We start from the raw sequence: 57,671 nt of genomic DNA on the forward strand, positions 1-57,671 counted from the left end.
TAAGGAAATTGGGAAGAGATTGAATGAGTAATCTTGCTAGAAGTTATATTGAAATAGCGCAAATGATGTCACAAGAGACAGGGACTCACTTTACATCACAAAATGATGCAATGGTGAAATCTCGCATTGACAAAAGAATTGTAGAGCTTCGTTTAAATAATGCTGAAGAATATCTCTCTCTTATTAAGACTCCTGGTAGTCAAGAGAAGAGTGAGCTAGTTTCACTACTAACGACACACTACACATTCTTTATGCGTGAAAAGAATCAATTCGAATTCATTGTAAAATCTCTTCCTAAGATAGTTGAGCGCATCAAAAATAGTGGCCGAAATAGCCTTAAAATCTGGTGTGCAGCCTGTAGCAAAGGTGATGAAGTATATAGCCTTGCAATGATTTTAAAAAAGCATTTAAGAGAAATAGATCCAAGTTTTAAATTTGAAATTTTGGCCACAGACATTTGCGAAAAATCAGTGAAGCATGCACAAAAAGGTGTTTATTACTGGAAAGAGCTACAAAAAGTTCCTAAAGAGTACTTGGAAGGAAATTGGTATCGCGGTAGTGGTGATATTGCTCCCTTTGTAAAAGTAAGTGATGAGCTTAAAAAATTTTGCAAATTTAAGGTTCATAATTTAATAGATGAAAATAGTGCGGAGTATCGCGATAAGTATGACATTATTCTATGTCGAAATGTCTTTATTTATTTCAATGAAAACCAAATCGATAAAGTTATAAAGAAGTTTTCTAATTGTGTGACAAATAAGGGATATCTTTTTATTGGTATCTCTGAAACACTTAGGAAGCACGAGGGATTCCAAAGTCTTGGGCAGTCAATTTATTTCAAAACAAATCATGAAACTAAAAGAAGTGTTCGAGTTAGGCAAGAGCAAGTTAAGAAAATTCTAATTGTAGATGATTCTAGTACGGTTAGGAAGCTAATTAGAAAATGTCTAACAGGTGTTCCTGGCTACGAAGTTGTTGGTGAAGCAGTTGATGGTGCAGATGGTTTAGAGAAAATCAAAGAGCTTAAACCAAATGTTATTACTCTTGATATCAATATGCCAAAAATGAGTGGTCATGATGTTTTAAAGAACCTTCCAAAAGATCAGTCGCTTCAGGCGATTATGATTAGTTCTGTAAGTAAGAGTGATGGGGATATCGTTATGCGCTGTCTAGAAGATGGTGCTTTTGATTATCTTAAAAAGCCTTCATTTGATGATATCTTTAAGTTTAAAAAGGCCCTTTTAGAAAAAATTGATCTTGCTTATAGCAGTATTGTTAAATCTAAAAGTCAAAAGTTAACTAGCTGGGTAGGAACTAATAATTTTGATTTCTCAGGTAGTCAGTTGATCACAATTGGTGCTTCAACTGGGGGAACTGAGGCGATCAAACAGTTGCTTATGCGTTTCCCTAAGGAATTTCCACCTGTCTTAATTGTACAGCATATTCCACCAGTCTTTTCTACGGCATTTGCAAATCGTTTAAATGAGCTTTGTCCATTTGACGTTGTTGAGGCTACTGATGGTGAAGAAGTTAAAAATAACACCGTCTACATCGCTCCTGGTGGAATTCATATGGGAGTTGTTGGAAAAAGTAAATTAATGATCAAGTTAGATAGTGAAACACCGATATATTCTGGACACCGTCCGAGCGTTGATTATTTGTTCGAAAACTTAGCTAAGCTAAAAGGACATAAAGTTACAGCTGCTCTTTTAACCGGAATGGGAGCTGACGGTGCGAAAGGTTTACTAAAATTGAAAGAGTGCGATACTTTTACAATTACACAAGACGAGGAAACTTCAGTTGTATATGGAATGCCTAAGAAAGCATTTGATTTAGGTGCTTCTTGTATTTCCTTACCACTGGATAAAATTACTGAGCAAATTCTGACGAGGGTTGCGAAGAATTAAAATAGAATTTTGGGGAGAGATTGAGGGGTTATGAAAGGACAATGGACAATTAAGAAACAACTTATTGCTCTATCAGCTACTATGCTTGCCATACAGCTAGTTATTGCATTTGTGGGATATCAATCATTAACATCAGTGAAGTCACATCTTTATACAGTATTTTCTAAGAGACTTCCTAGTATTAACAGTCTAGTGCAAGCCGACCGTGACTTTCAGCAGATGTTGGTTGCGGAAAGAACGCTACTTCTAGAGGGACTAACTGAAAAACAGAAGAAAGCATTAGCTGATGACTACTTTACTAATAAGCAGCAAGTTGTTGATCGCTTCAAAAAGTATACTGCTCTAGGTGATTCACCTAAGGAAATTGAAATTTCGAAAAAATTTAACGAGGGACTAGAAGCATTTGAAAGAACTGCAGCAGAAAAGTTTCCTCTTAATAAAGATGGTGAGTTTAAGAGATTTAATAAGTCACAATTGATTTCTAATTCTCTTGGGCCAGTTAACTCTAAATTTGAGAATGCAAGAGATAGTTTAGATCAATTACAAGAGCTTATTTTAGGAATGGGAGATGCTGAATTTAAGGACGCAGATGAGACTTATTCTAATTCGATCTTCTTAATGTCTATTATCTCAGTTATTAGCTTATTCGGCTCTGTTGGTATTTGTATTTTTATGGCAAGAAGAATCGATGGACGTATCAATAATATCGTTGAGTCAATTTCTCATGAGGGACAAAATTTAGAGAAAGTATCTAATACTTTTAAAAATAAGTCAGTTGCACTTAGCTCTATTTCTGAGCAACTTTCAGCAGCAGCAACAGAGACATCGAGCTCTTTACATGAGATTTCTCAAATGATTAAGAGCAATACTGATGGATCTAATAATGTAGCTTCTCTGATTCAAAAAAGTCAGGAGCTTGTTACTGATGGTGTAAAGTCTCTAGGAGATTTAGGACGTGGTGTTAAGGATGTTGATAGTAGTACGACTGCACTAGCAAATACTGTTGAAAAGAGTAATAGCGAATTAAATGAAATTATCTCTGTATTTGAAGAAATTAACGCTAAAACACAAGTGATTAACGATATTGTCTTTCAAACAAAGCTACTTTCTTTCAATGCGTCTGTTGAAGCAGCAAGAGCAGGAGAGAACGGTAAAGGTTTTTCTGTTGTAGCAGAAGAAGTAGGGAATCTTGCTAAAATGAGTGGTGACTCTGCTGATGAAATTTCTAAACTACTTGTTAATAGCTTAAAAAGAGTAACTGAGATTGTTGATGATTCAAGTAAGCATGTAAATGAATCATTAAATATGAGTCGAGACAAAATTAACAAAAGTGTTGAGATTAGTAATCAATGTCAGGAAGTATTTACTCAAGTACTAAGAAATTTTGATGAGGTTTCAGCTAACTCTAATGAAGTAGCAAATGCTTCAAAAGAGCAGTTAATTGGGGTCGAAGAAGTTAGTAGAGCAATGCAGGAAATTTCAAGTTCTGCAAGTTTAACAAATCAGTCGGCACATGATCTTAAGGCCGCATCGACAGAGTTAAGCCAAGCTGTTATCCACATTGGTGAAGATATTACTGATTTAAGAGGATTAATTGTTGCTCAAATCAGGTCAGCAGCAAGAGCAGTTAATAATGTTGTAAACTTTCATAAAAAATCAGAAAATTCTGAGACAAAGAAAGCTGCATAATAACTGTCATTCATATCAAATAAAATAAAGGGCACTTTCACAGTGCCCTTTTTTTTACTATATTTTATCTAGGTTTTATGAACTCCCTAATTTATAATTCTTTTAAAGAAGGGATGTTTATATGTTGTTTTTTAGAAAGTATATCTTAGCATTTACTGGTTTATTCTTGTGCTTATTTCTTATTGTTCATCTCGGTGGAAACTTAATTTTACTATTGCCTAAATTTCACGCTCAATCTCTTTATAATTTGTATTCACATACATTGGCAGAAAATCTTCTTATCAAAGTCGTCTCAATTTTTCTCTATTTGGCTATTTTGATTCATACATATATGGCGGTACGAGTAACGATAAAAAATTCACGCTCACAAGGAGTTGATTACGCTTTTAAAGATAATAGTGAAGTGACGACTTGGACTTCCCAAAATATGGGGCTTCTTGGATTCATTATATTAATATTTATTGTTGTTCACATGGGAAATTTTTGGGCACGAGTGAAGTTAGGCTTTGGACAGAGCATTCCGATAGATTCTAGTGGCCATAAAGATATCTATTTAATTACAACTCAATTATTTAAGAATCCATTCTATGTTATTTTTTATTCTCTACTTATGATTCCTCTTGGCGCCCATATAAATCATGGCCTATCGAGTGCGTTCAAAACACTAGGATTCTATCGATTAAAGCATATACAAGTTCTAGATAAGTGTAGTCGATTTTTTTCATTAATTATCACTTTCGGCTTCGCAATTATTCCTATTGTTATTTTTATTAGGGAGAAACTGTAATGTTAGATGCAAAAATTCCTAATGGAGAATTAAAATCAAAATGGTCTACTTATCAAGCAGAAAGTAAGTTACTTAATCCTGCAAATCGAAAGAAAGTTTCAATTATTGTTGTTGGCTCTGGTCTTGCAGGTGCTGGTGCGGCAGCTACGCTTGGTGAACTTGGTTACAATGTAGATTGCTTTTGTTATCAAGATTCTGCACGTCGTGCTCACTCTGTTGCTGCCCAAGGTGGAGTTAATGCAGCTAAAAATTATCAGCATGATGGTGATAGTGTTTGGCGAATGTTTTATGATACTTTAAAAGGTGGTGATTTTCGCTCACGTGAAGCAAATGTATATCGTCTTGCAGAGCTTTCGGCTCCTCTTATTGATCATTTTACACAGCAAGGTGTTCCATTTGCTAGAGAATACGGTGGTGTACTAACTAATCGAAGCTTTGGAGGTGTACAAGTTCAACGCACTTTCTATGCAAGAGGACAGACTGGTCAGCAACTACTTCTTGCTGCCTATTCTCAACTTTCAAAAATGGTAAAGCAAGGTAATGTTAAGATGCATCCTCGTACTGAAATGCTTGATCTCGTTATTATCGATGGAAAAGCAAAGGGTGTTATCACACGTAATTTAGAAACTGGAGAACTAAAGAAATTCATGGCAAATGCTGTCGTATTAGCAACTGGTGGTTATTCTCGCGTTTTCAGATTATCTACTTTGGCAATTGGTTGTAATGGTTCAGCCATTTGGGCGGCCCATAAGAAAGGTGCTTTTTTTGCAGCACCTAGCTTTACACAGATTCACCCAACTGCACTTCCTCAATCGAGCGAATTACAATCAAAACTTACTCTTATGTCTGAGTCATTGAGAAATGATGGGAGAATTTGGGTTCCTAAGAAAGCTGGAGATAGTCGAAAGGCCAATGAGATCCCTGAAGAGGATAGAGACTATTATCTTGAGAGAAAATATCCTAGTTTTGGAAACTTGGCACCTCGTGATATTTCTTCTCGTTCAGCAAAAGAGCAAATCGATTCAGGTCATGGTGTCGGTGTACTTAAGAATGCTGTCTATTTAGATTTTAAACATGCAATTGAAAGGCTGGGAATTGAGGTGATAAAAGACCGCTATGGGAACCTTTTTCAAATGTATGAAAAGATAACTGGAATTAATGCTTATCAAGAACCAATGATGATTTCACCTGCTGCCCACTTCTCAATGGGAGGGCTTTGGGTTGATTATGAATTGATGACAACGGTACCTGGCCTTTACGCAATAGGTGAATGTAATTATTCAGATCATGGTGCTAATCGCTTAGGTGCAAATTCTCTTTTACAGGCAAGTATTGATGGTTATTTCATTTTACCAAATACAATTAATAACTATCTTGCCGATGAAATGAAATATGATCAACCAGATATATCTCATGACGAATTTTCTAAATGTCTTGAAGAAGTTGAAGCACGTATAAAGATGCTTCTTAAAATTGATGGTTTGAAAACAGTTGATCATTACCATCGAGAACTCGGTAAAATTATGTGGCAAGAGTGTGCTATGAGTCGCAATAAGGCCGGTCTTGAAAAAGCAATTTCTGAAATAAAAGAATTAAAATCTGAATTTTGGAAAAATGTTAAAGTTACTGGTTCTAATAATGAGTTAAATCCCGAATTAGAAAAGGCACTTCGTTTAGCTGACTTTATTGAGCTAGGTGAACTTATGTGTCTTGATGCTCTTCAAAGAGAAGAGTCGTGTGGTGCTCACTTTCGAGAAGAGTACCAGAGTCCTGAAGGTGAAGCAGTTCGTAATGATGATGAGTACAGTTATGTGTCTGCTTGGGAGTACTCTAGTGGTGAGTATCAATTACATCGCGAAGAACTCAATTTTGAATATATTAAACCAACAATCAGATCATACAAGTAGGTAGCAATGAGAGTAACTTTTAAGATTTGGCGACAAGATAATTCAAAAGTTGATGGTCAATTTGTCGAATACGAACTTGAAAATATTAGTAGAGATATGTCCTTTCTCGAAGCACTTGATATGCTTAATGAAAGTCTCGTTTTAAAAGGCGAGAAGGTCATTGCTTACGATTATGATTGTCGAGAAGGCATATGTGGCCAATGTGGTGTTTTTATCAATGGAAGAGCTCATGGGCCACATGCTAATACAACAACATGTCAGCTTCATATGAGAAGCTTTAGTGATAATCAAGTAATAACTGTCGAGCCTTGGCGTGCGAAATCATTCCCAATAATTAAAGATCTTGTTGTTGACAGAAGTGCTCTAGATCGAATTGTTGAGAGTGGAGGGTATATAACAGCTAAGACTGGAACAGCTCCTGAGGCTAACTCAATACTTATTGGAAAAGAGGTTGCTGATTTATCAATGGATTCTGCTGCATGTATTGGGTGTGGTGCATGTATTGCAACTTGTAAAAATGCTTCGGCAGCTTTATTTACTTCTGCAAAATTGACCCACTTAAATCTTTTACCGCAGGGAAAAGTTGAAGAAGGAAGAAGAACTTTGTCCATGACAAAACAGATGGAGTTAGAGGATTTTGGTCATTGCTCATTTACTGGGGCATGTGAGATAGAATGTCCTGAAGGGATTTCTATTTCTAATATTGCCAGAATGAATTTCAGTTTATTAAAGGCAAAGCTTTTAAAATAATCCCAGAAACTTCCACCATGCTCCTCCTATAATCAACCATATCAGAATGTTTACAATTGATATGAGAAATCCCATTTTCCACCAGTCTGATAAATCAACATAACCTGAACCAAAGAATACTGGGGCCGGTCCTGAGCCATAGTGAGTTAATGAACCAAAGAGGTTTGAAAAAAAGCCAAGAGTGATGGCCATGAGATATGGTGGGACTCCAACCTGTACGCCCACTCCTATGAATACTGCTGCCATTGCTGTTACATGTGCTGTAGCAGATGCAAAGAAGTAATGAGAGTAAAAATAGATGCCTGCTAGAATTGGAAATGCAATTGTCCATGCAAGAGTTGAGACTTCGTTTGCAACATACTTACTAAACCATGGGACAAAGCCAAACTTATTTAAAAAATCTGCCATCATAACTAGAACGCCAAACCATATAAGTGTGTCCCATGCACCTTTTTCTGACTTAATATCATCCCACGTTAAAACACCTGTAATAAGAAGAATGGATAGTCCTCCAAAAGCAGTTGTTGTAGCGTTTATATTTAAGGTACTTCCAAAAATCCAAAAGACGATAAGAAAGATGAAAGTTGCAATCATTGTCCACTCTTGTACTTTCATCTTACCCATTTCTTCAAGTTTCATTTTGGCAATTTCTTGTGCACCAGGTGTTTCTTTAATTGAAGGAGGATAAACTTTGTAGATGACATAAGGGACAGCGATTAAAGATATTATGCCGGGTAAAATAGCAGCCAACGCCCATCCTCCCCATGTGATTTTAACGCCATTATCTGCAGCAAATTGTTGTATTAATGGATTTGCCGCCATTGAAGTAATAAACATTGCTGAAGTAACCATACATACTTGAAAGCAGCTCAAGGTAAGAAAGTGACCAATCTTTCTATTTGTAGGATCGTTAGGTTTTGAGTCATAGCTGAGGCTTAAAGACTTCATAATAGGAAAAATAATACCTCCACCGCGTGCGGTGTTTGAGGGAGTTGCTGGAGCGAGAATGAGATCACTTATTGCAAGTCCATAAGCAAGTCCAAGTGTTCTTCTCCCAAGTAAGAAGACAAAGTAATAAGCGATACGTGCGCCAAGTCCTGTTTTTACGAACCCATTTGCAATGAAGAAGGCGATAACAATTAGCCATATTGTACTATTAGAAAATCCAGATAAGGCTTCAGCTTTAATTTTCAATGTTTGAGTAAAAAGACTTATAGCAAGTCCTACCATACACATTGAGCCCATTGGCATTGCCTTAATAATAATACCTAAGATGGTGCTTAAAAAGATAGCAAAGAGATACCACGCTTTAGGCTCTAATCCATCTGGGATTTGTTGATGCCAAATAAATACTCCTAACGCAAGAACACAGATAAGTCTGATTAATCGAACTTCAGATTTCATATTATTTATCCCTTTTAAATAAATTGATTTTAATATTGTTGAAGGAGAAGTTGCAATTTAAGAAAAAATTTAAGAAGATGCGTACATGGAAATTACATCATATCATGCACACTTATATTACGATGAATCAACTTACGAGAAGGCCCTAGAGGTTATCGAGCAGGTTAAGAAATTAAGTTATGTTGAAGTAGGAAGAGCACATCAAAAAGAAGTAGGGCCTCACCCTCGCTGGAGTTGTCAGTTCTTATTTTCTCCAGAAAAGTTAAATGACATGATTCCTTGGTTACTTGAAAATAGAAGTGGGCTTACCGTTTTTACTCATGCAAATACTGGAGATGATTATCTAGATCATACTCAAAATACGCTATGGATGGGTGAGATCTTAGATCTGAAACTATCTATGTTTAAACCAATAAAATAAGATTGTTTTTGAAATTCAATTTATCGAAATTTCGATTAATTTTATCGTTAGTGTCAAAGATTAATAGAACACACACAAAGTATTTCCCCTAAATAGGATATAATTGTTTAGCATTTAAACCATCGCAAGGGGGAGAGAATGACCGATGTACTGCTGGGAGAGGTCGATGGCCTCGTGGAAGAACATCAAAAAGTGAGTAGGGCCTTTAAGGAATTAATTGTCCTGTCTCAAGAAGTCGATAGAGTTTGTAAAAACCATATCGATGTGCCAAAGGATATCACCAACTTTTTGATTAAATTCTGGGTAACTCTCGAGGCCCTTACTCAAAAAGAGGAAAAATATATCTTTCCTTCATTAATAAAAGACATTGATAGACGAGCTTATGAAAAGGCGAATGAAGCATTGAGAACTCACTCTAAATTAAAGACTGAACTGAAAGTTCTGGTGGATTATGTTTTACAATACAAAGTTAATGAGAATTCATGTGAGCTTTGGAAAGAGCTTGTTAATCGTACTACCGAAGTTGTTACAACACTTGAGGAGCATTTAAATTACGAAGGTGAGATATTTGCACAGATGATAAATTCTTACCAAATTTATGATGGGCATAGTGTTGATATAGTTTCTCCATCAGATTTAAAGCTTAAAATTAGCTAAATAGTAGAAGTTGATTTAGGTCATAAAACAACAAAGCTGACGTAGATCATATTGCGCCATGCGTAGGTTGCTATACTTATTTGAAGTATAGATATTACTGCAGGGGTAAAATAAGTGAGTAAAGTTTCAAATTTTAAAGATCAGGTGGCCAAGCTTGTTTCTTTTCATCAACAAATTCGTACAGAGTTTAAAAGTCTAATTATTTTATCTCAGGCTGTAGGAGAATCATCAAAAGGTAAGCATGGGGCCCCAAGCGGTATCTCTGAATTTCTTTTGAGGTTTTGGATTACACTTGAAGCGGATATGCAAAATGAAGAGCGATATATTTTTCCTTTAATACTTAGGGAAAATTGTAGCGATGCATATGAGTATATTAAAGAAATGACTAATGAGCATTTGGAACAAGAAGAAGAACTTAGAGGTCTAATTCAAATGGTGCAAAATTATGAACTACAAGAAGAGAGTTGCCCAGAATGGGAGAATCTTTATCTAAAAGTAAGACAGGCCGTTGATAATCTATGCCGACATATGAACTATGAAAATGAAGTTATGTATTCATTTGTTTCGCAATATGAAAATAGAAATGGAGCTGCAGTTTAAAAAAATACAACACCAAATTCTTGAAGGATCAATTTCACTGTCGGTGAAATTGATTTCTTTGATGGCATAACGGCCCAAATCGGAATCGACTGATCCGTGTACTCACTAAGCAAAGGCAATAACGTCTTATTTCTAATATGATCTAAAACATAAACACCAGGTAGTTTACAAATACCAAGACCTTGAAGAGCTGCGTTCATTTGTGCTCGTCCATTGGAGCTCTTAAAATTTCCTCTTACTTTAATACTTTCTTTTTGATCTTCATTATAGAATTGCCAGGTATCATTATTTCCAATGAGACAATTGTGAGAGCTAAGGTCTTTTGGTTTTTTGGGATGTCCAAACTTATTTAGATAATTTGGTGATGCGCAGACAAATTCTTTACGATCAGCAATTTGAATAGCAAAACCTTTCTTTGGCTTTTTAGCTGTTACACGAATAGCAAGATCAAACTCATGAGAAGTTATATCAATTAGCTCAGTAGAGAACTCAAGTTCTGCTTCGATTCCCGGATGTTTCATCATGATATTTGAAATCATTGGAGCAATGATATCTTCTCCATATGCTCCGGCCAAAGAGATTCTTATTTTATCTTTAGTGGATTCATAGCTCTCTTTAGATTGTTTAGTAAATCTTTCTATTTCTTGGATATGAATTGCACATATTTCAAAGTAGTTTTTACCGAAGTCTGTGAAGTCAATGAAGCGCGTATTTCTTTTTAGTAGTGGTTGCCCAAGTTTGTCTTCTAGCTCCTTCACTGCTTTACTTAAATGTGAACGAGAGACATTAAGGGCATCTGCTGCTTTCGTAAATGATCGAAATTGTGCAACTTTTATAAAACTATAAATGTGACTTAAATCCTTTATTGTTTCCATGTGTAAACAATGTGTCGAATGATGTCACAATTGTCAACAATTTGGTTTCAATATATAATGATGCATCAAGATAAAAGAATATTTTTCTGGAGGTATATATGAAAGTAAAAGCTGCTGTTGCTTGGGGCCCAAATGAGCCACTTAAAATTGAAGAAGTTGATTTAGAAGGACCAAAGAAGGGAGAGGTTCTTGTAAAAATGCATGCTACAGGTGTTTGTCATACTGATGCATTCACTCTTTCTGGAGCAGATCCAGAAGGTCTATTTCCTGTAATTCTTGGTCACGAAGGTGGTGGAGTTGTTGTTGAAGTAGGTGAAGGTGTAACTAGTGTTGAAGTTGGTGATCACGTTATTCCTCTATACACTGCTGAGTGTGGTGTTTGTAAAATGTGTAAATCAGGAAAAACAAATCTTTGTTCTTCTGTTCGTGAGACACAAGGTAGAGGTCTTATGCCAGATGGAACAAGCCGTTTTTCTAAAGATGGAAAAATGATTCATCACTATATGGGAACTTCTACTTTTGCTGAATACACAGTTGTTGCTGAAGTATCTCTTGCAAAAGTTAGTAAAGAAGCTCCTCTAGATAAAATCTGCCTTCTTGGTTGTGGTGTAACAACTGGAATCGGTGCAGTTTTCAATACTGCTAAAGTTGAAGAAGGTGCAACAATTGCAGTATTCGGACTTGGTGGAATTGGGCTATCGGTACTACAAGGTGCAAAGATGGCAAAAGCTGGAAGAATTATTGCTATTGATATTAATGATGATAAGAAAGAAATGGCAATGAAGTTTGGTGCAACTGACTTTGTTAACCCTAAAAATTATGACAAGCCAATTCAAGACGTTATTGTTGAACTTACTGACGGTGGTGTTGATTACTCGTTTGAGTGTGTTGGTAACGTTAATTTAATGAGAGCAGCTCTAGAGTGTTGTCACAAAGGTTGGGGGGAATCAATTATTATTGGTGTCGCAGGTGCAGGTCAAGAAATCAGTACTCGTCCATTCCAACTAGTAACTGGACGTGTTTGGCGTGGTAGTGCTTTTGGTGGTGTAAAGGGGAGAACAGAACTTCCAGGTTATGTTGATCGTTATATGTCAGGCGAAATTAATCTTGATGATCTTGTAACTTTCAAATTACCATTAGAAAAAATCAATGAAGCTTTCGATCTAATGCACGAAGGTAAGGCAATTAGAACTGTTATTGATTTTAATGCTGAAGGTTAATTCATGAGCTTTGAAAAATTAAAAAGTCATAAATCATTTGAAGGGGAGACAGCATTCTGTCTCCACTCTTCAAAAGTTACAAAGACAGATATGAAGTTTTCATACTTCAAGCCTAATACTGATAAAATTGAAAATATAATCATTTGGTTATCTGGCCTTACATGTACGGAAGTGAATTTCATAACAAAAGCAGGTGCTCAATTTCACCTTGCTAAGACAAATACAATGATCGTTTGTCCTGATACTTCTCCAAGAGGACTTGAGCTTCCTGGTGAGCATGATAGTTATGATTTTGGTTCAGGTGCTGGGTTTTACTTAAATGCGACTACAGATGGTTATAAAGATGATTATAAGATGTATGATTATATCGTTAATGAGTTTGTTCCATTACTAAAGGATGCCTTTGGAAATGCAAAGCTTTCGATTACTGGTCACTCAATGGGTGGGCACGGAGCACTTGTTATCGGCTTAAATAATCCTGAATTATTTCATGCTATCTCTGCGTTCTCTCCAATCGTAAATCCAACGCAAGTACCTTGGGGGCAAAAAGCCTTTACTGGGTATTTAGGCAATGATGAGAATTTATGGAAGCAGTACGATGCTTGTGAGTTGATCAAGAGTGGCAGGACTCATGCAAAGAAAATATTGATTGAGCAAGGACTTGCTGATGAATTCTTTGAAGAACAATTAAAGACAAAGAATTTTGAAGATATTTGTGCAGAGTTTAATCAAGAGCTAACGGTAAATTATCGCCAAGGATATGATCATAGCTACTATTTCATCGCCTCATTTATCGAGGATCATCTCAAACACTTAATTTCTTAATTTATAATTAAAGACAAGGGCCTCACGGGCCCTTTTTTATTTACTTTAGTTATGAATTTGATGGAATTGTCGATATAATTATTGCCATGGAAAAAATGAAACTCACATTTTATGGCGCTACATCAACGGTAACTGGATCAAAAACTTTTCTACATATAAATGGTAAGAATATTCTCATCGATAGTGGAATGTTTCAGGGAGGAAAAGATTTAAGTGATTTAAATCAAAAACTTCCAGATTTTGATATTTCAAAAATTGATGCAATTTTTCTTACTCACGCTCACTATGACCACTCTGGCTACTTGCCTGTATTAGTTAAGAATGGCTTTAAGGGTAAAATATATTGTACTGAAGTAACAAAGAAGATTGTCGAAATAATCTTAAAAGATTCTGCAAATATTCAAGAGTACGATTTTAAAGAAAGGAAAATAAAAGAAGTTCTCTATGGCCTTGATGATGTAGATGAAACAATGACATATTTTAAAGTTGTAGAACAAGGTCAATGGTACGGAGACGACTTTCGTTATATTTTTGAAGAAGCAGGTCATATTTTAGGTGCTTCTAGTATTATCTTTGATAATGGAGAGTCCAAAATCTGTTTTTCAGGAGACGTTGGCCGTAAGGATGATCTTATTCACATGGCGCCTCATAAAGAAACAGAATCAGACTATCTTGTGATTGAATCAACTTATGGAGATCGCCTTCATAAGAAAGAAGATACTCAATTAGTACTTAAAAAACATATTAAGAGAATAATATCTACTCAAGGTGTACTTCTTATTCCTGCTTTTGCGGTTGCACGAACTCAAGTTATTATCTACTCACTATTTGAACTTTTCGAGAAGTATCCGGATATAGATATTCCAATTTATCTGGATACTCCAATGGGAGTTCGTGTAACAAGGCTATATATGCAAATGGCCGAAAAGTTAAAAGTTGATTCTGAGCGATTTATCTCTGCAATGAAAAAAGTACGATTTGTTGAATATAGTAGCGATACAAAGAAACTAGCTCGCGCTAAGAAGCCATTTATTCTAATAAGTTCCTCAGGAATGATAAGTGGTGGGAAGATTCTTAAGTATATGGATATGTACGCAAAACATGAGAATAATACAGTTCTAATAACTGGCTTTCAAGGTGAGGGGACGATCGGTCGAAAGTTAGTTGATAATGAAAAAGAAATCTATCTTCTTGGGCATACGATGAATGTCAGGGCCCATGTCGAAAAATTAGAGTCAATGTCGGCCCATGCTGATCGTGATGAATTGATTGATTATATTAAAAAATCAGGTTCAAACTTAAAAAAGGTTTTCGTTAATCACGGAGAAGAGCCAGTCGTCATTAACTTTGTAAAGACTATAAAAGAGAGCTTGGGTGTAGAGGCGATCAATGTTGAAGATGGCATTGATTATATTTTGGGGGAATAATGAAAATTGTTGTTACTGGTGGACCAGGTGGTGGAAAAACTACTGCACTTGATCTTTTCAAAAGAGAACTTGTGGAAGATATCGTGATTGTTCCTGAAGCTGCTACTTCTGTTTTTCAAAGTGGTGTTGCTAGAGATAAGAGACCTGAAGTTGTAAAAGATATTCAAAAAATGATTTATGATTATCAAGTGAACTTAGAGTCGATTTATGAAAAACAGAACCCTGGTAAAATACTTCTGTGTGACCGTGGAACATTAGATGGAATGGCGTATTGGCCGGATGAGTGTGGTTCTTTTTTTGATAAAATTAATTCCACTTATGACCATGAGTTGAATCGTTATGATGCAGTCATATTTTTTGAAACTGGTGCCAACTCCGGAGGTGATATTACGAGTAATAATATCTACCGAAGTGAGACAAACAGACAGGCAATTGAATTAGATCGTAAGTTAAAAGAGATATGGTCAGTTCATCCTAATTTTTACTTTGTTGATAGTAAGAAATCATTTATGGATAAAATTATCAGTGGTGTAGAAATCTTAAAAACAGTAGTCAAATAATGAAAAGCAGCAAGAAGAGTAAGAAAACAAAAAAGCTTAAATATATTATTCAAAAAGTTAATAAGACTTTTGAAGAATTTGATAAGAAAAAATTTAAGAGAAGTTTAGAAGCTGCAGGGGTTTCTGAAAAAGCAAGCCAAGAGATTGTTAAAGAAATTGCTGAAGAACTTGATCCATTTTCAACTTCAACTGCAATTCATCAAAAGACTTACCGTGCTCTGAAGAGAAGATCTAAACTCGATGCTGCAAATTACAATATTAAGAGGGCCATCTATAAATTAGGCCCAACTGGATATCCATTTGAAATTCTTTGTGCTGAAATGTTAAGGGCCAAGGGGTATAAAACTCAAGTTTCAGTAGTTAAGAAAGGAAAATTTGTTAAGCATGAAGTTGATGTCGTTGCTTCAAGGGCCGACGGAGATATATACTGTGAGTGTAAGTTTCATAATCGAAAGTATTATAAAAATGATGTGAAAATACCTCTTTATGTTTATGCTCGTTATCTCGATATTAAAGAAGCTAATCCACACTTAAATTTTCAATATGCTTTAATTTCAAATACACAGTTTTCAGAAGATGCAATTAAGTATGCTAAGGGTGTCGACTTAATGTTATTTTCGATGAATTATCCAAAAAAGAATACATTCTGTGATTTGATTCAACGCTATCGAATCTATCCAATTACAGTTTTATCGACTCTAAGAGCGAGAGAGAAAAAGAGGCTTCTTGATAAAGGTATTGTGGTTATCAAGCATGTTAATAGAGCTTGCTTAAAAGCACTTGATCTTAGCGATATTGAAGTTCGAAAAGTTTTAAATGAAATAAAAGTCTTGATGAGCAAGAGCTAACTACCTTATTTATGTTAGTTAACTGATAGGTTTGGACGTGATTTCAGTGTGTTACCTTAAGTAATTATTACAGCAAAACCTATATTTTCTAATTATCGTTCATAAAAATGGCATAATCCTGCTATGCGTAATTTTGGAGGAAGATAATTATGAAAAGAGTAATGTCTACAGTTCTGTCGTCTCTTTTATTGGCCACTTCGGTAACTGCCACAGCTGGTGATTTTGAGAATTATGTTAAAACCCTAAAGTATAGCAAGCTTGATTCAAAGCTTGGTGGCAATATTAAAGAGGTTGTTACTCGCAATAAGCTTCCGCTTACACGTCCTGAATTTTGTCCATTAAATAATACGCGCTCTTATGAAGAAGCATTAAGTAGTTTAAAGGCCATTGTAACAGTTTTCAAAGATGACTGCTTTGATGGTAATGAATCATTAATCGAACAAGTCCTTAACAGTTCAAATGAACTTGAAGAGGAATTAAATAAGTTAAAAGAAGAGCAGGGAAAAGAAACAGTTGATGTTATTCCTTCTGCAGATGAAGTAGATATTAATGGTATTCCTTTAATGCAGGTTATGAATGGAGTAAACACGCTCTTTTCAAATAATAAGTGTTCAAGTCTTGATAGAACTCCATTTCTTCAGCGCTCGGCAGATGTTATCCAAACATTTTCGCAATTTGGTTTATACTCACCATCTGGTGTAACAGTTGCCTATGGTGGATTAGCTGTTGCTTCAATTTTACGATTTATTAACAATATTTTTAATGACCGTTTTCAATTTGAAAATGAAGAAGATATCAATACTTTTGTAAAGCTTAACTGTGCATACTACGACGTAAGAAACCAAGTAAAGGCCCTTGAGGTTTTCGATATCGATACGGACAGACATTATACTGATAAAGAGATATCTAAAGCATTAGTTGCGCAGGTAAAGAAAGAGTTAGAATCTCTTACGAAGGCAAAAGAAAGTGTAGAAGCTGAGTTTGAGAAAATTAAAGAAGCTGAAGTTGCAAAAGTTGATGCTGATGTTGAAAAACTAATAGTCGGTCTTTATGAGAAAATGAAAACACCTCTTTCTGATAAGCCTGGTAAATCTGCAACATACCAACAAGCTGAGATCCTAGGAGAATTAGCTTACTCAAAACCTTTGCTAGAAGAGTACTTAAATGAATATATTGCAGAATCACAAGGAGCGGATCGTTTCTTAAATATGCTTTTCAAACAAAAACTAAGCAAACTTGATAATGCAATGGAGCTTATGGAGATGAGTGTTAAGGATTTTAATCAGCTATTCCTTGCAGATATGGCCAGCTCATTCAATAGAGTTCTAAATAATATTCAAGCTAAGAGAAAGAAGGCCCGTGACAACTTTGATGACACATATTTAATCTCACTAGGTGAAGAGAGTATCTCTGTAAAAGAATATAAAGAGCTTCTTAAAAGTGATGATCTAAAAAAGAGAGAGAAGGCAATTGCCGATGCTTATGGTGCTATTTCTGAAGTTGATAATCGCCTAGCTGCCATTATTGCAAAGAAAGAGTATTCTTCTGTAGATTCAAAAGATGGTGATTTAAGAGAAATTATTAAGTCTCTTGATATCGTTCGTAACCATGTTTATGGAAAGTATGGACGCGAGTTCTTAGATAAAATGAGAAGCCTTTCTGAAGAGCAAAATAAAAACTTTAATCAAAAGTATAAAGATCTTGAAAAGAATTATGAGATCACTAAGTCTGGTAATTCAGCAAAACTTGGCGAAGATGCTCAACTTAACGCATGTGTTGATGTGCAAACGACAAGAGAGATTTGGGTATATGCTCAAAAACTTTCAGAGCTAGGTTATGACTTCATCGCAACTAATAATGATATCTTTGGTGATGCAGACAATGCTGATAGAAAGAGAATTAAATCTCATAATGATTCAGCGATCCTTGCTCGTCGTATTATCACAGCAAGAAATTATCTAAAGAAGATCGCAATGCAAAGAGAGCTTGGACGTGAAGATGTTGAAGTTGAAGGTCAGAAGTATTCTCTTGCAGAAGCCGAAGGTGTTGTTCGTAATATTGAATTTTATGGAAAAAAGCTTTCGCTAGAAGAAGCACAAGATTACCTTGATAATAAATTTGGTCAAAAAGGTTTACGAGGCGATCGTCTTGGACAGATTATGATGGAAATCATCAATAATCGAGATAAAACGGTTGGACTTCAAAAATTCTATAAAGTTAACAAGTGCTCAAATCTTTCAACAATTTCTAGATAATTAAAAGCCAGCTTAAAGCTGGCTTTTTTAATGTGTATTTTATTTATGTTCTCTTGTTTAAGTGTTCACGCATGCTATAAGTCACAAGTATTTTTAAAACTTTAATCAGGAGATAATTGATGAAATCAATGATCATAGCTCTAATTTCACTAGTATCACTAAATGTTATGGCAAAGACTGTAACAAAGAATCTAACTAATGAAGAAACTCAAGTTGCAGTTAAACTTGCTAATCAATATAAAGTTGAGCTTCAAGTAAGTGGACCTTGTACTAAAGTTGAATTTAATATTATTGATAGTATTAAAGGATACAATCCGGCCGTATGGAGCCTAAATGCAGGCCATATGACTTACCTTCTAGAAGATAGTGAAGCGACTAGCTTAGTGTATCTTTTTGATCGTGTCGAAGTTCCTACAGTAATGATCAACTCATTTACGCAAATTTCAAAAGCGACAATTACTGGTTCTTCTTGTGGGTTTAATCCATACAAGTGGACTATTTCATTTGATGATTTAGAGTAGGGGCTTGTTTTTAAGTTGGCGAGACTTGGCCAACTTCGGCTTATAAACAGGATGTTTTGTATGCAACCATGAGCAGGAGCGATTGGTTGCCCTGCCTTCGTTGGCATACGTCGCATCCTGCTCCTAAACTCGAATCAAATTCAAGTTCTATACCCAAGCAACAATAATAAAAAAGCCCAGGATAAACCTGGGCTTTTTTATTATGGTGGCCCGGGCGAGACTTGAACTCGCACAGTATTGCTACCGGCGGATTTTGAATCACTGGCGTTTACCAATTTAAAAATAATGACAGTTTTTCAAGAAGTTTTTGAATTTTGCCTGGGAACCTGGGGGATTATGGTTTTGCCTATACAGCAGAATTAAACTAAAATCATTTCATGGATAAGAAATCACCTTTAGATCAAATTTCAAATGAATCAATTATTGTTGCAGGATCATTTTTTTTAGCAGCTGGGTTTTTGATATTTCTTGCATATATTACTGTCTGTAAAGAGTGCAATTTCTCTACTCTTGGAAACTTAGGTTCATATTTCTCTGGAGTGGCTGCTTTATCAGGGGCCATTTTTGTAATATGGACACTTAAGCTTCAGAAAGAATCTATAACTCAGATACAGAAACAAAATCATATAGATAGGTTAAATGCTATTTATAAGGAACATGTTGACACGATACAAAGTACACTTACATATATTGAAAATGCTGGTGGCCAGGTTCAAATCGGAGGTGCTGCTGCAATTGTAAAATTAGCAGAGCTTTCGGAACACGGGACCATGAATAGAGATCAAGCTTATAATCAACTCGGCTATGAGAATATGAAGTCAGTGATAGCTTCTGTTTCATTACTTCAAAATTGGTTGCTAGAAAATAATGAAAATTTTTATTATTACCCTATGTACCGGACTCGCTATGAAGGGCTAGTTTTGTCTTTTGAGAAATTACTACCTCCTGATGTGAGGGAAATGAGTAATTCAGAAATAGAAGCAAACTATCTACAGGATTACAATAAGCTCTCTCTTTTTAAGGCAATCACTAATATTAAAGAGCAGTCTTTTTTGGCGTTTTGTAAATTTGAAGAGATGAGAGGTTAAGATTTTAATTTTTCTAAAAGGTAATCGAAATAATGTTTCCTAGACGGGGCTAGAAATTTCTTATAGTCATCCATGGGGAAAATATAGCTCTTATCATTATTGCAGTAGTAGCAACTTAGCATACAGTTTGCCGGTTCATAGACATTGTTTTCAGTATCAACTCTTTCAATCTCAAATCGATATCCTCTTCTTCCTTGAGCAGTTCTTCCTACGGTTCTAGTTTTTAATAGATTGGCATCAATTAATTTTCGAATTAAGGAGATGGGAGTTTCACAATAGCAGCATTTTCCATCCTGTTTTAGAAATTGATCAAGGTACCAGATAGTCAGTTCCGCTGCAGATTGAAAACCATTAGAGGTTGCTCCATGTTTAGATTTAATAAAATTTGCTTTTACTTTCAAAAGATCTTCAAGAGAAATATCATTCCTCTCACTCGCTTTTGACTCTAGTAAAGATCTTAGTTTTTCTTTGATTTTTGATCCCCTTGTGTTTTTTGTAGAATTTTTAACTGATCTTTAAGTATATTTATTTGCTTATCTTTTTCATTATTTTGATTGATATAACTATTCATTTTATTCTGAGTTTCTATAAGCGCTTTTTCTGCATCTATTTTATCTAAGTATATTGATGTTCTTTGGCTCGCTATTACTAAAGCGACTGAAAAAATAATAACTGCAATTTGAAAGAGTAATGTATACTTGGATGCTCTGACTTGTTCTGAGGCAGCCTTTACTTGACTAAGGTTTACAATCGTTTCTAGATGTTTTGTCTTCTGATCTCGAACTTGCTTGGCCCAGTCTTGTATTGAACCCATTGTTGAGTCAGAAACATTTACCATTTCATTTATTCTTGTTTCAAATGGACTTAGTATTAAAGATAGCTCAACGGGATTGCTTAGCATTATTTCACCAGTTGCTATTTTTTTTATATTTAAAAATGATCTTATAGAATATCTGAAAATTTGTTCTTTAGTGGCAGGGATCGATTGAATTAAATTATAGGTGTTATTAAAGAAATTAGTTAGCTTTGCTATATCTTGATAAGTCTCATCGTTATTATATTTATCAATTAGTTCTTGAAAAGGAGTGATATATTGATCCTCAAGTTGCTTTTTTATTTCTCTTAAATATTGTTCTCCTACTTTTGGCTCGGGAATATTCTCACTTTTAATTTCTGAGGTGACGAGGTTTCTAAGTGGTGCATCTATTTGAGTTGCAACATCAGTTTTTTCACATATTTTAATTAAGTCTTCAGCTATAGATTTTAAATATTCAATTCTACCGATAATGGCTGGGAATAATATTTTTTCTTCAAAAAAACCAGTTTGAGGAGAAAAATCTTTTATTAATTCTTTTAAGTCATGAATTTCTTTTTTATTTAACATTAGAATACCAGCTTTATACGATTAATAATTTGACCTATAACTTCTTCTTCAAGGTCAATTCTCATCTTTTTTGAAACAAGTTTCTGAACTTTCACAGCAGCTTGAATATATTCAATCTGTTCCTCAAGTGTGAAACGATCCCAATTTGATGAACTTTTCATTCTGTTATGTGACTTGAGTAGAAGTTGAATATTATCAGGGTGATGTTGACCAGGATCTTCTTTATTAAGAAGAGCTTTGGCGTGCTCTAATTCAAAATCTAAGTTAAAGAATGATCTTAATTGAGAGCTGATATTTTCAAATTCCTGGAGTCTATATTTGTCCTTGGTGGTTAGTAGAGATTCATCATGTTTGATCTTTTGGGCCCTTGTAAGAGGGGCAAGGTCATCTTCTAACTCTCGATCAAGTAAGACATTGGCCTCACTCTCTGTAAGAAATCTCACTTTCCTTGGTCTTTCTGAATCATCAATTTCTATATGGCCAGAGTATGCACCTCTGGAAATATTTGAACTGATTCTAGCTGCAATCTCTCTGAGGCCAGTGGTCTCATTCTTTTGATTTTCAGCTTCCTTGTTTGCTTTCTCTAGAATTTCAGGGTGGAGCTCTCCAACACGAATTGCCCACTCGGACACTGTGGTCCAGCCTTCAATCGTATTGAGAGTATCGAGGTACTTTTTTGATATAGACATGCACACTTGTCGGATAAAGTCCCAAAAAGCCTAAATAAAAAATGACATAACATAAGGAAATTGTTCTAATTATAAAAATACATCAAGCCACTTGGTGCAATTCATCTTGCACCAACAAGGTCTATGCATTATACTGCTTAGAGTAACTTGTTGCACTTTTAAGAGGAAGTGATGATTTTAAGTAAACTCAGTGATTTATGTGACATTCGAAGCGGTTATTCCTTTAGGGGGAAGATCGAAGAGTCAAAAGACTCTGAGTACAAGGTTGTTTTGGCCAAAGATCTGGCCCCTTTTACAGGAATCGACTTTGGTTCACTCATTCACGCTGACTATAGTGGCAGAAACGATGAGGTTCTTCTAAGAGATGAAGATATTCTATGTATTGGCAACGGGCCACGTCTGTATTCTGCAGTAATTAGGGATGTCCCTGAGAATGTAGTTCCTTCATCTCATATCTGGATTATGAGATTGAAATCAAATGTCATTAGCAATGACTATCTTTCATGGTCACTCAATCACTCTCAAAAATATTTTCAGTCAATGTCTCAGGGGGCAACAGTTGGGCACATTAATCGCAAGATGCTTGAGAGCATGGAAATTAATGTTCCTGATCTGCAAACTCAAAAGAACATTGTTGAATTAGAAAATCTATTAATAAAAGAAAAAGAAGTTTTCTCTGCTCTTATTGAAAGAAGAGAGAAACTCATTAATCAAATACAAAAAGAATTAGGAAATAGTAGGAGATAAGTATGGCTGGAAAAGTAAATCAAGATGAAATTAACTCAATTCTTTGGAAGGCATGTGACACATTTAGAGGAATTTTAAATGCTACAGATTATAAAAACTATATTTTGATCATGCTCTTTATAAAATATATCTCTGACACATGGGAAGAGCATTATGAGGAATTAAAGAAGAAATATAAAGACGATGACCAAATCAAGAGAAAACTTGAAAGAGAGCGCTTTATTCTTCCTGATGGTTGTCACTTTAAAGACCTCTATGAGCAACGTAATGAGGCTAACCTGGGAGAAATTATTAATATTGCTCTTTCTAATATTGAAGATGCCAATAAGAAAAAACTAGAAGGTGTATTTAGAAACATCGATTTCAACTCTGAGGCTTATCTTGGACAGGCCAAGGAGAGAAACTCAAGACTTAAGTCTCTTTTAGAAGACTTCAATCAGCCAAAACTAAATTTAAGACCAAGTAAAATTGGAAACCAAGATGTTATTGGTAATTCTTATGAATATTTAATTGGTAAATTTGCAGCCAGTAGTGGTCAAAGTGCAGGAGAATTCTATACTCCTGCTGAGGTCAGTGAGTTAGTTGCAGAATTAGTACAACCTAAGTCGGGAGATCGAATTTGTGATCCCGCTTGTGGTTCAGGATCTTTACTTATTAAGTGTGCGAATCAACTTCTAAAAGATGGTGTTAATGACTTTGCTCTTTATGGCCAGGAAGTAAATGGTCAGACAATGGCACTAGCGAAAATGAATATGTTTCTTCATGGTGTAGATGGAGCAAGAATCGAATGGGGTGATACTATTCGAAATCCTAAACTTGTTGAAGATAGTGCCACTATGAAATTTGAGGTTGTAGTCGCAAATCCACCATTCTCTCTTGATAAGTGGGGGCATGAGGAAGCATCAGCAGATGCCTACAATCGTTTTCATCGAGGTCTTCCTCCAAAGACTAAAGGTGATTTTGCTTTTATTACTCACATGATTGAAACAATCACAGAAGATAGTGGTCGAGTTGGAGTAGTTGTTCCTCACGGGGTACTTTTTAGAGGATCAAGTGAAGGAAAAATCAGACAATCATTAATTGAAGAAAACTTACTTGATGCTGTTGTAGGTCTTCCTTCAAACCTTTTCTACGGAACAGGTATTCCTGCTGCAATCTTAATCTTTAAGAAAGGAAGGAAAGATAAGTCTGTCTTCTTCATTGATGCAAGTCGTGAATATCAAGATGGAAAAAATCAAAATACTTTAAGATCTAAAGATATTGATAAAATTGTTAGCACTTATCAGAAAAGAGAAAATGTAGATAAGTATGCTTATAAAGCAAGCTTTGATGAAATTAAGGAAAATGATTTCAATCTAAATATTCCTCGTTATGTCGATACTTTTGAGGAAGAGGAAGAGATCGATATCCAGGCTGTTCAAGGAGAGATTAATCAACTTGAAGATCAACTTGCGACTATTCAGCATCAAATGAAGAAGTATCTTAAGGAGCTTGGTTATGGTGCCTAAAGGATGGAAAAAGCTAATTGGAGAAGAAATAGCAGATAAAATAACAAAAGGATCTTCACCTAAGTGGCAAGGTTTTGATTATCAAGACTCAGGTTGTTTATTTGTAACTAGTGAAAATGTAAGAGAAGGTTATTTGGATATTTCAAAGCCAAAGTATTTACCTTTAGAATTCAATGAAAAATTAAAAAATAGTCAGCTTAAGCAGGGAGATATATTAATTAACATAGTTGGTGCATCAATCGGACGTTCTTGTCTCATACAGAAAGATATATCACCTGCAAACATAAATCAGGCAGTTTGCCTCTTTAGAGTTAAAAAAAATATTAGTCACGAATACGTAAGTTTTTATTTGCAGGCACCACATATTGTTAGAAAGTTATTAGGTAGCCAAACAGAATCAGCAAGACCCAACTTATCTCTTAGTGACCTTCGAAGTTTTTCATTCGATATACCACCAATATTTGAGCAAGAAAAAATAGCATCAATTCTTTCAACTTGGGATGAGGCAATTGAAAAACTAGAAAAACTCATTGAGACAAAAAAGAAAAGAAAAAAAGGTCTGATGCAGCAGCTTCTTAACCCAAAAAAGAAATATGGCAAATTGCCAGACGGTTGGAAATTAAAAAAGATGGAAGAATGCGTAAAATATGAAGGAGGAGCACAGCCACCTCGCGATACTTTTATTTTTGAAGAAAGGTTAGGTTATATAAGATTAATACAGATAAGAGATTATAAGACAGATAATTTCAAAACATACATAAAAGAAGAGTTAGCTAGAAAAAAATGCACTAAAGAAGACGTGATGATTGGAAGATATGGGCCTCCCATTTTTCAGGTTTTAAGAGGTATCGAAGGTGCATACAATGTTGCTCTAATGAAAGCGATCCCTCGAGATGGTCTTGATAGAGAGTATATGTATTATTTCCTAAGCCAAGAAAAAATTGAAAGATATTTAGATGGCTTTAGTCAGAGAAGTGCAGGCCAAGCAGGAATAGAGATGGATATGTTATTATCATATCCATTCCCCTTACCAACTAAAAAAGATCAGGAAAAAATTGTTGTAGTTTTAACAGCAGTTGATAAAGAAATTTCACTTTATCATGCTAAACTTGATAAATTAAAAAATCAAAAGAAAGGACTAATGCAACAACTCTTAACAGGAAAGAAAAGAGTTCAGATATAAGAGGTAATGGATGGCCATTTCAAAATACACGGAAGATTTATCGTCACATATTCCTGCTTTGGATTTACTTATTAAGCTTGGATATAAATATATTACTCCTAGTCAGTCAGTAGAACTACGAGGAGGTAAGAAAGGAAAAGTTGTTCTTGAGGGAGTATTGAAGGAATGGCTTAGTGAAAATAATAGCATTGAATCTAAAGGATCAAAACATTCCTTTTCTGAAAGTAATATCACAAAAGCTGTAGAAGTGCTTTCTAATAAACCTTTTGATGCTCTTTTGAAGGATAATGAAGATATCTATGATCTTTTAACTTTAGGTAAAAGCTTTGAGCAAACGATAGAGGGAGATACTAAATCACACTCCTTAAAGTATATTGATTGGAAAAATCCAAAGAATAATGTCTTTCATGTCACAGATGAATTTGAAGTAGAAAAAAGACACAGTAATCAAACAAGAAGACCTGATATTGTCTTATTTGTTAATGGAATCCCTCTTGTTGTTATTGAATGTAAAAGACCAGATAAGAAGGGAGCCTTGAAGGAAGGAATTAGTCAGCAACAAAGAAATCAAATGGTTGAAGAAATCCCTCATCTCTTTACTTTTTCACAAATCCTTATGTCTTGTTGTCAAAATCTCGCTAAATATGGAACAGCTGCTACTCCTGAAGAATATTGGATGGTATGGAAAGAGGAAGATGATAAGAGACAAGAAGAGAATTTAAAAAGTCTTATAAATTTACCAATAGATGAAAATAATAAGGCCAGTATATTTAAAGAGAAAAAAGACTATCAACTTAGGTATATGGAAAAAATCTGGGATTCAGGAGAAAGACTTCCTTCCCCTCAAGATAAAGCCATTGATAGTCTCCTAAGACCTGATCGATTACTAGATCTAACATATGGATTTATTGTTTTTGATAATAAGGTAAAGAAGGTTTGTCGTTATCAACAGTATTTTGCAATTAATGCCACTTTAAATAGAGTTACTGATGTTAAAGGTGATTCTCAACGAAAAGGTGGAGTTATTTGGCACACAACTGGTTCAGGTAAGTCATTAACTATGGTTATGATGGCAAAAGCACTGACTTTAGAACCATCAATTAAAAACCCTAGAGTTATACTTGTTACAGATAGAGTCGATCTTGATGATCAAATCTGGAAAACATTTAAGGCCTGTGGAAAAGATGTTGAAAAAGCCTCAAGTGGTAAAAACCTTTTAAAGCTTATTGAGGACGGAAAAGCAGATATCATCACAACTGTCATTGATAAATTTGAGTCAGCTAGTAAAGAGAAAGACTTCAAATCTGAGAGTCATAATATTTTTGTCCTGGTTGATGAAAGTCATCGCTCTCAATATGGTGTGAGCCATGCCAAGATGGTAAACATCTTCCCAAAGGCTTGCTATCTTGGTTTTACAGGAACCCCACTCTTAAAGAAGGAAAAAACAACTGCGAAAAAATTTGGTGGTTTTATTCATAAGTACACAATGAATCAAGCAGTAAAAGATGGAGCAGTTGTCCCTCTACTCTATGAGGGGAGAATGAGTGAGCTTAGAGGTGATAAAGCGCAACTTGATAGATGGTTTGAGCGAATTACTGATGGATTAACAGATAAACAAAAAGCAGACTTGAAAAATAAATTTAAAAGAGAAGAAGAGCTTTTAAAGGCAGATCAGAGATTAATGGAGATTGCCTATGATATTCGTGAGCACTTTCTAGCAAATTACAAGGGAACTGGGTTCAAAGGTCAGCTTGCCTGTTCAAGTAAGCAGGATGCAGTAAGATATAAAAAATACTTTGCTGATTTTAAAGATATAAAAGTAGATGTCATTATTTCTGCTCCTGACACAAGAGAAGAACACAGTGATATTGATGAGTCAGATGTTCCAGAAGTGCAATTGTTCTGGAAAGACATGATGAATAGATATGGAAATGAGACTAAATATACAGAAAATATCATTAAGGCCTTTAAATATTCTGATGAACCTGAAATCTTAATTGTTGTCGATAAGCTTCTGACAGGATTTGATGCTCCTAAGAACTCAGTCCTTTATATTGATAAAAGATTAAAGGATCATAATATTCTACAGGCCATTGCTAGAGTGAATCGTGTCTTTGAAGGAAAAGGCCATGGTCTCATTGTTGATTATCGTGGAATATTTGGAGAAATTAACAGTGCAATTGATACTTATGCAGCTCTAGAGAATGAAGGCTTTGAAAGAGAGGATGTGGAAGGCACTCTTATCAATGTTGAACTTGAAATTAAAGAGTTAGCACAGAGACATACTAATGTTTGGGAAGTATTTAAAGAGGTTACTAACAAATCAGATATTGAGGCCATGCAAAGGCATTTGGAGCCAGAAGATATAAGACAAGAATTTTATAAGAGACTGACAAGTTTTTCTAAGACTTTACAGCTTGCTCTTTCAAATCCGAAATTTCAGGACGAAACAGAAGAAAAAATAAAGCAAATGTATCAAAATGATCTTAAAACATTCATCAACTTAAGAGCTTCGATAAAGCAAAGGTATGGTGAGACAGTGGATTATTCAACTTATGAAAAACAAATTAGAAACATGGTCAATAAATATGTGGGGGCTGATCAGGTAAAGATCATTATTGATCAAACTTCTATTTTTGATGAAGAAGATTTTGAGAAAGAGCTAGAAAGTATTGAAGGCGATGCTGCTAAAGCTGATACTATCGCATCTCGTATCAAAAGAACTATAAATGAAAAAATGGATGAAGACCCTGCTCTATATAAGAAACTTTCTGAAATGATCGATGAGGCCATTCAGTTACATAGAGAGAAAAGATTAAATGATGCTCAATATTTATCAAAAGTAAGAGAAGGGCTAGATGAATTAAGAGGAAAGAGCAAAGGAAACTCATATCCTGACTCAATTCGAAATAATGATGATGCTAAAGCATATTTTGGAATTCTAAAAGAATACATTGATCTCGAATTAACAAAGTTAGGAGATATTGCTGAAAAAGTATTCTCAATTATAGAAGAAAATAAAGAGAGAGATTGGGATAAACCCCATAAAGAAGATGTACAAAATTTAATGATAAACGATATAGAAGATCATCTGTTTATGATTAAAGGAAAATTTGATTTAGATTTACCTCATGACAAAATGGATTTGATTATTGAGAGATTGATGATGACGGCAAAGAGGAGAAACTAGGTATATACTCATGGAAGATTTTGTTAGCTACGGAAATCGAAGGATCGATTTCACTATAAAAAGAAAAAATAGAAAAACTCTTGGAATTTCAGTTCTACCGACTGGTCATGTCGAAGTGGATGCACCGATGGATTCAGAGGTAGAAAAAATTAAAGAAGTTATTCTTAAAAAGGGAAAGTGGATTATTTCTCAGCAAAGAGATTTTTCTCAGTTTCCTCTTCAGCAACCAGACAGAAAAGTAATTAATGGTGAAACGGTTAGGTATCTAGGCCGTCAGTATAGGTTAAAAATTATTAAGTCTGAGGAAAATGAAGTTTATCTTCTTGATGATAAAATTATCATTGAGACATTAGAAGAAACTAATCGAGAACTAAACAGGACATTGCTGCTGAAATGGTACAGAAGTCAGGCCAAAGAAACTTTTGAAGGTTTATTTGGGAAGTGCTTGGCCAATTCTGAAAAAATTGGAATCGACTTACAGCAGTCTTTCAATATTAGAAGAATGCATAAACGTTGGGGAAGTTGCTCAAAGGATGGTGGGATCACATTAAATCTTGAGCTTGTATGTTCTCCTGTTGATTGTATTGAATATGTTATTTTTCATGAGCTTTGCCATCGTCATGAGGGCACTCATAATCAAAGATTCTATGATCTCTTGGCCACTGTTTGCCCTGATTATCGAGATAGAAAAAAGAAGCTAGAGCAATGCTCTGAAGGATTAATGGGACTCTGAGTCGTAGATTCTACTAAAATCTTACATTTGTATTTGACGCGGGCCTCGCTGTGTAGAGGCCGATAAAATCAATAGGTTAGGAAAATTCAAGCAGCTGATCTAGACCATCAGCTGCTTAGAACTAGCAACCCAAAACCCGGCTTGCACTGGATTTAAATGGAATTTTAATGGGTTACAATGGTATTTTTCATTTTAAGTTCCATCTGTTCATAACGCAAGCCTTTTTCTCTCAAGGAGAGAAGGAGGTACCCCATGGTTACATAAAATAAGCTGAATTTTTAGTTATTATTATTATTAACAGTTCAACATGGATGAATAGTTATGTTCAATTATTATCAGCGTTCTCCCAGCACGCAAAGAAGTGGGAATTCATTTAGTACAGATACAATTGTCGCCGTTTGGATGAAGGCAAGGCCAATCCCTGGCAAAGACTCAAACACTTATAGAAAAGATTCTTGCGGTGCTGAGATTAAGCTTTCTGAGTACGGAAACAGAAACTCTAATTATGGTTGGGAAGTCGACCATGTAGTTCCTGTTTCAAAGGGTGGTTCTGATCAGTTATCAAACTTGCAACCTCTTCATTGGAGAAACAATGCAAGTAAGTCTGATGGGCCTAATTACGGTTTTTGTGTAGTCACTTATTAAAGAAGGAGTTTTAAAATGAGTAAAAAAACAACTCACGTAGTACCAAGTAAAGATGGTGGATGGAATATCAAAGGTGGTGGTTCAAAAAGATCATCAGGACACTTTGATCGCAAAAGTGATGCTGTCGATAGAGCAAGAGAAATCAGTCAGAATAAAGGTAGTGAATTATATATTCACAACAAAGATGGCAAGATTGGTTCAAAAGATAGCCACGGGAATGATTCTTATCCTCCTAAAGGTTAAAATGAGGGGCCCAAGTTTGGGCCCCTTTTCTTTGATATTAATCAACGTGTTTTCTGTTCAAATAGGTTTGTAAGATTGAAGCCCTTTTAAATTCAGTGAGTCCTAGTTTCGTTGCAAAAATATTGTAAAGAAGATCATTAATTACAATTTTCTCAGTCATTTCTTCAAGGTCTAGTTCATTCAGATTTTTTTCATATATGTAGGTATTAAGGGCACTGGATATGTAATCAAGATAACTCGATGCTTTACTAGATGTTGGATAATACTCCTCCATAAAGAGCAGTTGAGTCTCATCAATAGGGTCTGTATAGATAGATTTGAAGAAAGCTTGAACTAAAGAGTAATTCCTTTTGTCATTCATGTTATTTATCCTTTTTAATTACCAGTCAAAATTTATAGAGTTGCGTTTGTTTAGAAGGTAAATACCGTTTGTATTTTTATATAAAGGGACAAATAAATTTCCCAGCTGGTTTGATTTTCCAACTAACCTCATATCGATTCTTTCATTTACCCCAAATGAATATTGACTGGCAGAAACTATACTACCAATGGGTAAGTTTCTTTTTGTATTAGTGAAGGAATAAGGCTTTATCAGAAAATAGTTGTTTTTGAGATTAAAAATAGATGGGTGGCGAATTAAATCGCAAAAATCAGTTATACGAAATCTCATTAGCGATGAATTTTCTACTTGAAATGTTAGTAGGTAAAACTCAGCTGGCAGATCATATTTATCTTTAAATAGATTATTTCTAAAAGTGATAACTCCAATATCTCCAGTTCTTAACGATTTTAAGCGATTTTCATTAGATACAAAATTTCTGTTTTGAGTTTGTATTATTTGTTTTGATAATTGATAAATTAAATTTTTCATAAATCCTCCGTAATAGCATCCAGATATTTTTATTTCTCTGGATGCTCAGATGTATTAATTAAGCGTCCATCCAGGAACGAACTATAATCTTGTCATAAACTTCAGCAGCATCGTTAATTCCCATATCTTCGCTCCAAGCTATAGCCTGAGAATTAAATTCAACTAGTTCATATCCGCTATAGCGAATTTTTATGACATCCAACATTCCAATATTTGTTTTATCAACCAGTAGCTTAACTTCAAGGCCTTCATTATGGTCAAAGGCAATCATCGACTCTAAAACAAATTCATTCTTTAGAATCTTAATAAGCTCAGTATAAGCATTTAAATTGATGATGTGATTGTCATTCTTTTTGTTAACTTTCTTGGGACTCTTCTTCGTTACCTTTTTTGCTTTTGTCATTTTTATTTCCTATTTACATGGCATTATTGCCAATAAAGAAATAATAGCCGTTATGCAAATTACATTTCGTATAGCGGAGTTGGACGGAAGAGAACTCTTTTTACTTAACATAATCCTTATTTTGTTAGGTTGGGCCAAGCTTGAAAGGCCAGCAGGTTCCTCTTCTTGTTCTCCTATTTTCGATACTCATACCTAATTTCGCACCCTTGCTAACAATGCTCTTACTAAATTCTTGGAGAGTAGGATAAATTTTGATGCCTTGAAGGTCCATGAAGCTGACAAATGAACTATAGACCTGATTGGTATTTGGGCTGTTCTTTGAGAATGGTGACACTGCTACACATTCCTCTAAGAACTGTTCAATAGGACACTTAACCCTAATTTTACTTTCCTGGATAACTCTTATCTCTTTCAGGAGTGAAGTAATTGGTGACACTGCTTCATGGTCAACTGACTGCCAGAGAGAAAGATAATCAATACTATTGATGAGCTCCCAGTTTATGACTTCTTGACTGTCAATTTGAAAGTATCTTCTTGATGATGTTGGGTCTTTGATGAGCTCTCTAATCTCATTGTTTGATGCTGCTATAAGAGTAGTATTGTTTTTTACACTTTGAATCTCCTCTGATCTCATGGCCCTGGATTCAATAAAGGGAGCTGTAATAATATTTTTCAAACGATCAACATCACAATTCTTTGCTCCTCCCATTTCATCCATAAAGAGCACAAAGTTCCTTTCAAATGTTTTTCCAATAAACTTATCTTGCAGGATGGAGAAGTCACTATCCATTTTGAACTGACTGACAGGATCAAGAAGCTTATGGATTGCCACAGACTTTCCTGCACCACTTGGTCCAAATAGACATAAAAGCATGTGATGATCTACTGACATACCATGAAGTTTTCTCTTCACTTGCCATAGAAAATGCTTTGTAACAGCAATGGTAATAGGATTATTCTCTCCAGTTACAGCCATACACCACTTCTCAATAAGGTCATTTTGATTTTTAAAAGAAAGTGACTGCCTGAGTTGCTCTAGATATCTTTGCGCTTCTGCCATTTTCCAAATTCTCAAGATATCAGGAAAGAATCCTTTCAATTCTGAGTGGCCATGCTTTAGGCCATACATTCTAAACTCAGATAAGAGAAGTCCTCTATCTACAACTGTACTATTTCTTCTTGTCGCTGAATTTGTTTTGTAATGATACTTGTATCCTTTGACTGCTAGGAACTCTTTCAATAGTTGCTTTAATCTTTCATGGTTATCAGTAATTTGATTCATATTAGACCTCCAGTTAGTGAGCTCTATAGTCGGTAGTCAAAAATAAAATGCTGTTGCACCTGTTACCTGAGCTGCACCTGAGGAAGTAAAAGCGTTACCTAGGCCATACCGAATAGTTACCTTCTTAAACGGAAATTGATACGAAAGTGAAACTTAAAGGGCACCTGGTTTTTAAGATGATTTCTGTATAAGCGGTTGATTTGGCGATAGAAATTGCCAGAAAAGCTGTAATATGCTGCCCTCTCCATGACTCAATTAACTTGAAAATATTTTTTTTGATCGAATGTCATTCTATAGACAATAGTATCTTGTAAGATAGTAGCGAAAATAATATCAGGGCAACTTGCATTCGGGTTGTTGGCGGTTCCAAGAAGTTTCTTTTCGGAAGAAATTAAAAGATCGTATTTTTCTGAGAGGGTGTTAAATCCATATATAGAGGTTATACCATTATCCTTACTTACTATCAGAGCACAGTATTCCGGATTTGGTAGGTAGGAGAGTTCTATAGAGTTAAGGATTTTATATTGAGCAACAAATTGAAGATAAAAAAGTGAAGTTTCTTTTATTTTTTGAGGTGGATTAATTCTAAATTCTTTATTTACCTTGTTAGATGAGAATGTAAACCGTATTAGAAAGTAATATGAGATTAAGATGCAGAATATTTCAATTCTTTTAGATCTTTTCCAGATGGTCTCTAATTTTATTAAAATACTCCTTTAATTCTAAGAATTTTGAAGCTTGTTCTCGAAGATTGATAACAGAGTCAATGTCTGGAACAAGAAGACACCTTGCCTCAATCTCATCCATTAGAATTTGAATAATCTCTAGATCTGCATGTAGTTTTTGTTTAATCTCATTCATATCATGAATAGGGAGGAACCTGCCCTCCCAATACATTATCCAGGCTTGGGAAGGTTTCTCCACAATAATTTCCTCATAATCCTTTGATGTCGTTTATCTATGAATTCCATTCCCTTCGGTTTTTGATGGTGAATAGTTGTTGTCACAGGTGTTGCTGCTATAAGATTAGGTATAAGGGCCACACTAAAAACCTTACTATTGTTTCTAAAATAGACTTCATAACCCAGCTCTTTAAAATAATTTAAATGTGCCCTGACTTCATTGTAGAGGAAGTCTACTAACTTTGAGTTGTTAAAATAATCTCGAGCAAATATAGTCCTTTTCCCTTTCTGATAGGGCCAGTTGAGATTAATAGAGCTTGAAATATTAGTTAGCTCTTCAATTTTTTGTATTGCTTTTGCTTCATTATTCATAATTCTCCCCACTATTTAATTGTTAAAGTTTCATATCTTTTGGGTTCAGTGTTTTCAATAATCACTGTGGCCATTTGCTTTCCACATTTTTCAATGAAATGTTCCTTCCAGGATGGAAATCTTCTTTGGCTTTCTTTGATTGTTAGCTGCTTTGTCGTTAAATTGATGCATCCATCTTTTAATTTAGAAATGACAGATTCTTCAAGATGATGAAGATTGTCAGTCATGTCTTTAAGTTGGTCTTGTAAAATCTTTTTTGTTTCTCTTAGCTTGATAATTTGTTGTAAATCAATGTCAGTAATACATTCTTTAATTTTCAAATTTTCCATAGTGCCTCCTGTTGACTATGAAAAAAGCTAAGTTCGGTGAAAGCGAAACGTTTTGAGGAAATAGGTACAGGAAAACCAATTAAGGTTCTCCATATAGATGATTACAAAAGGGGCCCGCTAGCCTTGTGCTAACAGGGAACCCCTATGTTCGGTAGTGGTACTGATGGCATGTGCTCTCTGAGAGAGGGCCCACTGGCCTTGAGGAGAGTGGCCGACAAAGTTACTGGTACTACTTTTCTAATTTTGTACCATTTAGTCTCTTATCTCTTCTTAGCCAATTATTGATAAGACCCTTTGTGTATTTAGACATAAGTTTACTGTTTTTTAATTTTTCTTTATTGCTGGTAGTTTCTTTTAGGAATATTGAACCAGCTTTAAACTTTTTTTCGAGTTCATTTTGAATCTCTTCAATGTGTTTCTCAGTTAATTGTTTATCTACTGATTCTCCTGACTTTTGAATAATTTTGTTTTTTGTGAGAATTGCAATGACTTCATTGTAAACAGCTTCTTTTTGAGAAAGTGGCTGATTTTGTTTTGTGGATTCTTTTTTATTGAAAACGCTCATGAGAACCTCCTGCTGGGTTGTTGGTATGCAGGAGGTTAAGTTCGGTAAGAGTTGATTTATGAAGCTTTGTGCTGAATTCTCATGTTAATATCATTTTGAATACGAGCTTCTCTGGCCGCACTATTATTTGTACTGTCAACTTGAGTGCCATGGCCATCAATAGTAACCATATCAGGAATCAAATACTGATAGTAGATTCTTCCTGCTTCAAGTGTAGAGATTTTAAGATTTGTGTCATTTGGGTTGTTAGCTAAGTCATTAAGCAAAGAATAATACTTGTTTTTGGCAATATTAGTTTCTAATTCTTCCTGCTTTTGGTTTTTATCACTGAAGTATTGAATAAAGGCAAAAATGCCGACTATTAAAGCGACAGCAAATGATGTCCATATTTTACTTTGATTAAAGCTATGAGAACCAGAAGGGTTATTGATGAAATAAAACCCCATCGATAAAAGTATACCAGAAATTGAAAATAAAATTTTTGAAAGCATATATTCTCCTTACTAAAAAGATAAATGTAGAAATCCGCCAATTTTTCCATATGGTTTAGGTTCTAAATTATCTATTGATTTGATGTAGTGATATTTTTCAATACCTAGGTCAATTCCATAAGAGAATGACCCCTTTTTCGACTTAGTTAAGTTGGTTCTTTGCAGGCCAATACTTACCGTTGAGAAAACTCCATTTCCTTTATGATATTGATTTTTTTCAAATTCATGATTAAAAATCCCATACCCAACCTGATATTTAAGATAAATATTTTTACTGAACTGAAATTGTGGGCCTATGGATATCTGGTGAGAGCTATAATCACCACCTTCTTCAGAGGATTTGTTTTCATTACCGTGAAAAGAAAATGTGTAATCAGTTCTTAACCAAAACCAACTATTGATTGATCTGTTGTAGTTGAACCCTATGTACGTATTTATCTTATTTGTTGATGATTTATATGGGAGTGATGTCAATAGACCTATGTCAAAACCAACCCCTTTACTTAAGTTTAAATATGGATCATCTTGCAGTTTAATATGTATAGGCGATGAGTTTTGATTTGGAAGAACTTCTAAGGTCTGTGTATGTTCTATATAATCTTGATGTGTAACTTTTAGAGTATGGGCCCCAGGTATGATATCCTGTCCTGTGATAGGAGTGTTTCCAATAAACTTATTGTCAATATATACATTAGAATTTGTCGGAGTTGATATTATTGAAAAGGATGAGCTTTTCGGGATGAGATCAACATTAAGAGAAGTAAATTTTTTATCCTCAACTTTATAATCTATAGTTGATGAATGATAGTTAGGGTCTTCAATTCTAATCTGAAATTTCTGAGATATGGGTAAGGCTAGTGGTAGCCTTCTTTTTATTCCTTCTACGTAAAAAGTTGGATTTGGCGTATTTGTTTCAATATTAATGATGCTAGTTTTAGGTTTTAAATTAAATGTTAACTCACTGGCAGAGGATATAATGATATTCTCTTTTGATACATCCTCATATCCATCTTTAAGAATGATAATGTGATATTTTCCAATGGGAGTGTGGAATAATGCATTACTGGTACCTGAAATTGTTTGTAGTGATCTTTCTACAGGAATAAGAGTTATTTGAGCATTAGTTGGTATCGTATGAATTTTTATTTTTCCATCAATCTTTGAATTTCCATATTCTGTAATCTTTGGATTTTTTTTGATTTTGAGAAGTCTTGCTAATTCCTTTTTTATTTCAGATTTTTTATATCTAATTTCTCTATAAACTAAATAATGGTCATTTTTCTTTTGAATACTTTGTTTTGTTGGTCCAATACCTCTCAGATTTATTTCTTCTGTTTCTAAACCTGAGCTTGAATTGAACTCAGTAGAGCTAATTGATTGAAAATAAGATTCAGTTATTTTTTGATTAAAACCAAAATTGTCTTTCACCGCTTCTGTTACGGCGTTTTGATAGGCTTCTGCCATAGCATCAGACAAGCTTTTTTGCTTGTCTGAAATACCGACATAGTATTTATAATCTTTATCTTCCTTTACAGTCTCCTCAAACCAATCACTTGCATAAGAAGACTGTAAAATAAATATGGCAAGGATAATTTTTTTCATTAATTATCCATTAACTTATCCAGTTGTGAGTCAACTTTTTGCTTAAGTTCTTTTGATATTTCCTTGTTTTGGTTTAGTGACTCTTGGATCATTTTTCTTAGAAGAGGCTCATCAATACTAACTAAGGAATACATTCTTACTTTTAATTGATCTTCTCCTGAATTATCAGGAATTTGTACTTTTTCCCAATATCTTTTTTCTGGAATAATTTTTCTTGATATCAGTGTCGATTTTTCTGTACCTATAAATCTACTTAGGTTTGCTCCATCAGTACCTTCTTCAACATTTTGAAGAACAACACCAATTTGATTTGATACAATTCTTGTGAGCTCAGTTTTTGCATTATTATCAGAAATTCTACCTAATGCTGAAATACTTGCGTTCCCAGCACCTTCGCTAATTCCTACGGCATAAAATTTCCCATCTTTTGAATAGGTTGGTTTGGAAATAGTTGCCCAAGATGGCTTTTCATCTAGCCCATCTATTCTTTCAATTACTTTTTCTTTCATGCTAGAACATGAAAAAAGACCAAATAGTGCTATTGCTAATATTGGTAATTTCATTAAACCTCCTTAAATTTATGTGATATGATTTCGGCCAATTTGCCTTGATTGTTTTCAATCTTGTCATGATAAATCATTAACGTTTCAATAGACTTGTGTCTTGAAAAGCTTAATACTGATTCAAGTGGCATATTATGTTCATGGGCGGCAATAATGGCATTAGTAATGGATAAATGTCTCAATCCGTGTGGCCATGTTTTAATGCCAACTTTTTTTCCATACGACTTAACAATCTCATAGAGGCCAACTCTTGAAAGTCTTCTTCCTTTACTTGAATTTGATAAACTAATGCAAAGAGGGCCATGGATTGGATTGGAATTTATGTTTAGCCACTCTGAAATAACTCTTTTTGATGATTCAGGTATGAATATTGAACTATATTCTGATTGGCCTTTTCCTTTAATTTTTATTTCCCAGTCATCATTTTGCATTGAAATATGCTCTATGTTTATATTGATTAGCTCACTTGCTCTAAGCCCTAGATCATGTAGGAGTCTAAGAATCATGTGATCTCTTATTGATTTCATATTTTGATCTTTTAATGACTCTACAAGCATGAGTCTAAATATTCTGTTGCCTGGGCCTTTTGTATTTTTTAAAGGAGTGACTTTTTCATTTTTAACTGTAAATGATTGTTGTGTAGCTCCAATATAATTAGCGAAATTGAATAGTGACCTAATTGCACTTAATCTTCTATTTATAGTCGACGGTGCAAGCTTTTTTTCTAGTAGATGGTTTTTATATCTAAGGGCTAAGAGGTTTAACCTTGACTGGCTTTCTTGAAAAATTAACTTAGACTCCAGATGAGTTGAGCTACTAATGAAGTTCAAAAAATACTGAATGTCATTTTTATAGGAATTAAGAGTGCTTCTCTTTAATGATGAATAAAACTCATTCGAAATTTCAGTTAAAGTATAATTAGAAGAATGAAGAATATTTGGAGTACCCATCATATCCTCCTTTTCTTGCTGACCTTTTTGATTGAAATTTCATAGAGACCAGTGTGCAGCTCAACTTTATCAAGAAGATCATCTAATGAATGAGACTGCTTTTTACCAAAAGCCAAGTATTCAAAGGATACATCAAAGAAGTCGGCCACCTTTTGAACTTGTTCTATGTTTGGAGAACCACCATTTAACCAATTGTTTAAATTAGTTTTCGGCACACCAGACTTCCTTGCTAGTGAAGCAACTGTTATATCATATTCATTAATAAGTTCTCTAAGAACCTCTTTTAGTTTTAGCTTAGTCATACTTTTTCACCTTTTCATACATCTCCTCGGACAAAGGGCCCGGGAGGTGTATAAAAAGTCTTGATTCGGAACAGGAAAGTCTTAATGTGGAATGGAGTAGACTTGATCTAGATCGTTTACATCATCTTCAAGCTTTTGATTAAGATCTTTGCCCTTTAGAACTTCTATATAGCGCTTGTTTGATTTTTTACACTTTACAACTCTGAAGATGCCAGGCGATCGATCAGCTAAATCCTTAAACTTATCTCTTCCAGGCACTCCACGCATGTTAGGAAATTGCTCCTTAATTTTAGATTTAAAATCCTTATCAATTTCAAATCTCATGCCCTTGTGGGTATTAGCAGGGATATACTCTTCAATAAACCATTCTTCCCACCCGTTATACGTCTCGCTTCTGAGGTGGTCTAGCCATTGAGATCGGAAGGGAACATTATTTTTACTCGCAGGGGTTCGATTTATTAGAAAAAAAGCAAGTTCTCTGATGTTATCACTCTTAGTAAGTTCAGTTGCATACTTCCCTACATCACGGCAAAAACTTGCATTTCTGAGAGGTATGTCAGTCATCATGATAAATGAATATCGCCGCTCTTTTTCACCCAAAGGGATCGCATCTAAGGTATTTGATGAAATATAGATCGATGCCCAATTATCCACCGTTTTTGCATTTTCATACTTTTCTTCACACTCAAATTGCGAGTTGATAAGTAACTTAAGCTGATCTTCACTTTTAAGTCCTGATACTCTCAGTTCGTCGAAGTGAAGCAGGGTTTTGTCCTTTAGTTTAGAATTAAAATTTCCCGTTAGGCAGCGATCGCCACCGAGAAGGGAGTAATTGGTTGGCCCATGAAGCTCTTGGATGATTTGGCCCAAAATACCTTTCCCTATACCTTGCTCACCTACAGCGACAAGCATTGTCTGGTTGCGATCAGTTAAAGAACGTGAGAGCCAGTCTAGTAAGTACTCGTAGGAGTCAGTATCGTTGCTAACAAGGTGCTTGAAGAACTCTTCATATATTAAGGGCAACTTAGACTGTGTCGGTATGACTTCCTTTTTCCAAAATGGAGGAAGGTAAGTATTAAATGTTGATCCATAATTAGTATGCGTCAATCTTTTCTTCCAAGTAAACGGATTGTAGATAAACTCCGCATCGGTATGGTTTTTCAACATATATTGAGCTCTTTTCTTTGAACTCAATAAGTGATTAAGGTTAACTAAGTCGTAATTTTTAAAATAATCGTCTTCCTCGAAATATTGAATCACTTTTTTAGCATTTTCGGAGTTTGCAATAGTAATCCATTGAAATGGATCGCGAGGTTGTAGTCGTGGATGTTTAGGAGATGGCTGATTATTGCTGTAGGCATCATCAATTGTTCTTAAGTCATTATTATCTAAGTAACCATAAGATCCTTTATCCTTAATTTGCTCTGAAAAATCTTCTTTACTTAGGCCTAAACGTGCACATTCAGAAGCTGCTTTTAAAAGGGCACCATGCCATTCTCCATCTGGGGCACCTGAAAGCAAGAATTTGGATGTTTCTATCGTTGGCCTAATCTTTGAGAGATCAACACTCATTTCTTTAGAGCTATTTAGCACCTTTGCTGATGGAGTTGCTAATTTAGCCAGATCAACTTCTATAAGCTCACCATTCTCATTTTCATAGATAATTTCTTTACAAGGTCTCCACGTCTTAGCCGCATCTTTTGCTAAATGGTCAGCCTGAGGATATCTATTTAAAAATTCCTCATAGAGATTTTCGTAAATTTCAGCGTCGTGAATTCTTTGACTTAGTTCAAGGACGACTCTAAAACGATCACATGAAGGATTTCCATTTTTTGGAACTTGATGACTTTGTGTAGTGCCAATAAGACAGTTAAAATCCTGAAACTCTTTGATTGCATCAGCAAGAGTCATACCTTCATCGAAATCTAAGACGATAAAGTCAGTCGATAAGAAATTACTTTTTGACCTGTGATCGTTAGCAAATTGGCCATGTGACCACTGCTTGGTTGTGATGATCTGTTTTAAATCATCAAAATTTGAGATTGAAACCATTTTTCCATCTGCTGACTTCATTGCAGGGAATGTGCTTATCGCTTTCATAATAACCTCCTGAAAAGCGAGTTCCTAAAGCACTATTTTCGAACAGATGAATTTCTCTTTCTGTTAAGCGGAGCTGAACGGAGCTCTAGAATAATTTCCCAAGTTCCCAGGGCTTATTGAAAAAGTTTTTTAAATTTTCTTGGGAACTTGGGACTAGGATTTCTGTTTAAGAGTTCCTGAGAGCTTTTTACGAGATTTTTTGAGGCATTCTTCTACATCAATAACTTCATCTGTGATGCTATCTTTAAGATATTCTTCGTAGAAATACTTATCGTTAAGAGATTCGAATTTGCAGATTACATCATCAACACCTAAGCTCAGTGCTTCTCCCATAATATTAGGCAGTGCTGTAATTAAGCATAGGTAAAATCTTTTCTCAAACTCATTATCATTGCCATTGGTATGAGCTGCGATAATATTCTGTATTTGGTCTTGGATTTCTTTTAGCAAGGGCATTTCTACACTATCTTGCTTTAGGTAAATATTTTTTGCCCAAGCACTAGTGAAATCTTTATTATATTTGTCATCTTCAATTTTTCTTTCAGTTGGATCTTTTATATGGCTTGTATTTGCTAGTTTATTTCTTAAAATTTCACGTATTTCATATTTAAATGAGTGATCATAAAAATACTCAAGAGCAAAGCCTCTTTTTTTAAAGCTCTCATCAATTTTTGGAATTAAAAATTGAATTAGTTCTTTTAATGGAACACTTGTTTTTGTTCCTTTTTTAAATGTGTTCTCTTTCCAAAATGAATTTAAATCGGAGGGCATTTTTCCTAGGACTAGAAGCTCTTTTGTTTCATCTTCGATTTCGAGCTTGCATTTGTTGATATTTTGCAATCTCTGCTTTTGATACTCTGAAAGACTGCTAGTGTCTTTCAGAGTTCTAATATTTCTCTTTATTAAGCGAAGTGATTTCGGCATTTCTTTTGGTTTATATAGCTTATGAAGAAGCATTCTTGCTTCAAATTGTTGATTTTTCATAAATATATCTTAGTTGATTTTTTTCTTATTCCCAAGAGAAAGTTCTGCTTCCGTTTAGCTCCGTTATCCGACAAAACTTCTATTTAGGTAATAAATTATTATAAGATGAAGAGAAGAGGACCATATAAAAACACATTGAAGAATATAAAGCCCTTTAGACCTGCTAACTATTTCAAAAAGGAGCATGAAAATAAGGGGCTTTATATTACTTGGGCATCTCCTGTAGATCGTGGAGGTGGACAAATCTCTGTTGCCTATAAGATTCAAGGTGAGAAGAAGCAATTTAGAACTCCTAGGCATAAGACTGTATGGATGGATGAATTTGATATTGAGTATTGCAAGGTCATCATTGAAGAGTGGAAAAATGGTAATAATAACAGTCTGGGGAGAGGTAATCTTGAACCATCATTTTATATTGCTCACAAAGTTGAATTTTTAAATTGGCTTTCAAAAACATGCAAGCATTCAACGATTTATGGTTATGACAGAAGTCTAAGGATGTACTCATTTCCTTTTTTAGTAGAGAAACTTCAATTACTTCACCCAAAGCAGTGGGATGTTAAAAGTATAGAAAGATGGGAAATCTTCATGTCTTCACAAGATTTAAGCTCTTCTTCACGAAATAGACATAAAAGTGCATTGAGAAGATATTTGAGATTTTTAAAACTAAAAGGTGAAATAAAAGTAGTACCTCAAATACTCAATGAACCTGAATCAAGAGAGAGTAGAGAAAAGATTCTTCCTGGAGAATTACCAGAATGGGATGATGTTGTAGGTTGGATTAAGGGACTCCCTAGAGGTCGCTATCGATTCATTATGGCCATTTGTGCAGGATTTGGTGTTAGAATTTCAGAAGCATGTGCAGTGACCAGACGCAATTTCTTGGGTATAAAGTCCTCTTTGTATATAGATAAGAAAAATGACTATATCAAAACAATTAAAGATGCAGGACTTGGTGCCTTGTTTTTATATGTTGATACTGCAATTAAAGCACCTGTAGGAGCAGATATTATCAAAGTGTTAGGGGAGCCTGATAATGATCCTAAAACAGGTCCCTATACAGCTTGTTGCACTAACCAGGAAATGGCCAATCTCATTATTGAAATGATTAAAAATAAAGAGCATCAGATGCAGATGACTAAAGAGCAAATAACAAAGGAAATTGCGAGTCTTCCTAGAGATAACTCTATTTTCAAATTTGATCAGTATCGCTCTCATGATTACAGAAGATTAAATATTACTCTTCAATCTATGGATTTGGACTTAGAAAGTAATGTTGAAATTTGCTGTAGGACTCATGGTCATTCTAGTAGAGAGATGTTTTTAAGGTATTTTCAATGGGGATTAACTCAAAGAAGGAATCAGGTAGAAGCAGAGGATGAAGATTTGATTGCTTTTGATATAAAAGCTTAGCTTATGCAGATTGAATAAATCTAAATTTATAATTTGTCTTCATTGAACACATATCTGGAATAAATCTTTTGAGAAAGAAAAGATCACTTTCTAATATCTTTCCATCCTGAACTCTTTGATCAAGACCAGTTAATTCTTCATGGTGAAGGAAAAGAAGATTTGCTGTGTAATCAATGAGAGTTTTTTCTGAAGTTTGTGAATCAAGATTTGAAAATGTAAGGCGGTATAAGGTTGGTGCCCGGGGCGAGACTCGAACTCGCACAATGTTGCCATCGGTGGATTTTGAATCCACTGCGTCTACCATTCCGCCACCCGGGCATATTTTAAAATTTTTTACCAATTCGTTTCTATATTTCCTAATTTCTTTTTTTATATCAATACTTTAGTTCAACTTTCTATCTTGGTAATGGTAATTACAAAAAGTTTTTACCAATTCGCCAATTTTCCCAATCAATTCATGCCCTTAGTAGGTAAGCAGGTCAGGATTTCAAAATTTTGAATCCGCTGTGTCTACCATTCCACCACCGGGCCATTGAGAATAGATTAAGTCTATTCATTTCAAGGAAATCAGTCAATTGTTAAAAATTCTGCGCATTGTTGACGCATGGTGCGTTTTTTGTTTTGGAAAATATAAATGATTTCTGTATAAGAGCGCTTTTGCGGACCTATGTGTTTTCCAGTTTTGGTGAGAGCCTGTTTCTTTAGTTAATTTTTTTTCACTTTGCTTAACTGAACTTAGGTACTTCTTTCTTTGTTATATGTCGAAAGACTCTTTGAAGAAACTCTACAAAGGAAGAATATATGAAAGTTGGATTTCTCGTTTTAATTTTATGTGTTATCTCATTTTTTGTAGGAAGAGGCACATCTTTTATGGGAAGCGCTCTTAGCACTAATACACTACTCCATGATAATCCAATGATGAAGTCGAAGGATAAGAAGTTATCAAAGCTTGATAATGGGGCCCTTGTGTCTAAGGAAACTTTCGATTATTGGAAATTACCGCAGGAAAGTTCAAAGCGTGGTTCATATGATAAATTAACTACTTTAAACTTAGGACGCGGTCTCTATACAATTGGAAGCGATAGTATTGTAAACTCACATTTTATCATTGGTAACGATGGCGTAATCGTCTACGATACAGGCGATAACGAACACGATGCAAGCATCTTTTATAAAGAGTTAAGAAAAGTTACTCAGTATCCTGTTAGAGCAATCATATACTCACATGAACATTATAGTCTTGGTGCAAAGTACTTTGTTGAAGAAGAAAAACGTAGAGGTAATAGAAATATTAAGATAATTGGTCATCCAAATACAAATAAAGTTATGGCGATGACAGGAGGAGTTGAAGCTCTACACTCTGAAGTTAGTGGTGTTTTAATGGCCAGAACAGTTGAGCAATTTAATCTATACCTTCCAGATAAAGGTGATGATGCACGTTTTAAAAATACTGTAATACCTAATAATGATGGCTTTGTTCCTGTAAACACTCCTGTTCGTAATGGACAACGTCTAACAATTGTTGGTGTTGATATGACTTTCTATACTAAAGATATCGGTACAGATACCTCGAATCAAGTTCTCGTCCATATTCCATCTAAAAAGGCGGTACTGAATAATATTATGTGGGGCTGGTTTCCGAATATTTATAGTCTAAGAGGAGGTAAGTATCGTAACCCAGAAGATTGGAAAAGGTCAGTTGAGTTTATAAAAAAACTTAAACCAGAAATCCTTATGAGTACTCATTCTACTAGTCTAAGGGGACGAGAAAAAATAGCACAACGACTTCAAAGTTATCAAGATGGCCTCTCGTTTGTGTTAGATCAAACCTTAAAAGGTATCTCTCTTGGAATGGGTCCTGATGAACTAAGATACTTTGTGAAAATTCCTGATTATTTAAAAAGTGAACCTACATTGATTGAAAATTATGGAACAGTTTCATCAATGCCTCCTCGTATTTATACAGCTATTTTTGGACATTTTGATCGTGATGCAACAAATCTTTATAAGCTTCATCCTGATGATGAAGCGAAGCGAATTGTTCTTGCGATGGGGGGGGAGACACGAGTTAAGTCGCTAGCTGATTATGCATATCGAGACGGAGATTATCAGTGGTCATGTCAGTTAGCTAATTATCTTGTTCGAATTAATAATAGTAATGATAATAATCAAATCAAAGCAAATTGTTTAAAACAAATTGGCTATCGAAGCCTTGCTACAACTGCTCGTAGTTGGGCCTTGAGTCAAGCAAGAAAAGCAGAAGGTAAGGTTGCCATTATTAAAAATGCACCAGCAACCTTTGTACAAGTAAGAAATAATGCAAGTGCGTTTGTTAATAATTATCGCATTAGAATTAATCCCGGACGATCTCAAGGGACTGATAAGTTCATTGCAGTGAATCTCGGTTATGATGAAAAGTATGGCCTACATATAAGAAATGCCGTTGTTGATTTTGTTACAGATAGGAAGATGATTGAGAAGATGAAGGATATTGAAGTGCACATGAACAAAGATACGTTTACAAAGATTTATAATAATTTAGGAACTGTTGATGACTTTATCGCTAGTGCAGATATTGGAATTGAAAAAGGAACGAGAGAAGAAGTTATCGAAGCCTTTTCAAATTTCGATATTATCTATGATTGGGAAAATGATCCGGCCCTGAATGTGCTAAAAGAACGTACGCTGGCCAGTGAAGAAGAATGATTATTAAAAAACTAACCCTTTCGTATTAACGAGAGGGTTTTTCTACAATTATATTGGTAAATATCTTCCGGAATATATTGATGTATTTTCGTGTTATCAATAATACATGAATACATAACGAAATCGATGAAATAACTCGGGAACGGCCAGATCTTTCTGATCGCTTTTGAAAGAACTTCTAATGTGAAAACTGGAAATGGAATATCCCTTGTACCTGTAATCTTCTTTGCCTCTTGAAGTGATATCGTTTCACTTGGAGCAACATTGTAGACACCTGTTGGAATTTTATCTAATGCTTGAAATAAAATATTTGCCATATCGTATTCATGGATAAATTGCATCATAGGATTAAAATCAATTGGCACAGGAGTCATATTAGAAGTTAAATATCGAGAGATGGTGTTATCAATTTGAGGTCCTATAATATTACAAGGACGTAGAACAACTGTTTCGATATTTTCTCTATTTTTCCACATCCAGTTAGTACATAGAGCGTCTATCTCTGTCACATCACGTAGCTCAGGGTGCTTAATACTAACTTTTAGTGGATAGTCTTCATTTATAAATACAGGATTGTCTGGTTGTGCCCCGTAAACGTGATAGGTAGAAAGCATGATAAACTTTTTAATTAAATACTTTTCCGCGAGCTCCAATACTTTACTGGTATTAACAAGACTGAAACTTAGGCGTTCCTCGGCACTTCCTCCGGGAGGAGTAATCCTTCCTATTTGATAGATCGATTCAAATCTATTTTCACGAAAGAGCTTTTCAAAATTTCGTCGTGTATATCGCATACGATGAAATGTATAATTATCGAAATCAACTTCGTTTTTCATCTTTCGAGAATCAATTCCAATGATTCTTGCATCAGGCATACGCTTTGCTAGAATTCCACATAGAATATTTGCTAGCCCTCCTGAAGCACCAATGATTAAGATAGAGCGTTTATTATTCATCGCCGTTATCCTCATTCATTTTTTTAGAAAATGCCCAAGGTCTACGTGTCTTCCTACCTTCAGTAAGCATTGATTGAATGACTCTTTCTATTTCTCGAATATGTGGATTAATTAAGCTATCCTCACTATCTGCATCAATATCTTCTGGTAATTCTATTGGTTTACCTACATGAATATCAATAGGTGATGGGAGTGGGAAGTAATTTGCACTTATAGGCAGTGCTGGAAGCTTCAAGATTTTAGCAACTGCGCTTGCTTGGTAAACATAAGGAAATATCTCTTCGGCTCCAACAACTGCAACGGGGAGTATTTTTACACCACTCTTTAGTGCCATTCTAAAAAATCCCGGCGTGAACTCTTGAACTTTATAATAGTTAGTTGTGCTCTTAGAGACGCCTCTTACACCTTCTGGAAAGATAAGAAGAGATTCACCTCTTTTCAGAAGATTGAGGCAATTATCACGATCACCTAAAACGGCACCACATTCAGAAGACCATTTGTTAATAAAGGGAAGAGCTGTAAAAAAGCGTTCAACCATTAGCCTTAAAACTCTAGGTGGTTCATTTTCAAAAGCGAAGGCACAGCCAATCATGAGGCCATCAATGGCGATTTGACCTGAGTGATTGGATATAACCATGTACTGTTCATTTTTGATATTCTCTTTACCAAATAAACGCACCTTAAAGTAGTGGCGATAAATTGTATAAAGAATTTCAAAACTCTTCTTGGCTTTTGGAACACTTAGGCCCCAAGGGTCTTCTGTCTCCCCATAAATCTTTAAAAGACTTTGATAAGTACTTTCGAGAGTGCTCTTTTCTTCACTGGTTAGTAAGTCCTTATAACTTGAAAATTTACTTTCAAGAACCTGTTCAAAAGAGTTGAATTTTTTTGCTAAAAAATCTAATGAAATCATACTTATCTTTTTGTAAAATAGGGGACGATCTATTATTTATTCTATCTGAAAGAGTGAATTATGCAAAAAGAGGAATGGAAAACCAAGCTTAAGAAAATAGTTGATGAGTGCTCTCAAGAACTATCCAAGGCAACTGTTATTGGTAAGAAGATGCTTACTGCGTCTCATACAAATACTCTGTTAAATGAGAAGTATCAGGAGTTGGGACAACTAGCTGCAAAGCATCTTAGTTCGGGAATACTTGAGTGGGAAAACCCTAAAGTTGATGAACTCTTAAAAGAAATTAAAGATTATGAAAATCAACTTCATTTGATGGAAAAAGACGTATCAAATATTAAATCAAAATGTTCTAAAGAGTAGCTTAGTCTCTTTGGTTATTCTCTAGCTCATTTTGTAATAAAAGGTAATTGATAATGGCATTTTCTAATTGCGGAACCCCTTGTCCTTTTAGGGCCGAAATAAAGTGAATTTGAGTTACCCACTTATGTTCTTTAAAGATAGCAGGCTTTAGCTTGTTAAGTGCCGCTCTTTCTTTTTGAGTCTTAAGCTTATCAAGTTTATTAAATAGAAGAAATGCTTCATGACCAAATGGGCTTAGGTAATCTCTAAAGACTAAGTCAGCTTTTTGATTTGGGTGACGAGCATCTTGAAGATTAAGCATAAGGTTTTGTTCACCACAGTTCTTAAAAAATTCATCCATTAGATTTGCCCAATGAGCATGAATTTCTTTTGAAACCTTAGCATGTCCGTAACCAGGAAGGTCAAATAGATAGAAAGGTGGAAGATTATCGACAACTTTACCTTCTTTCTCTAATTGAAATGAGAAGATATTTACTTGGCGTGTACGTCCTGGTGTCTTTGAAGTAACAGCAGTACTTTTTCCAAATAAAGAGTTAATTGTTGAAGATTTACCCGCATTTGAGCGGCCAATGAAACTTACACCAATCGGTTTTTCTGCATTTAACCATTCAATTAGTTGGTTCACATCTGTCATTCCGTATTTGAATTGAGTTGTACCTTTGGCGATTTTATATTCCATTTTTCTTCACTTCCGTTTATCTACGATTTTGCTTAAATTCTAAGGAGTTATATATGCTAGAAGTACCAAAGTTAGATAAACTTGTAAAAGACACATTTTGTGTTCATGGAAATTCTATAGAAATTACACCTTTATTTGGCTCAAAACGTCGAATTTTATTGAATCGAACATCCTATCATATTGAATTAACAGGAAAGGAGTTTATTGTTGATTCTCTAGAAATATCACTACCTATTATTTCGATAGAGGATGAAGCTGGCTTTAAGCTATCAATTGTGAAAACAAATGTAGGTGATACCTTTTGTTTGTCAGGAATTAATGGAGCAACCTTTAGAATTAACGGCTCATTTTCATCTCACGCTTATCTGAGGAAGGGCGATGAAATCATCCTTGGGCGAAATCGAATTCGCTGCTTAAGAGAGGAGCGCAAAGAGAAGCTCAGTTTTGATTATCAAATCCATCCAAAGCTTAATGTCTTAATTGAAGGAGAGACTGGAACTGGAAAGAGCTATTTAGCAAAAAAGATACATGAGCAAAGTGGCGTGCTTGGTAATTTTGTTCATCTTAACTTAAGTTCTTACTCTCATAATATTTTGGAGTCAGAATTATTTGGTCATAAGAAAGGATCTTTTACAGGTGCCTTAAGTGATAAGGATGGTGCTCTAAAAATGGCCAATGGTGGAACATTATTCTTAGATGAAATCGATTCTATTTCAAAAGAAGTTCAAGCAAAGCTTTTGCTCTTTCTCGATGATGGACTTTTCTATCCAGTTGGATCAAATCAAGCGCAATATATAAAAACTAGAGTTATCGTGGCCTCAGGTCGCTCCCTGTTAAAGCTAGTAGAGGAAGGGAAAATGCGCTCTGATTTTTATTTTCGTATATCATCTGAAGAAGTGATAAAATTAGATTCTTTGCGTGAGAATGATCAACGTTTAAATGAGTTACTTTGTTCTTATGAAAATCGATATGGCATTACCATTCACCCTAAACTTAAGAAGTTTTATCATTGTTACTCATGGCCTGGAAATATTAGGCAATTAAATGCACATTTAAAAAAGAAGCACCTAAAGGGGAAGTCAAATCTTCTAACTTATTGTGAAATGGATGATAATCTTATGGATCACAATCAGATAATAGATCGTTCTATTGAAAATAATGAATTCTATTCATATCGAGATATGAAGCATCGTTACTTTTTAAAAGTTTTTAATCATTGTGACCAAAATGTTGCAACTACTGCAAGTTTACTTGGAGTTTCAAATCAAACAGTGAGAACGGTCTTATCCATTTAAAATTGAGTCGATATAGACCTTTTCAACGTGACCGTCGATTTTTAGATCTTCAATTAGTTTATTAACTTCATAACGAACTTTTTCTTTGATAATTTTCTTCCCTTCTGGCTCAAGAGGAAAGTTAGGCACAACAGCTTGAAGTGATTCATTGAGGCGGTCGCGTATTAAAATCTCATTTTCTGGTTTATAGAAATACTGGGCCGTGTATCGATTATTTGTTTCTAATAGCACATCGATAAGAAGAGACTTCATGCCATTTCTATTTTTTATGTAAATTGGAATATCAACATTTCTTAAAAAGATCGTTCTTTTATTGGCCAGACGATAACGAGATCGACCCCATTTAGCTTTTTCTAGATCTTCTTCACTAGCAATTTTTCTTTCTTGTTTTGGAGAAGTCTTATCTGAAATCTCCTGGATATTTTGATAAACAGAAATACCTGTTAGTGAAAAAACAGTTAGGGTACATGTTATTCCCACGGCCTTGGCCGGAGAGACTGCTGCAAGTTTTAGGGCAACATTCTTTGACCAAAAACTTTTCGCTGCGTTGTAGGCCATGAGAGGAATATCACCAGACATTTTAAAATTCTTAAAAGCAGCTCCAACACTTGCTAAACTTTGCTTTTTGGCCAGCATGAATGTGACTAATGCAGCTAGCTTAATTCTAAACCATTTCTTTGCCGGCCCAGTAAGGAACTCTGGCAAGGCAATGATCTTCTGGATTAGTCCAGCGATTGTCTTTAGAAAGTTGTGATAAGAATTCTTAATCTTATTTGGAGTAATTCCAGTAAAGAAGTTGGCAAGATTTGTTAGCAAACCATTTAAATATTTTTCAATTTTTAGCCATTTATTCATCATTACAGAATATCCCCAAATCTATCTCTATAGCACTTATCGGCAAGTCCCTAAAATACCTGAGTGGCAACAGTTAATTCTTGAGTAAATTAATATGCTAGGAAGTTTTTTCTGGATGTGGGGGAAGCTGAATGGATTCTTAAGAAATCTCAATAATTACGCCGTAGAGAAGAGGTGATGGGGAGAATATTTTAAGGAGAAGACATGCTTAGAGCATTAACATTATTTTCACTTTTGACCATTGTTTCATGCGGACCGATCTCAATGGATCGACAATTTCTTGATGTTATGGGAGAGGAAGATGAAGGATTCTCACTATTTAGCCCAGGTAAGGCGTTTGATACTGTTGGGGGAGACCCTAGCTATGTGCAGTACTCTAAAGATGAAATGATGAAAAGAACACCATCAAGTGAAGAAGATTACCCTTCATGGTCTCAAGAAAAACGATTGAAAATGGAGCTACAGGGTAAGCTCGATAGTATGCGTCCTGAGGATCGTGAAGCATTCCGTCGAAAAGAGAGGATGTTTGATAATGACTCTCAAAAACTATACTACCTAACATTAACAAGAGCAGAGCAGCAAGAATATGGAAGAACCCTCGTTCGATATGAGAAGCAGAGGAAATTTGAGGCCAGAAAGCCTGCATCAATTTTTCGCTATTCTCCAAGAGCTCAGGCACACCGCGAAATTGCAATGGGGATGGACAAGAAGAATGTAATTGATCGCTGGGGAAACCCACATCGTGTTGACACAGCAGGTAACCCACAGCTTGAAAATGAGCGTTGGACCTTCTTTGAAAATGGTGAGCGTAAATTTGTCTACTTTAGCCAAGGAAAGGTTGAAGGCTGGTCTCTCGAGTAGGGAAAGCAATCTTCAGGGGAGTATAATAAATATTTAATATTATTACTTCTAGCGGTTGATATCGCTGTATATTTGAGTTAAAAAAGTCATTCATTGGGAGAGGAAATGGCCAAAAATATATATTCAATGACTGGCTTTGGTAAGGCCGAAGCGGGAAGTGAAAGCCTTCAAGTTACAGTTGAAATCAAGACAGTAAATCATCGCTTTAAAGATATTCGATTTAAGATGTCATCACTTTTTAATAGTGTTGAACTTGAAATGAGAAATCTCATTGCGCAAAATTTTAAACGTGGAAGCTTTGATATAAACGTAAGCTATAAAAGGCTTGAAGCGAAATCTCGTTTTGATGATATTGATACTGAAAAAGTGAACGCATTTATAACTTCGATGAAACATCTAGCAGACAAGAATGATGTTCAACTCGATATAAAACCAACTGATTTTTTACGTAATGAATTTATGAAAGAAGTCGATGAGTCTTCTATTGATGAGATGAATGTTTTTGCCATCGATGCCCTTAAGGGAGCGATTGAGAACTTAAAAGAATCACGTAAGATTGAAGGTCAAAAAATGGTCGATGTTATTAAAAAACATCAGCAATCTTATGAAGAGTTTTTTAAAGTAGTTAATGATAAGTCAGATGATTTTCAAGCGGCCGTAAAGGAAAGACTTGAGAAGAGATTTGAAGAATATAAAACGGCGATGCCTGTTGATGAACCTCGCTTTATGCAAGAAGTAATCTTCTACTTAGAGAAAATGGATATTCACGAAGAAATTAATCGTATTAATGCCCACCTATCTAAGTTAAATGACCTGCTAACAAAAGGCGGGGAAGTTGGACGCCAAATTGATTTTCTTATTCAAGAGCTTAACCGCGAAACTAATACAACGGGATCGAAGTCAACACTACAAGAGATCTCTGAAGCCGTTGTTCAAATGAAGGTTCAGCTAGAAAAGATTCGAGAGCAAGGTTTAAACCTCGAGTAGTATTATGAGTGAAGGTAAAATTATAGTTATTGTTGCACCATCTGGATCAGGAAAATCAACTCTGATTAAGAGGATTAAAAATGAATTCCATGATCTCCTGGAGTCGGTTTCTTTTACGACAAGAAAGGCCCGTGAAGGTGAGGAGCATGGTAAGCACTATAACTTTATATCAGAAGAAGAGTTTCTTGCTATGAAGAAGCAAGATGCATTTTTAGAATGGGCAAAAGTTCATGGTAATTACTATGGAACTTCTAAAGACTTTGTCGAAAACGAAATTGCTCAAGGGCATAATCTTCTTTTTGATCTAGATGTTCAAGGAACTGACTCATTCAAAGAATATTTTGGTGATCGTGCACGTGTGATATTTATTGCTCCACCAAGTGTTGAAGCATTGGAGCAGAGACTTCGTGGCCGTGGCACGGAGACAGATGAAAGTTTAAATATTCGTCTTGATAATGCAAAACGCGAATTACTTAGAAAGAATGATTACGATTATCTTGTGGTTAATGATGACCTTGAGACTGCATATATTGAATTAAAAGATATTTTTGAAGGAATCTTAAGAAAGTAATGTACCAGCAACTCGATTTCGCCCATGAGCGCGAATTAAATATTGATGAACTTTGTCGACGTGTCGAAACTTATTATCCAGACGCGAATTTCACTCTTTTAAGAAAAGCTTATCTCTTTGCAGAAAAGTCCCATGAGGGACAGATGCGAAGTTCTGGAGAGAAGTATATCATTCACCCGCTGAATGTTGCTGCTACTCTTGTTAAGCTTCATATGGATCTTGATACGATTATCGCAGGCCTTCTTCATGATGTTGTTGAAGACTGTAGTGTTACTCCTGAAGAGATTGAAAAAGAATTTACGACTGAGATCGCGCAAATTGTTGTAGGTCTAACTAAGATCTCTAAAATGAAATTTAAGTCAAAGGAACAATCGCAAGCGGAAAACTTCCGTAAGATGGTTGTTGCCATGGCACAAGACCTGCGAGTTATTATTGTTAAGCTTGCAGATCGTATGCACAATATGAAAACGCTTCAGTATGTTCGTGAAGAAAAACAAAAGCGAATTGCCGAAGAAACTCTTGATATCTACGTACCACTAGCTTCTAGGCTCGGTATCAACTCGGTAAAGATTGAACTAGAAGACATCTGTCTTCGCTACCTTCACCCTGATGTTTATTATCGTTTGGCCGAAAAAGTTGCGATGAAGAAGAGTGATCGCGAAACTTATATTGGTGACACAATTGGTGTCGTAACAGAGAAGCTTTTTGAATACTCAGTAAAAGCCGATATTACAGGACGCTCAAAACACTTCTATTCAATTTATAAAAAGATGGTTTCACGCGGTGTGGATTTTGAACAAATTCACGATATCTTAGCATTTAGAATCATCGTTAATAATATTACTGAATGTTATAAGGCCCTTGGGGTTATTCACTCGGCATTTACACCGATCCCAGGACGTTTCAAAGATTATATTGCAATCCCAAAGGTTAACAACTACCAGTCTCTTCACACGACGGTCGTTGGACCTAAGGCAGAGAGAATTGAAATTCAAATTCGTACTCAAGAGATGCATGAAGTTGCGGAACGAGGGATTGCTGCTCACTGGAAGTATAAAGAAGGGATGTCATCAGGTAAGACTAAACTTGATTGGGTACAAGAACTTCTTGAATATAATAAGGACACAGATAATAGTTCTGAATTCATGTCTCATGTTAAGAATGATCTTGATGTAGGCGGTGTCTTTGTTTTCACACCAAATGGTGATGTATTTGAACTTCAAGATAATTCGACTCCACTAGATTTTGCATACCGTGTCCACACTGATATCGGACACCGTTGTGTGGGAGCGAAAGTTAATGGAAGAATGGTACCATTAAAGTACGTTCTTCGCTCAGGTGATACAATTGAGATTCTTACATCAAAGACTCAAACTCCTAATAAAGATTGGTTAAATATTGTTAAGTCTTCTAAGGCAAAGGCAAAGATTAAGTCTTGGCTGCTTAAGGCCGAAAGAGAGCGCAATATTGAAGTTGGTAAGGAAACTCTTGATAAGGCATTCAAGGTTCTTGGTACGACTCTAAAAGCAGTTTTAAAGCGTAATGATCTTGATTATGCGAAAGAAAATCTGACTAACGTTAAAACTTATAGTGAAATCTACAATAACGTCGGCGCTGGGAAATTACATGTTGATAAAGTTATCGAATGTATTCCAGGTCTAAAAGATGAAAAAGTTGATGATGCAAAGAAGAAAGAAATCTCTTCACTTACTTCAACTATTTCTCGTACTGCTAAAAAGCGTGCTCACAAAGATAATGCTGTTATCGTTGATGGAATGGACGACCTCATGGTTCGTATGGCCCGTTGTTGTAACCCTATTCCAGGGGACCCAATTATTGGTTATATCACTCGAGGACGTGGAATTACGATTCACCGTTCAGACTGTACACGTTACGATGTAGGTGATGTCGGGAGACAAATTGCCGTTGAATGGAATGAGAATTTCACGTTTAAGCACCCAGTAAATATTCATGTTCTAACACATGATAGGCCAGGTATTCTTTCAATGATTTCTAAGGAAATTGGAAACCTTGGCGTAAATATTCGCTCGGCCATGGCCAAGTCAACTCAAGATCGAAAAGGTAGCCTTATTTTTGAAGTAGAGGTTAAGGATTATTCTGAACTACTTAAAACAATTTCGGGACTTGAAGCACTAGACTCCGTGATCTCTGTTACAAGAGGTTAAGCATAAAAAAAGGCAGGTCTTACGACCTGCTTTTTTATTTCTTATTTAAAGTATCCAATTAGAGTCTCGACTCCTTGGCCAGATCCACCTTCTTGAACAAGTGAAGGTCTAAATCCACTCGTCCATCCAAAGATATCAAAGTGTGCCCACTTAGTGTCACCAATAAATTTTTCTAGGAAGAGAGCTGCTCCAATAGATCCACCTTGAACAGTCGACATATTGTTCATGTCTGCAAAGTGCGACTTAAAACCTTTATAGTAAGGTCTATAAAGAGGCATACGCCAAGAAAGGTCTCCATTGTTTTGAGAAGCCTTTAGTAGTTTATCAGCTAGTTCATCATCGTTTGCAAACATACTCGTTACATGATCACCCATTGATACTTTTGCGGCCCCAGTTAAAGTTGCAAAATCAATTAATACTTCTGGCTTTTCTTTTTGAGTAATCGCAATATCCATTGCATCGGCAAGAGCAAGTCTTCCTTCCGCATCAGTATTGCCAATTTCGACCTTTAGGCCATTTCGAGAAGTATAGATATCTCCTGGACGAGTAGCATTTTCATTAATCGAGTTCTCTGCAAGTGCAAGATAAAGGTCTACTTTTTTCTTCACACCTGAGTTCTCTAGCCACGTAGCAAATCCCATAACCGTTGCAGAACCACCCATGTCTTTTTTCATTTTACCCATACCTGCGCCACCTTTTAGATTTAGGCCACCGCAGTCAAATGTGATTCCTTTTCCAACGATTGCTGTAGGCTTGCCTTTTGCTCCCGCTGGACGGTATTGCATATGAACAATTCTTGGTGGAGTCGCAGAAGCTTGTCCAACGCTTAAGATTAGTCCGCATTTTTCTTTCTCTAATTTCTTCTCATCATAAATCGTAACTTTCATCGTTTTTGATTTTGCAAAGTGCTTCTTAACCGCGTCTGCGTAAGTTACTGGGTTTAACATATTTGCAGGAAGATTAACTAAGTGCCTTGCTGTATTAATCGATTGCGCCATTGAAAGGGCCGTATCTACTGTAGACTTCGCTACTTTCTTTGCGTCATCAAAGAATGAAATAGCACCAAGGTTTAGTTCTTCTTTAAAACGGTAAAGCGCAAGTTCAAGTCCAACGATTGCACCAGTAATCATATCTTTATCAAGTCCGTAGAAATTGATTTCAACTTTCTTAGAGCGCTCTTTAGTAATCTGACCAACAAGAGAGCCTAGTGCTTCTCTTGCAATAGAGTAGTTACTATCTGTAATAAGGTTATAGTGTTGCTCACCATCTTTAGCTTCTTCGATAACTTTGAAGATAATAGGTCCTTCACTACCAAGGATACTAACTTCTTTTTCTTCGCCAATTCTTCCGATAATCCATTCCGGGATATGCTCAGAATGCGTAATATTACTTTCTTCTAGTGCACTTGCAGTTAGTAAGTAAACTCTCGTTACAGTTGAACGAAGTGATTTTGGGCCACTTTTCTTAGTTGCCATGATTGATGGAACGATATTCATTATTCCTCCTATTTAAATTTTAATCCTCACTGGCCAGGGCCAAGTAAGTAAGTGTTCTGAAGTATTTAAATACTTCTTTGTAGATAATTTTGAGACTTCTAAGTGAATCAAGTGGTGACTTGACTCCCCAGAAATAGAACTTGTATTGATCACTATCGCGACGACGATATTCGATAATCGATTTGATTCTTAGAATATGGTAATCATGTGAAACAATCAGAACAGTATCAATATTACTCTTCTTACGAAGAGCTTGTAGAGTTTCTAAAACATTCTCATAAGTATTCTTTGCATTGTAATCGATATCAAGAAAATCGTGATTAATCTCATCTGTAATTTGATGACTTTGAATTAAAGTACTAACACTATTTTTTGTGTGCACTCCTGAAATTAGAATATTTTCTTGATTGTATTCTTTTGCTAAGCGAATCGCTTCTTGAATACGACCTCTATCCCCAGTAAAGACAACGATGATATCTGGTCTTTTCTTATAGAAAGTTTCTTTTGTTTTAAGGTTTTCGTTTTGAGAGTAGAGGATGAGGATGTAAGAGAGAAGTGAGTAACCTAAGATAAAAATAATAAACTTGGAGAAAAGCTCGAGGGCCTTTCTCCAA

General features: G+C 35.3%; 58 protein-coding genes, 1 tRNA gene and 1 pseudogene (1 of these 60 cut by a window edge). 31 read left to right on the forward strand and 29 right to left on the reverse strand.

Features of this window, described 5'->3' with window-relative positions; genetic code table 11:
- Positions 1-23: 23 nt before the first annotated feature.
- The 5 genes from cheB (at position 24) to C0Z22_RS07170 (ending at position 7,040) form a co-directional block, all read left to right on the forward strand.
- Positions 24-1,907, forward strand: coding sequence for a chemotaxis-specific protein-glutamate methyltransferase CheB (cheB, locus tag C0Z22_RS07150; RefSeq protein ID WP_103217677.1), 1,884 nt, complete (start codon positions 24-26; stop codon positions 1,905-1,907).
- Positions 1,908-1,937: 30 nt separating this feature from the next.
- Entirely contained in the window at positions 1,938-3,596 is a 1,659-nt protein-coding gene (locus tag C0Z22_RS07155) for a methyl-accepting chemotaxis protein (protein WP_103217678.1), read from the forward strand.
- A gap of 121 nt (positions 3,597-3,717) precedes the next feature.
- Entirely contained in the window at positions 3,718-4,383 is a 666-nt protein-coding gene (locus C0Z22_RS07160) for a succinate dehydrogenase cytochrome b subunit (RefSeq protein WP_103217679.1), read from the forward strand.
- Positions 4,383-6,290, forward strand: coding sequence for a fumarate reductase/succinate dehydrogenase flavoprotein subunit (locus tag C0Z22_RS07165; RefSeq protein ID WP_103217680.1), 1,908 nt, complete (start codon positions 4,383-4,385; stop codon positions 6,288-6,290). The genes C0Z22_RS07160 and C0Z22_RS07165 overlap by 1 nt, the downstream gene beginning before the upstream one ends.
- A gap of 6 nt (positions 6,291-6,296) precedes the next feature.
- A complete protein-coding gene (locus tag C0Z22_RS07170) occupies positions 6,297-7,040 on the forward strand; it encodes a succinate dehydrogenase/fumarate reductase iron-sulfur subunit (RefSeq protein WP_103217681.1) in 744 nt (247 codons plus the stop codon).
- Here the strand turns inward: C0Z22_RS07170 and C0Z22_RS07175 are convergent.
- On the reverse strand, positions 7,032-8,444 hold the full coding sequence (locus C0Z22_RS07175) for an anion permease (RefSeq protein WP_103217682.1): 1,413 nt from the start codon (positions 8,442-8,444) through the stop codon (positions 7,032-7,034). The genes C0Z22_RS07170 and C0Z22_RS07175 overlap by 9 nt on opposite strands.
- Positions 8,445-8,529: 85 nt before the next feature.
- Here C0Z22_RS07175 and C0Z22_RS07180 point away from each other — a divergent pair, with 85 nt between their 5' ends.
- From C0Z22_RS07180 to C0Z22_RS07190, 3 genes are all read left to right on the forward strand, one after another.
- Positions 8,530-8,865, forward strand: a complete 336-nt coding sequence (locus tag C0Z22_RS07180; RefSeq protein WP_103217683.1) for a DOPA 4,5-dioxygenase family protein — start codon at positions 8,530-8,532, stop codon at positions 8,863-8,865.
- Positions 8,866-9,003: 138 nt separating this feature from the next.
- Positions 9,004-9,522, forward strand: a complete 519-nt coding sequence (locus tag C0Z22_RS07185; RefSeq protein ID WP_103217684.1) for a hemerythrin domain-containing protein — start codon at positions 9,004-9,006, stop codon at positions 9,520-9,522.
- A 114-nt stretch (positions 9,523-9,636) separates the two neighbouring features.
- The gene (locus C0Z22_RS07190) at positions 9,637-10,122 is read left to right on the forward strand and encodes a hemerythrin domain-containing protein (protein ID WP_103217685.1); all 486 of its coding nucleotides are present in this window, start codon (positions 9,637-9,639) and stop codon (positions 10,120-10,122) included.
- Here the strand turns inward: C0Z22_RS07190 and C0Z22_RS07195 are convergent.
- Positions 10,119-10,997: a LysR family transcriptional regulator gene (locus C0Z22_RS07195; protein ID WP_103217686.1), complete on the reverse strand. Its 879-nt coding sequence runs from the start codon at positions 10,995-10,997 to the stop codon at positions 10,119-10,121. The two genes, C0Z22_RS07190 and C0Z22_RS07195, sit on opposite strands and share 4 nt — an antisense overlap.
- A gap of 98 nt (positions 10,998-11,095) precedes the next feature.
- Here C0Z22_RS07195 and C0Z22_RS07200 point away from each other — a divergent pair, with 98 nt between their 5' ends.
- The 8 genes from C0Z22_RS07200 to C0Z22_RS07235 all read left to right on the forward strand — a co-directional run bounded on the left by C0Z22_RS07200 (position 11,096) and on the right by C0Z22_RS07235 (position 19,741).
- Positions 11,096-12,217 carry an S-(hydroxymethyl)glutathione dehydrogenase/class III alcohol dehydrogenase gene (locus C0Z22_RS07200; protein WP_103217687.1) on the forward strand — a complete coding sequence of 374 codons (1,122 nt, stop codon included), beginning with the start codon at positions 11,096-11,098 and terminating at the stop codon, positions 12,215-12,217.
- A gap of 3 nt (positions 12,218-12,220) precedes the next feature.
- On the forward strand, positions 12,221-13,042 hold the full coding sequence (gene fghA / locus C0Z22_RS07205; protein WP_103217688.1) for an S-formylglutathione hydrolase: 822 nt from the start codon (positions 12,221-12,223) through the stop codon (positions 13,040-13,042).
- A gap of 86 nt (positions 13,043-13,128) precedes the next feature.
- Complete coding sequence (locus C0Z22_RS07210) at positions 13,129-14,469, forward strand: MBL fold metallo-hydrolase (RefSeq protein ID WP_103217689.1); 1,341 nt, start codon at positions 13,129-13,131, stop codon at positions 14,467-14,469.
- Positions 14,469-15,029, forward strand: a complete 561-nt coding sequence (locus tag C0Z22_RS07215; protein WP_103217690.1) for an AAA family ATPase — start codon at positions 14,469-14,471, stop codon at positions 15,027-15,029. The genes C0Z22_RS07210 and C0Z22_RS07215 overlap by 1 nt, the downstream gene beginning before the upstream one ends.
- Positions 15,029-15,877, forward strand: a complete 849-nt coding sequence (locus C0Z22_RS07220; protein WP_103217691.1) for a restriction endonuclease — start codon at positions 15,029-15,031, stop codon at positions 15,875-15,877. Before C0Z22_RS07215 ends, C0Z22_RS07220 begins: the two co-directional genes overlap by 1 nt.
- Positions 15,878-16,026: 149 nt before the next feature.
- Positions 16,027-18,132 carry a hypothetical protein gene (locus C0Z22_RS07225; protein ID WP_103217692.1) on the forward strand — a complete coding sequence of 702 codons (2,106 nt, stop codon included), beginning with the start codon at positions 16,027-16,029 and terminating at the stop codon, positions 18,130-18,132.
- A gap of 119 nt (positions 18,133-18,251) precedes the next feature.
- Positions 18,252-18,653 (forward strand): hypothetical protein, encoded by a 402-nt coding sequence (locus tag C0Z22_RS07230; RefSeq protein ID WP_103217693.1) that lies wholly within the window; start codon positions 18,252-18,254, stop codon positions 18,651-18,653.
- 377 nt (positions 18,654-19,030) lie between these two features.
- Complete coding sequence (locus C0Z22_RS07235) at positions 19,031-19,741, forward strand: hypothetical protein (protein ID WP_103217694.1); 711 nt, start codon at positions 19,031-19,033, stop codon at positions 19,739-19,741.
- On the opposite strand, the gene C0Z22_RS07240 is transcribed toward C0Z22_RS07235, so the two are convergent.
- From C0Z22_RS07240 to C0Z22_RS07250, 3 genes are read right to left on the reverse strand one after another with little or no spacing between them, the layout of a single operon-like run.
- A complete protein-coding gene (locus C0Z22_RS07240) occupies positions 19,738-20,142 on the reverse strand; it encodes a hypothetical protein (protein ID WP_103217695.1) in 405 nt (134 codons plus the stop codon). The two genes, C0Z22_RS07235 and C0Z22_RS07240, sit on opposite strands and share 4 nt — an antisense overlap.
- Positions 20,143-20,198: 56 nt before the next feature.
- Positions 20,199-21,125, reverse strand: a complete 927-nt coding sequence (locus C0Z22_RS07245; protein ID WP_103217696.1) for a hypothetical protein — start codon at positions 21,123-21,125, stop codon at positions 20,199-20,201.
- Positions 21,125-21,814, reverse strand: coding sequence for an HNH endonuclease (locus C0Z22_RS07250; protein ID WP_103217697.1), 690 nt, complete (start codon positions 21,812-21,814; stop codon positions 21,125-21,127). The genes C0Z22_RS07245 and C0Z22_RS07250 overlap by 1 nt, the downstream gene beginning before the upstream one ends.
- Before the next feature lie 171 nt (positions 21,815-21,985).
- Between C0Z22_RS07250 and C0Z22_RS07255 the strand changes: the two genes are divergently transcribed.
- From C0Z22_RS07255 to C0Z22_RS07285, 7 genes are all read left to right on the forward strand, one after another.
- The gene (locus tag C0Z22_RS07255; RefSeq protein WP_103217698.1) at positions 21,986-22,561 is read left to right on the forward strand and encodes a restriction endonuclease subunit S; all 576 of its coding nucleotides are present in this window, start codon (positions 21,986-21,988) and stop codon (positions 22,559-22,561) included.
- A 2-nt stretch (positions 22,562-22,563) separates the two neighbouring features.
- The gene (locus C0Z22_RS07260; protein WP_103217699.1) at positions 22,564-24,069 is read left to right on the forward strand and encodes a type I restriction-modification system subunit M; all 1,506 of its coding nucleotides are present in this window, start codon (positions 22,564-22,566) and stop codon (positions 24,067-24,069) included.
- Positions 24,059-25,252 carry a restriction endonuclease subunit S gene (locus tag C0Z22_RS07265; protein ID WP_103217700.1) on the forward strand — a complete coding sequence of 398 codons (1,194 nt, stop codon included), beginning with the start codon at positions 24,059-24,061 and terminating at the stop codon, positions 25,250-25,252. The genes C0Z22_RS07260 and C0Z22_RS07265 overlap by 11 nt, the downstream gene beginning before the upstream one ends.
- Before the next feature lie 10 nt (positions 25,253-25,262).
- On the forward strand, positions 25,263-28,442 hold the full coding sequence (locus C0Z22_RS07270) for a type I restriction endonuclease subunit R (protein ID WP_103217701.1): 3,180 nt from the start codon (positions 25,263-25,265) through the stop codon (positions 28,440-28,442).
- 10 nt (positions 28,443-28,452) lie between these two features.
- Positions 28,453-29,175 carry a M48 family metallopeptidase gene (locus tag C0Z22_RS07275; protein WP_103217702.1) on the forward strand — a complete coding sequence of 241 codons (723 nt, stop codon included), beginning with the start codon at positions 28,453-28,455 and terminating at the stop codon, positions 29,173-29,175.
- A 321-nt stretch (positions 29,176-29,496) separates the two neighbouring features.
- Complete coding sequence (locus C0Z22_RS07280; protein WP_103217703.1) at positions 29,497-29,820, forward strand: HNH endonuclease; 324 nt, start codon at positions 29,497-29,499, stop codon at positions 29,818-29,820.
- A gap of 15 nt (positions 29,821-29,835) precedes the next feature.
- Positions 29,836-30,063: a DUF2188 domain-containing protein gene (locus C0Z22_RS07285; protein ID WP_103217704.1), complete on the forward strand. Its 228-nt coding sequence runs from the start codon at positions 29,836-29,838 to the stop codon at positions 30,061-30,063.
- 37 nt (positions 30,064-30,100) lie between these two features.
- Here C0Z22_RS07285 and C0Z22_RS07290 read toward each other — a convergent pair whose 3' ends face one another.
- From C0Z22_RS07290 to C0Z22_RS07360, 16 genes and pseudogenes are all read right to left on the reverse strand, one after another.
- Positions 30,101-30,424, reverse strand: a complete 324-nt coding sequence (locus tag C0Z22_RS07290) for a hypothetical protein (protein WP_103217705.1) — start codon at positions 30,422-30,424, stop codon at positions 30,101-30,103.
- Between the two features lie 18 nt (positions 30,425-30,442).
- A complete protein-coding gene (locus C0Z22_RS07295) occupies positions 30,443-30,934 on the reverse strand; it encodes a hypothetical protein (protein ID WP_103217706.1) in 492 nt (163 codons plus the stop codon).
- A gap of 58 nt (positions 30,935-30,992) precedes the next feature.
- Positions 30,993-31,337 carry a hypothetical protein gene (locus tag C0Z22_RS07300; protein ID WP_103217707.1) on the reverse strand — a complete coding sequence of 115 codons (345 nt, stop codon included), beginning with the start codon at positions 31,335-31,337 and terminating at the stop codon, positions 30,993-30,995.
- Positions 31,338-31,461: 124 nt separating this feature from the next.
- On the reverse strand, positions 31,462-32,619 hold the full coding sequence (locus tag C0Z22_RS07305) for a primase-helicase family protein (protein ID WP_103217708.1): 1,158 nt from the start codon (positions 32,617-32,619) through the stop codon (positions 31,462-31,464).
- Between the two features lie 672 nt (positions 32,620-33,291).
- Positions 33,292-33,480, reverse strand: a complete 189-nt coding sequence (locus tag C0Z22_RS07310) for a hypothetical protein (RefSeq protein WP_146037832.1) — start codon at positions 33,478-33,480, stop codon at positions 33,292-33,294.
- A 35-nt stretch (positions 33,481-33,515) separates the two neighbouring features.
- Complete coding sequence (locus C0Z22_RS07315; protein ID WP_103217710.1) at positions 33,516-33,893, reverse strand: hypothetical protein; 378 nt, start codon at positions 33,891-33,893, stop codon at positions 33,516-33,518.
- Between the two features lie 11 nt (positions 33,894-33,904).
- Complete coding sequence (locus C0Z22_RS07320) at positions 33,905-34,222, reverse strand: hypothetical protein (RefSeq protein ID WP_103217711.1); 318 nt, start codon at positions 34,220-34,222, stop codon at positions 33,905-33,907.
- Between the two features lie 229 nt (positions 34,223-34,451).
- Positions 34,452-34,787, reverse strand: coding sequence for a hypothetical protein (locus C0Z22_RS07325; RefSeq protein ID WP_103217712.1), 336 nt, complete (start codon positions 34,785-34,787; stop codon positions 34,452-34,454).
- 56 nt (positions 34,788-34,843) lie between these two features.
- The gene (locus C0Z22_RS07330) at positions 34,844-35,278 is read right to left on the reverse strand and encodes a hypothetical protein (protein ID WP_103217713.1); all 435 of its coding nucleotides are present in this window, start codon (positions 35,276-35,278) and stop codon (positions 34,844-34,846) included.
- A gap of 12 nt (positions 35,279-35,290) precedes the next feature.
- On the reverse strand, positions 35,291-36,880 hold the full coding sequence (locus tag C0Z22_RS07335; RefSeq protein WP_103217714.1) for a PEGA domain-containing protein: 1,590 nt from the start codon (positions 36,878-36,880) through the stop codon (positions 35,291-35,293).
- The gene (locus tag C0Z22_RS07340; RefSeq protein WP_103217715.1) at positions 36,880-37,443 is read right to left on the reverse strand and encodes a hypothetical protein; all 564 of its coding nucleotides are present in this window, start codon (positions 37,441-37,443) and stop codon (positions 36,880-36,882) included. The genes C0Z22_RS07335 and C0Z22_RS07340 overlap by 1 nt, the downstream gene beginning before the upstream one ends.
- A complete protein-coding gene (locus tag C0Z22_RS16240; RefSeq protein ID WP_233189708.1) occupies positions 37,443-37,970 on the reverse strand; it encodes a tyrosine-type recombinase/integrase in 528 nt (175 codons plus the stop codon). Before C0Z22_RS16240 ends, C0Z22_RS07340 begins: the two co-directional genes overlap by 1 nt.
- A 141-nt stretch (positions 37,971-38,111) precedes the next feature.
- Positions 38,112-38,396: pseudogene (locus C0Z22_RS16380) on the reverse strand (site-specific integrase); the annotation flags it as partial.
- The gene (locus C0Z22_RS07350) at positions 38,393-38,695 is read right to left on the reverse strand and encodes a helix-turn-helix transcriptional regulator (protein WP_103217717.1); all 303 of its coding nucleotides are present in this window, start codon (positions 38,693-38,695) and stop codon (positions 38,393-38,395) included. The gene C0Z22_RS07350 and the pseudogene C0Z22_RS16380, both read right to left, overlap by 4 nt.
- An 81-nt stretch (positions 38,696-38,776) precedes the next feature.
- Positions 38,777-40,795: a primase-helicase family protein gene (locus C0Z22_RS07355; RefSeq protein WP_103217718.1), complete on the reverse strand. Its 2,019-nt coding sequence runs from the start codon at positions 40,793-40,795 to the stop codon at positions 38,777-38,779.
- Positions 40,796-40,948: 153 nt separating this feature from the next.
- The gene (locus C0Z22_RS07360; RefSeq protein ID WP_103217719.1) at positions 40,949-41,779 is read right to left on the reverse strand and encodes a hypothetical protein; all 831 of its coding nucleotides are present in this window, start codon (positions 41,777-41,779) and stop codon (positions 40,949-40,951) included.
- Between the two features lie 135 nt (positions 41,780-41,914).
- Here C0Z22_RS07360 and C0Z22_RS07365 point away from each other — a divergent pair, with 135 nt between their 5' ends.
- Positions 41,915-43,192: a site-specific integrase gene (locus C0Z22_RS07365; RefSeq protein WP_158246849.1), complete on the forward strand. Its 1,278-nt coding sequence runs from the start codon at positions 41,915-41,917 to the stop codon at positions 43,190-43,192.
- A 1-nt stretch (position 43,193) separates the two neighbouring features.
- Here the strand turns inward: C0Z22_RS07365 and C0Z22_RS07370 are convergent, their stop codons facing one another.
- On the reverse strand, positions 43,194-43,454 hold the full coding sequence (locus C0Z22_RS07370; protein WP_103217721.1) for a hypothetical protein: 261 nt from the start codon (positions 43,452-43,454) through the stop codon (positions 43,194-43,196).
- Positions 43,425-43,510, reverse strand: a tRNA-Leu gene (locus C0Z22_RS07375). The genes C0Z22_RS07370 and C0Z22_RS07375 overlap by 30 nt, the downstream gene beginning before the upstream one ends.
- A 483-nt stretch (positions 43,511-43,993) precedes the next feature.
- Here C0Z22_RS07375 and C0Z22_RS07380 point away from each other — a divergent pair.
- A complete protein-coding gene (locus tag C0Z22_RS07380; protein ID WP_103217722.1) occupies positions 43,994-45,898 on the forward strand; it encodes an alkyl sulfatase dimerization domain-containing protein in 1,905 nt (634 codons plus the stop codon).
- An 11-nt stretch (positions 45,899-45,909) separates the two neighbouring features.
- Here C0Z22_RS07380 and C0Z22_RS07385 read toward each other — a convergent pair whose 3' ends face one another.
- Positions 45,910-46,854: an NAD-dependent epimerase/dehydratase family protein gene (locus tag C0Z22_RS07385; protein ID WP_158246850.1), complete on the reverse strand. Its 945-nt coding sequence runs from the start codon at positions 46,852-46,854 to the stop codon at positions 45,910-45,912.
- Complete coding sequence (locus C0Z22_RS07390; RefSeq protein ID WP_103217724.1) at positions 46,847-47,767, reverse strand: lysophospholipid acyltransferase family protein; 921 nt, start codon at positions 47,765-47,767, stop codon at positions 46,847-46,849. The genes C0Z22_RS07385 and C0Z22_RS07390 overlap by 8 nt, the downstream gene beginning before the upstream one ends.
- A gap of 60 nt (positions 47,768-47,827) precedes the next feature.
- Between C0Z22_RS07390 and C0Z22_RS07395 the strand changes: the two genes are divergently transcribed.
- Positions 47,828-48,127 (forward strand): hypothetical protein, encoded by a 300-nt coding sequence (locus C0Z22_RS07395; protein WP_103217725.1) that lies wholly within the window; start codon positions 47,828-47,830, stop codon positions 48,125-48,127.
- Between the two features lies 1 nt (position 48,128).
- Here the strand turns inward: C0Z22_RS07395 and yihA are convergent, their stop codons facing one another.
- Positions 48,129-48,806 carry a ribosome biogenesis GTP-binding protein YihA/YsxC gene (gene yihA / locus C0Z22_RS07400; protein ID WP_103217726.1) on the reverse strand — a complete coding sequence of 226 codons (678 nt, stop codon included), beginning with the start codon at positions 48,804-48,806 and terminating at the stop codon, positions 48,129-48,131.
- Positions 48,807-48,859: 53 nt separating this feature from the next.
- Here yihA and C0Z22_RS07405 point away from each other — a divergent pair, with 53 nt between their 5' ends.
- Positions 48,860-50,101, forward strand: a complete 1,242-nt coding sequence (locus C0Z22_RS07405) for a sigma-54 dependent transcriptional regulator (protein ID WP_103217727.1) — start codon at positions 48,860-48,862, stop codon at positions 50,099-50,101.
- Here C0Z22_RS07405 and C0Z22_RS07410 read toward each other — a convergent pair.
- Positions 50,090-50,959, reverse strand: a complete 870-nt coding sequence (locus tag C0Z22_RS07410; RefSeq protein ID WP_103217728.1) for a flagellar basal body-associated FliL family protein — start codon at positions 50,957-50,959, stop codon at positions 50,090-50,092. The two genes, C0Z22_RS07405 and C0Z22_RS07410, sit on opposite strands and share 12 nt — an antisense overlap.
- 201 nt (positions 50,960-51,160) lie before the next feature.
- Between C0Z22_RS07410 and C0Z22_RS07415 the strand changes: the two genes are divergently transcribed.
- The 4 genes from C0Z22_RS07415 (at position 51,161) to C0Z22_RS07430 (ending at position 55,561) form a co-directional block, all read left to right on the forward strand.
- Positions 51,161-51,817 (forward strand): hypothetical protein, encoded by a 657-nt coding sequence (locus C0Z22_RS07415; protein ID WP_103217729.1) that lies wholly within the window; start codon positions 51,161-51,163, stop codon positions 51,815-51,817.
- Between the two features lie 105 nt (positions 51,818-51,922).
- Positions 51,923-52,804, forward strand: a complete 882-nt coding sequence (locus tag C0Z22_RS07420) for a YicC/YloC family endoribonuclease (RefSeq protein ID WP_103217730.1) — start codon at positions 51,923-51,925, stop codon at positions 52,802-52,804.
- 4 nt (positions 52,805-52,808) lie between these two features.
- Positions 52,809-53,375 carry a guanylate kinase gene (gmk, locus tag C0Z22_RS07425; RefSeq protein WP_103217731.1) on the forward strand — a complete coding sequence of 189 codons (567 nt, stop codon included), beginning with the start codon at positions 52,809-52,811 and terminating at the stop codon, positions 53,373-53,375.
- Positions 53,375-55,561 carry a bifunctional (p)ppGpp synthetase/guanosine-3',5'-bis(diphosphate) 3'-pyrophosphohydrolase gene (locus tag C0Z22_RS07430; RefSeq protein WP_103217732.1) on the forward strand — a complete coding sequence of 729 codons (2,187 nt, stop codon included), beginning with the start codon at positions 53,375-53,377 and terminating at the stop codon, positions 55,559-55,561. Before gmk ends, C0Z22_RS07430 begins: the two co-directional genes overlap by 1 nt.
- A gap of 41 nt (positions 55,562-55,602) precedes the next feature.
- Here C0Z22_RS07430 and C0Z22_RS07435 read toward each other — a convergent pair whose 3' ends face one another.
- Both C0Z22_RS07435 and C0Z22_RS07440 read right to left on the reverse strand, forming a co-directional pair.
- Positions 55,603-57,057: a M17 family metallopeptidase gene (locus C0Z22_RS07435; protein WP_103217733.1), complete on the reverse strand. Its 1,455-nt coding sequence runs from the start codon at positions 57,055-57,057 to the stop codon at positions 55,603-55,605.
- A gap of 19 nt (positions 57,058-57,076) precedes the next feature.
- Positions 57,077-57,671 carry the 3' portion of a YdcF family protein gene (locus tag C0Z22_RS07440; RefSeq protein ID WP_103217734.1) on the reverse strand. 44 nt of this gene lie beyond the right edge of the window, so 595 of the gene's 639 nt are visible here — the last part of the coding sequence; its start codon lies off the right edge, out of view; the stop codon is at positions 57,077-57,079.

The organism is Halobacteriovorax sp. DA5, assembly GCF_002903145.1.
Lineage (GTDB): Bacteria > Bdellovibrionota > Bacteriovoracia > Bacteriovoracales > Bacteriovoracaceae > Halobacteriovorax_A.

Coding starts and splice junctions, on each gene's coding strand:
- C0Z22_RS07405 (WP_103217727.1), top strand. CDS start 48,860: ATGCTAGAAGTACCAAAGTTAGATAAACTTGTAAAAGACACATTTTGT.
- C0Z22_RS07175 (WP_103217682.1), bottom strand. CDS start 8,444: ATGAAATCTGAAGTTCGATTAATCAGACTTATCTGTGTTCTTGCGTTA.
- C0Z22_RS07410 (WP_103217728.1), bottom strand. CDS start 50,959: ATGATGAATAAATGGCTAAAAATTGAAAAATATTTAAATGGTTTGCTA.
- C0Z22_RS07160 (WP_103217679.1), top strand. CDS start 3,718: ATGTTGTTTTTTAGAAAGTATATCTTAGCATTTACTGGTTTATTCTTG.
- C0Z22_RS07270 (WP_103217701.1), top strand. CDS start 25,263: ATGGCCATTTCAAAATACACGGAAGATTTATCGTCACATATTCCTGCT.
- C0Z22_RS07380 (WP_103217722.1), top strand. CDS start 43,994: ATGAAAGTTGGATTTCTCGTTTTAATTTTATGTGTTATCTCATTTTTT.
- C0Z22_RS07275 (WP_103217702.1), top strand. CDS start 28,453: ATGGAAGATTTTGTTAGCTACGGAAATCGAAGGATCGATTTCACTATA.
- C0Z22_RS07230 (WP_103217693.1), top strand. CDS start 18,252: ATGAAATCAATGATCATAGCTCTAATTTCACTAGTATCACTAAATGTT.
- C0Z22_RS07220 (WP_103217691.1), top strand. CDS start 15,029: ATGAAAAGCAGCAAGAAGAGTAAGAAAACAAAAAAGCTTAAATATATT.
- C0Z22_RS07330 (WP_103217713.1), bottom strand. CDS start 35,278: ATGCTTTCAAAAATTTTATTTTCAATTTCTGGTATACTTTTATCGATG.
- C0Z22_RS07315 (WP_103217710.1), bottom strand. CDS start 33,893: ATGAATAATGAAGCAAAAGCAATACAAAAAATTGAAGAGCTAACTAAT.
- C0Z22_RS07225 (WP_103217692.1), top strand. CDS start 16,027: ATGAAAAGAGTAATGTCTACAGTTCTGTCGTCTCTTTTATTGGCCACT.
- C0Z22_RS07195 (WP_103217686.1), bottom strand. CDS start 10,997: ATGGAAACAATAAAGGATTTAAGTCACATTTATAGTTTTATAAAAGTT.
- C0Z22_RS07340 (WP_103217715.1), bottom strand. CDS start 37,443: ATGAAATTACCAATATTAGCAATAGCACTATTTGGTCTTTTTTCATGT.
- C0Z22_RS07155 (WP_103217678.1), top strand. CDS start 1,938: ATGAAAGGACAATGGACAATTAAGAAACAACTTATTGCTCTATCAGCT.
- C0Z22_RS07215 (WP_103217690.1), top strand. CDS start 14,469: ATGAAAATTGTTGTTACTGGTGGACCAGGTGGTGGAAAAACTACTGCA.
- C0Z22_RS07360 (WP_103217719.1), bottom strand. CDS start 41,779: ATGAAAAATCAACAATTTGAAGCAAGAATGCTTCTTCATAAGCTATAT.
- yihA (WP_103217726.1), bottom strand. CDS start 48,806: ATGGAATATAAAATCGCCAAAGGTACAACTCAATTCAAATACGGAATG.
- C0Z22_RS07185 (WP_103217684.1), top strand. CDS start 9,004: ATGACCGATGTACTGCTGGGAGAGGTCGATGGCCTCGTGGAAGAACAT.
- C0Z22_RS07350 (WP_103217717.1), bottom strand. CDS start 38,695: ATGACTAAGCTAAAACTAAAAGAGGTTCTTAGAGAACTTATTAATGAA.
- cheB (WP_103217677.1), top strand. CDS start 24: ATGAGTAATCTTGCTAGAAGTTATATTGAAATAGCGCAAATGATGTCA.
- C0Z22_RS07170 (WP_103217681.1), top strand. CDS start 6,297: ATGAGAGTAACTTTTAAGATTTGGCGACAAGATAATTCAAAAGTTGAT.
- fghA (WP_103217688.1), top strand. CDS start 12,221: ATGAGCTTTGAAAAATTAAAAAGTCATAAATCATTTGAAGGGGAGACA.
- C0Z22_RS07285 (WP_103217704.1), top strand. CDS start 29,836: ATGAGTAAAAAAACAACTCACGTAGTACCAAGTAAAGATGGTGGATGG.
- C0Z22_RS07435 (WP_103217733.1), bottom strand. CDS start 57,057: ATGAATATCGTTCCATCAATCATGGCAACTAAGAAAAGTGGCCCAAAA.
- gmk (WP_103217731.1), top strand. CDS start 52,809: ATGAGTGAAGGTAAAATTATAGTTATTGTTGCACCATCTGGATCAGGA.
- C0Z22_RS07300 (WP_103217707.1), bottom strand. CDS start 31,337: ATGACAAAAGCAAAAAAGGTAACGAAGAAGAGTCCCAAGAAAGTTAAC.
- C0Z22_RS07395 (WP_103217725.1), top strand. CDS start 47,828: ATGCAAAAAGAGGAATGGAAAACCAAGCTTAAGAAAATAGTTGATGAG.
- C0Z22_RS07245 (WP_103217696.1), bottom strand. CDS start 21,125: ATGTTAAATAAAAAAGAAATTCATGACTTAAAAGAATTAATAAAAGAT.
- C0Z22_RS07415 (WP_103217729.1), top strand. CDS start 51,161: ATGCTTAGAGCATTAACATTATTTTCACTTTTGACCATTGTTTCATGC.
- C0Z22_RS07290 (WP_103217705.1), bottom strand. CDS start 30,424: ATGAATGACAAAAGGAATTACTCTTTAGTTCAAGCTTTCTTCAAATCT.
- C0Z22_RS07335 (WP_103217714.1), bottom strand. CDS start 36,880: ATGAAAAAAATTATCCTTGCCATATTTATTTTACAGTCTTCTTATGCA.
- C0Z22_RS07235 (WP_103217694.1), top strand. CDS start 19,031: ATGGATAAGAAATCACCTTTAGATCAAATTTCAAATGAATCAATTATT.
- C0Z22_RS07385 (WP_158246850.1), bottom strand. CDS start 46,854: ATGAATAATAAACGCTCTATCTTAATCATTGGTGCTTCAGGAGGGCTA.
- C0Z22_RS07325 (WP_103217712.1), bottom strand. CDS start 34,787: ATGAGCGTTTTCAATAAAAAAGAATCCACAAAACAAAATCAGCCACTT.
- C0Z22_RS07390 (WP_103217724.1), bottom strand. CDS start 47,767: ATGATTTCATTAGATTTTTTAGCAAAAAAATTCAACTCTTTTGAACAG.
- C0Z22_RS07430 (WP_103217732.1), top strand. CDS start 53,375: ATGTACCAGCAACTCGATTTCGCCCATGAGCGCGAATTAAATATTGAT.
- C0Z22_RS07320 (WP_103217711.1), bottom strand. CDS start 34,222: ATGGAAAATTTGAAAATTAAAGAATGTATTACTGACATTGATTTACAA.
- C0Z22_RS07200 (WP_103217687.1), top strand. CDS start 11,096: ATGAAAGTAAAAGCTGCTGTTGCTTGGGGCCCAAATGAGCCACTTAAA.
- C0Z22_RS07165 (WP_103217680.1), top strand. CDS start 4,383: ATGTTAGATGCAAAAATTCCTAATGGAGAATTAAAATCAAAATGGTCT.
- C0Z22_RS07260 (WP_103217699.1), top strand. CDS start 22,564: ATGGCTGGAAAAGTAAATCAAGATGAAATTAACTCAATTCTTTGGAAG.
- C0Z22_RS07305 (WP_103217708.1), bottom strand. CDS start 32,619: ATGAATCAAATTACTGATAACCATGAAAGATTAAAGCAACTATTGAAA.
- C0Z22_RS16240 (WP_233189708.1), bottom strand. CDS start 37,970: ATGAAATCAATAAGAGATCACATGATTCTTAGACTCCTACATGATCTA.
- C0Z22_RS07355 (WP_103217718.1), bottom strand. CDS start 40,795: ATGAAAGCGATAAGCACATTCCCTGCAATGAAGTCAGCAGATGGAAAA.
- C0Z22_RS07210 (WP_103217689.1), top strand. CDS start 13,129: ATGGAAAAAATGAAACTCACATTTTATGGCGCTACATCAACGGTAACT.
- C0Z22_RS07180 (WP_103217683.1), top strand. CDS start 8,530: ATGGAAATTACATCATATCATGCACACTTATATTACGATGAATCAACT.
- C0Z22_RS07295 (WP_103217706.1), bottom strand. CDS start 30,934: ATGAAAAATTTAATTTATCAATTATCAAAACAAATAATACAAACTCAA.
- C0Z22_RS07420 (WP_103217730.1), top strand. CDS start 51,923: ATGGCCAAAAATATATATTCAATGACTGGCTTTGGTAAGGCCGAAGCG.
- C0Z22_RS07310 (WP_146037832.1), bottom strand. CDS start 33,480: ATGAATGAGATTAAACAAAAACTACATGCAGATCTAGAGATTATTCAA.
- C0Z22_RS07250 (WP_103217697.1), bottom strand. CDS start 21,814: ATGTCTATATCAAAAAAGTACCTCGATACTCTCAATACGATTGAAGGC.
- C0Z22_RS07265 (WP_103217700.1), top strand. CDS start 24,059: ATGGTGCCTAAAGGATGGAAAAAGCTAATTGGAGAAGAAATAGCAGAT.
- C0Z22_RS07255 (WP_103217698.1), top strand. CDS start 21,986: ATGATTTTAAGTAAACTCAGTGATTTATGTGACATTCGAAGCGGTTAT.
- C0Z22_RS07280 (WP_103217703.1), top strand. CDS start 29,497: ATGTTCAATTATTATCAGCGTTCTCCCAGCACGCAAAGAAGTGGGAAT.